Source organism: Streptomyces geranii (genome assembly GCF_002954775.1).
GTDB lineage: Bacteria > Actinomycetota > Actinomycetes > Streptomycetales > Streptomycetaceae > Streptomyces > Streptomyces geranii.
In genome coordinates this window covers 115,344-170,988 of the sequence record NZ_PJME01000010.1, presented here as the reverse complement: position 1 = coordinate 170,988, position 55,645 = coordinate 115,344, and the positions used below count along the sequence as shown (strand labels likewise).

Below are 55,645 nucleotides of genomic sequence, written 5' to 3'. Positions count from 1 at the left end.
CGCTCGCGCACGCGGGTGTCGCGCCGGACGACATCGACACCGTCAACGCGCACGGTACGTCGACCCGTCTGAACGACATCACGGAGGCCCGCGCGCTGCACCGGGTCTTCGGGAGGCGGATGCGGGAGATCGACGTCTGCGCGGTCAAGTCCCTTACGGGGCACGGTTCCGCGGCCTCCGGAGTGGTGGAGTCGACGGTCGCGGCACTCACCCTGTGCCGGGGCGTGGTCCCGCCGGTGGTCACCTGCACGGAACCGGACCCGAAGTGCGATGTGCGGACCTCGCTCACCCCGGTCGAGCGGCCGGTGGACACCGTACTGAAGAACTCCTTCGGTTTCGGCGGCCAGTACGCCTCGATGGTCTTCCGCCGACCGCCCAACCCCCGCCCCGCACCGGCGACTTCGGGAGCAGAGCACTGACGTGGAACCCGAGGACGAACCCGAGGAAGAACTCGACGTGGAACTCGACGTGGAACTCGAATTCGACGTCATCGATCCACCCGGCAGGCCGGAGGCGACCGTCATCTGGCTGCACGGCATGGGCCAGGACTCCGGGACCCTGGCCCCGGTGGCCCACCGGACCGGCCTGACCCGGCCCGGCTCCCGGGTACGCCATGTGTTCCCGCGCGCCCCTCGCCAGTCACCCGGACTGGCGGGGGGCGTGCCCGCGCGCGCCTGGTTCCGCCAGCGCGTGTTCTCCCTCAAACACGCCGACCTGCCCACCCTCCTCGCCACCGAACAGGCCCTGCACCGGCTGGTGTCGACCGAGTCGGCACTGACCGGACCGAAGCGTGTCCTGCTCGCGGGCTTCTCCCAGGGCGCGTCCATGGCCCTGATCACGGCCCTGCGCCACCCCGAGCGACTGGGCGGCCTGATGCTCTACGACCCTTTCCTGACCGGCGAGTTGGCACTCGCCGAGACCCGGTCACCGGCCAACTCCGATCTGCCCGTGTGGATCGGCCAGGGCCGGTTCGACTGGGTGGTCCCGCTGGCGATCGGCGAGTCCGTCCGCGATCTGCTCAACTCGTGGGAGCAGCCGCTGTCCTGGCACGTGTACTACGACTACCCGAACAACCACGAGCCGTTCAGCGGCGCCGCCGCCGATCTGCGGGCCTTCTTCGACGACGTGGTGGCGGGCGGGGGCGGACCGGAGTGATCGGCGTCTGGGCGGCACCACTCGTCGTGCCCGCCGACCGCGTACGCGCCTGCCGCACCGTCCTGTCGCCCCGGGAACGGGAACGGGCGGACCGCCTGCGCCTCCCGGTGGACCGCTCCCGCTTCACCGTGTGCCGCTGGGCGCTGCGCACCCTGCTCGGCAGCGCGTGCCAACTCGCGCCGCAGGACGTGGAGTTCGTGTACGGCGTCCAAGGCGAGCCACGCCTCGCGAAAGCACCGCGCGTGCACTTCGACCTCACCCACGCACGCGGCCTGGCGCTGATCGCGATCGCCGACGCACCGGTCGGAATAGCCGTCGAGTACGCGGACCGCGTACCGGACACCATGTACGAGCTGATCCGCTGCTTCTTCTCGCCCGCCGAGCGCCGCCGTCTCCTGGAGCGCCCCGCCGAGGAACACCGCGACGCGTTCTTCCGCTGCTGGACCCGGAAAGAGGCCCTGATCAAGGCGTGCGGCGAGGGCCGCCTGTCGGTCCCGGCCGACTTCGCACCGCCCGGCCCCTGGTCACTGCTCCCCCTCACTCCGGTGCCCGGCTATCTCGGCGCCCTGGCCGTGCGCGGCGGACGGGAACACCTGGGCGATCCGGCCGAGGGCGGCATCGATCTCCCGGACGGCCCCCAACTGCACCGCTGCCGGCTGGTACGCGGGTCCTGGCAGCCGTCCGATGGCCCGCCGCACGAGGGCGACATTGGCGAGCACGGCCTCGGCGTCGGCGGCCCCGACCCGGGCGAGCGCGCGAACGGGCTCTACACACGCGTGTACGGCGTCGACCGCGTCCGCGAGATGCGGTGACGGCTCGCCCGCCCACACCCGCCCGAGGAGCGCGCGATGCGTACGCAGCGGCGGGGCGACCTGGTCGAGAAGCCCGACGGCGACATCGAACCGGGCGCGGTGGCGCGGGAGTTCAGGGTCCGAGCCACCAGGTGATGCTTGCGTGCGCAGTACGTCGGCCAGGGCGGCCAGCGCGTCGGCGACCCGGCGGCGTACGACGTCGACGGTCCGTACGGGCGCGACGAGCCAGGACGCGGCGACACCGACGACGGCACCGACCGCGATGGCCTGCAGCCGCTGCCCGAGGATGTCGAGATCGGCCTGGCCGAAGTACCCGTAGAGGAGGGAGAAGGCGGCGGTGACGCAGGCGGCCCAGTAGGCGTAGTTGAGCGGGCGCAGCCAGGTGGCGAGGGCGAGGACCGCGAAGAGCAGGACGACGGCCCAGGGGTCCTGCGGCCCGAACAGTCCGACGATCCCGGTCGCGGCGGCGGTACCGAAGGCGGCGCCGAAGGTCCGGGTGGCCCCCTTGTACAGCACGTCGCCTCGCCCCCGGGCGCCGCTGCACACGATGAACGCGGTCAGTACGGCCCAGGTCCAGTGGTCCGGATAGGCGAGATGCCCGACGAGGAAGGCGGCACCGAGCGCGGCCCCCATCTGCAGCGCCATCCGCGTGCTGACCCGCAGCCGCCCCCACCCCTTCCCCCCACCGGAACGCGGAGACAGAGACGGAGGCGGTACGGCGACCGGATCGACCGGCCGCTTGAGCCCCACCCGCTCGCCCAACCCGACGTATCCGGCGGCGACTTGGACGACGAGGACACAGCAGGCTGCGATGAGCGCGACGAGCCCCATCCACAGGACGTGGCCGTCGCGCTGGGCGGCGGCCGTGCCGATGGGCCCCTGGACGACAAGGGTCGCGACGAAGGGGAGGGCGGCGAGGGTGCCCGCGCGGGTGGCGCGCGGCCCGAAGCGCCGGATCCAGAGGGAACCGGCGACGGCGAGAGCGAAGAGGGCGTCCCCGGCGACGGTGTGGTCGGACATGAGCCGGTCCGCCCAGGCGGCACCCATCGCGACGGCGGGCAGCACGAGAAACCCGAGCCCCCGGTCCACGAGATCGGCGTCCCGCTGGGTCCATGCCAGGGTCCACCCCAATGCCACGGCCTGGATGACGACGTCGACATGGAGATGGGCGGCGTCTTCGAGGAGCAGCGCGCAGCCGTAGCTCGCGAGCACCGCCGCCATGATGACCACCGAGTCGCACAGCTCTTTCGGTACGGTCTTCGCCATACCCGGGATGATACCGGGATAGTAAGCGATAGCGTACACTCTGGGCCATGGAGACTACGACGGCGGCGGAGGTCCGCCAGGGCGTGACCCGACTCGCCCGCCGCCTGCGAGCGGTGCGCTCACCGGGCACGCTCAGCAACAACAAGCTGGGCGTACTGGGCACCCTGCACCGCAACGGCCCTTCCACCCCCGGCGAGTTGGCGGAGACAGAACGCCAACAACCCCAATCCCTCACCAGGGTGTTCGCGGAACTGGAGGCGGACGGCCTGGTCACCCGCGCCCGAGACCGACGCGACGGCCGCCAGTCGGTGCTGTCCCTCACTCCGGCGGGCAGGGAAGCCCTGCGCGCCGAGATGGCGGAACGGGACGCGTGGCTGGCGACGAGGATGGCGGAACTGACGGAGACGGAACGCCAGGTACTACTGCTGGCGGGACGCCTGATGGACGCCATGGCGGACGGAAACTAGGGAAGCCCACCCGCAAGGTAATACGCAATCTCGTACCAAATCTCCGGGAGATGGAATGCACTGGTCGGCACACTCCATCTGGTGGCAGCTCCACCCGCTGACGTTCACGGGCGCGGAACGTGAGGCGCTCCCGCCGGCCGCCCCACCGATCCCCCGGCTGGCCCGGCTGTCCCCCTGGCTGGACTACCTGGTCGAGCTGGGCTGCAACGGCCTGGCCCTGGGCCCGGTGTTCGCGTCGGAGACCCACGGCTACGACACGGTCGACCACTTCCGCGTCGACAGCCGCCTGGGCGAGGAGGCGGACCTGCTCCGCCTGGTGGAAGAGGCCCGGGCCAGGGGCGTACGCATTCTCCTGGACGGCGTCTTCAACCACGTAGGACGAGGCTTTCCGGCCCTACAGGACCTGGCGGCGCACGAACCGGACGGCACGTTGAGGGTCTTCGAGGGCCACCAGCACCTGGTGACCCTGGACCATTCCTCGCCACAGGTGGCCGACTACGTCACCGAGGTCATGACCCACTGGCTGGACCGGGGAATCGCGGGCTGGCGGCTGGACGCGGCGTACGCGGTGCCGCCGGCGTTCTGGCGGACGGTGACGGCGAGGGTGCGGGCGCGGCACCCGGACGCGTGGCTGACGGGTGAGGTCATCCACGGCGACTACGCGGGGTTCGTGACGGAGGGCGGCCTGGACTCGGTCACCCAGTACGAACTGTGGAAGGCGATCTGGAGCGCGCTGAACGACCACAACCTCCACGAGCTGGCCTGGGCGCTGACCAGGCACAACGCCCTCCTGGACACCTTCACCCCACAAACCTTCGTGGGCAACCACGACGTGACGAGACTGGCGAGCAGACTGAACGACACGAGGCACCTCCCCCACGCCCTGGCGGTACTCCTGACCACGGGCGGCGTCCCGTCGATCTACGCGGGCGACGAACAGGCGTTCCGGGGAATCAAGGAGGACCGAGAGGGCGGCGACGACGAGATCCGCCCCACGTTCCCGGCCCACCCCACCGAACTGGCCCCGTACGGCGAACCCCACCACCGCCTGCACCAACACCTGCTCGGCGTACGCCGCCGCAACCCCTGGCTGACAGCGGCGCACACGACACCATCAACCCTGACGAACGAAACCCTCGCCTACACAACCACCCACGCCGACCGAACCCTGGCGGTGGCCCTGAACCTCACGGCCCGCCCGACCCACCTGCCGCTGCCCACCAGAAACTGGCAAGTCGCGGCAGGAGAGGGAGAGTTCACGCCAGAGGGAGCGAAGCTGCCCGCACACGGGTGGCTGATCGGAACGCCGAGGGACTAGAACAGACGTCCGGGGGCTGTGCCCACACGCCCGTGCGCCCCGGCCCGCCGGGGTCCCCCTGCGGGCCGAAACGGGGCACCGGCTACCCTCGAAGCCATGAAGAAGAGCGTCCTGATCCGCTACCGCGTGATGGCCTACGTCACCGCCGTCCTGCTGATCCTGCTGACGGTCGGCGTGATCGGAAAGCGGCTGCTGCACCTGGACGGATTCGACTCGTTCACCACCGGTGTCGGCATCGCCCACGGCTGGCTGTACGTGCTGTACCTGGTCTTCGCCTTCGACCTCGGCACCAAGGCGAAGATGCCGCTGGGCCGCCTCGCCTGGGTCCTGCTCGCCGGTACGGTCCCGACCGCCGCGTTCTTCGTCGAGCGCAAGGTGACCCGGGAGGTGGAGCCGCTCATCGAGAAGGACACCACCCCCAAGCCCGCCACGGTCTGACAGCCCCGCCGCGCGACACCTACTTCGTGTCACCGTCGGCGGCACCCGGAAGTGCGGCCCGCTCCCCCGAGCAGGCCCCCGTCCTCACTCCTCGTCGAAATCGCTCGCCGCCACCCGCAACGGCCGCAGCATCGCGAAGATCTCCGCGCATTCCTCCGCGTCGTACACACCCAGGCCGAAGTCCATCGCCATCAGGTCGCGGGTTGCCGCGTTCACCGTCTCGCGGCCCTTTTCCGTGATCGTCGCCAAGGTGCCCCGGCCGTCGTTCGGGTTGGGGCGGCGGGCCACCAGGCCCGACTTCACCAGGCGGTCCACCGTGTTCGTTACCGACGTCGGGTGGACCATCAGGCGTTCGCCGATCTTGGACATCGGCAGTTCCCCGGCCTTGGAGAAGGTGAGCAGCACCAGTGCCTCGTACCGCGCGAACGTCAGACCGTAGGGCTTCACCACCGCGTCGACCTCCGCGAGCAGGATCTGCTGCGCACGCATGATCGAGGTGATCGCGGCCATCGACGGGACGTTTCCCCAGCGCCGCTTCCACAGTTCGTCGGCGCGGGCGATGGGATCGAAAGGAAGACTGAGCGGCTTCGGCACGGCACCAGACCTTACCGGCCAGTCACATCCCGGTCAGCCCCGTCTCGCCCTTCGGGCCACCCCCGGTGTCGTGTCCGCGACGGTCCGTTCACCTGTGCCACGATTGATCACCGAACGTCACCGACACCCACCGTCCGTCATCCCGCCCAAGGGGGCCGCATGTTCCGGCAACGGCAGATCCGTACCCTCGCGGCCCTCACCGCTCTCGTGGCGTTCGGGCTCATCGCGGGCTGCGGGTCCGCGCCCGAAGTCGGGGAAGCCGCCGTAGTCAGCGGGGTGACCAAAGAGGCCTCCGGTGCCGGCGCCCAGGTGTTCTGGGTCGATCCCGACTCCCCCGCCGCCCGGCAGGCGCGGCTCTGGCAGCGGCGCGGGCGTGGCCCGGAAGCGCGGCTGCTGCGCCGTATCGCCGAGCAGCCCGCCGCGCTCTGGCCCGCCGGTGACGATCCGGTGCCGGTGATCCGGGCCGCCACGCGGGCAGCCGCAAAGGACGGGCGTACGACACTCTTCGTCGCGTACAACATCCCGCACCGCGACTGCGGTCAGCACTCCGCCGGCGGCGCCGGTGACCCCGGTGCCTACCGGAAGTGGATCGGACGGTTCGCCGACGCCCTCGGGGACAGTCCCGCCCTCGTCGTCCTCGAACCGGACGCCGTCGCCCACGTCGTGGACGGCTGCACCCCCGCCGAACACCACGCCGAACGCGAGCAGTTGCTCACCGAGGCCGTCGCCCGGCTCAAGCGGCAGCCCCGCACGAAGGTGTACGTGGACGCCGGCAACCCCGACTGGATCGACGAGCCCCGCAAGCTCGTCGAGCCGCTGCGGCGGGCCGGGATCGCCCGTGCCGACGGGTTCGCGCTCAACGTCTCCAACTTCCAGACGGACGCCGCCACCAAGGCGTACGGCGTCCGCCTCTCCCGCGCCCTCGACGGCAAGCACTTCGTCGTCGACAGCAGCCGCAACGGCAACGGGCCGTTGGGCGGTGAGCGCAGCGACGCCTGGTGCAACCCGCCGGGCCGCGCCCTCGGCACCCGCCCGACCACCCGTACCGGCGAGCCCGCCCTCGACGCCTACCTGTGGATCAAGCGCCCCGGCGAGTCGGACGGCGAGTGCCGGGGCGGCCCGGCGGCCGGCCGCTGGTGGCCGGAGTACGCACTCGGGCTGGCCCGCAACTCCCGTACCCAGTAGGTCAATTACGCCCGTTCACTTCACCTGGATCCACTTCGCCTCCGACGGCGTCCCCTTCGCGTCCGTCACGAACAGCATGTACCAGCCGGGCGGGACGAGTGTCCGGTCCTTCGGTACGTCGACCGTCACCGACGTGCGGTCCTTGCTGAGGGGCAGGTCGATGGAGCGCTGTTCGACGTCCGTCGTGTGCGTGACCGCGCTCGGGCGCATCAGGCGGGCCTTCGAAACCCGTTCGGGGTGGGCCGACTTGAAGGTCGCGCGGCCGTGCTTGTCGACCTCCTGGGGGCCGTCGCCCAGTACGGGACGGCTCTTGCCGTTCTTGTGCAGCGCGGGCGGCGTGAAGATCTCCATGCGCTGCTCGAAGTGGCCCAGCTTGGTGTTCTGTTGGTTGTCGTAGAGCGGGTCCGAGCCGAACGTGGCGACCCGGCCGTCGGGCAACAGCAGTGCCTCGGAGTGGTAGTTGCGGCCCACCTTCGGGGAGGCGGCCGTCCGGAAGGCGTTCGCCTTGGGGTCGTAGAACTGCGCCTTGAGGATGTTGCTGGCGCTGCGGCCCCGGTAGTCGGAGGCGCCGTTGGACGTGAACACGGTGTCGTCCGGCATCAGGACACTGTTCAGGTAGCGCGTGCCCTGGGGGAGGTCGGGGCCCGCCTCGAAGACCGGGTTGTCCTTCTTCAGGTCGACGACCGCCGTGCGGCGCGTGGCCTTCTTGGACTCGCCGACGCCTCCGCCGCCCAGGATCATCACCTTCTGGTCCTGCGCGGGCGGCAGCAGGACGGAGGCGGAGGTCTCCGTCTCGTCCGCGTCCGTGAGGCCCGGCACCTTCTCGAAGGTGTTCGTCTTCAGGTCCCACAGGCCCGGCGCCCGGCCCATCGTCGCCGGTCCGTAACCGGCGTTGGACGCCGGGTAGAACAACTTGCCGCCCTTGGTGAGGAACAGGGCCGGGTAGGTGGGGAAGTAGCGCTTCGGACCCGGGGTCCACTTCTTGGTCTTCGGGTCGTAGATCTCGTTGTCCCCGGGGTCGATCGCCCCCACGTCGTCGAGACCGGAGACCGCCAGCACCCGTCCGTCGTCGAGCCCGACGAGCGTCGGGTACCAGCGTGCCTTGTCCATCGGGTCGACCGGGATGTACTTCTCGGCCTTCGGGTCGAACTCGTAGGCGGCCCTGATCCCCTGGAAGTCCTGCTTGTCCATGGTGATCTTCTCGGAGAGCCCGTACGCGTTGTCCGCGTCCTTGCCCTTCAGCCCGACGATCTCGTACTGGGCCTGCTTGGCGGTGATCGACACCGGCCCCGCCTCGGCCGCCTCGACGAAGACCCTCGCCTCGCTCGCGACGACCTTCGTCACCCAGGGCTGCATGACCCCGGCCGCGTTGTACGTGATCTTCTGCGTGCGCTTGGCCTTGGGGACGGTGACGTCGAACCGGCTGACGTACTCGACCCCGGCGGGCGAGCGGAAGCGGGTGCCCGCCTTCAGCCGCACCGCCTTGTCGGGGTTCTCGTTCTTGACGCGCATCCCGCCGCCCGCCCGCTCGACCTCGCCGTCGAGGAGTTCGTAGCGGGCGGTGCCACCGGCCACCAGCAGCCGTCCGTCGGGGAGTTGGGCGTGCCCGGCGCAGAAGAAGTCGTCCGGCGTGGCGATCCGCTTGAAGGTGTTGTCGCCCGGATCCCACAGAACCGTGTCGAAGGAACCCTTGTCGAACTTCTTCTGCTCGTTGCCGGAGCCCGCGACGATCAGCACCTTGCCGGTGTGCAGCAGGGCCGCGTGGATGGCGTTGGTGCGGAACTCCTTCGGGATGTCGATCGAGCCCCAGGAGCCGTACTTGGCCTTGTAGCCGGGCTGGGCGATCTTGTACTCGTGGTACCGCTCACCGGCGAAACCGAGCACGGCGGGCGCGTTGAGACCGGCGAGCAGGGCGACGCCTCCGATGCCCAGGACGGTCTTCTTGGTCTTCTTCGACGGCTGGAAGGCCATGGCCTAGTTGCCTCCTGTCGGGGTGCTGGAGACCGGTGCGACGGTGCTCGTCGCGAGCGCGGGTTCCTCGCGCTCCCTGTTCTCGCCGGGCGACTCGCTCTCCGCACGCTCCCCGCGCCGGGTCGCGAGCCACACCGCGACCGGCGCCAGGGAGATCACCATCGCCAGAACTGCCCAGGTGCGCATGGCCACATGGGTGTGGCCGAGGCGTACGGAGGCCACGAGCGAGACGGCGAGGAGCACGGCCCAGAAGAGATGGACGCGGAAGGTGAGCAGCCGGTCGGGGCTGGCGTCCCCGCCCTTGGGCGTGACGACGAACCGGCTCGGGCGGCGGAGCAGCGCCGCCCCGAACGACTTGAGGTAGATCGGCGCGGAGAGCGCCGACATCCCCATCCCGGCGAGCCCGCCGGACCCCTCGGGCTCGTGCGGCGAGACGTTGTGCCGCCGGTTCCACAGGTACAGCCCGATCTGAAGGGCGGCGGCGTCGCTGTAGAGCATCAGCCAGACGGAGGCCGCGACCTGGGTGCCGGACGCCCCGAACCAGAGGAAGAGGAAGCAACTCACCATGCCGAGGAACCAGTTGACGGCGGTCATCGGGTAGTAGACGAGCATGAGGGTGTACGAGAACAGGCGGCCCGGGGGCATCGTGAAGGGCGCCTTCCAGTACTGCTTGAAGAGCGTCTCGTACGTCCCGCGCGACCAGCGCATCTGCTGGGTGAAGAAGTCGGTCCAGGAGGCGGGCCCCTCGCCGACGGCGAGCACGTCCGGCGTGTAGACGGACCGCCAGTGCCGCCCGGTGCGCGGATTGCGGCGGCGGTGCAGCTCGAACCCGGTGGCCATGTCCTCGGTGATGGAGTCGTACAGCCCGCCGATCTGCTTGACGGCCGCGATGCGTACGACGTTGTTGGTGCCGACGAACATGGGGGCGCGGTAGCGGTTCCCGGCGCGCTGGATGAGCGCGTGGAAGAGGAACTGCTGCGACTCGGCGGCCTTGGTGACGGGGTGGGTGTAGTTCCCGTACACCTGCGGTCCGACGACGAAGGCGACGTCCGGGTCGCGGAAGAAGCCCATCATCCGCTCCAGGAAGTTGGGGAGCGGTACGTGATCGGTGTCGACGGAGGCGTAGAAGTCGTACTCGTCGCCGTGCATGGCGATCCACGCGTTGTAGTTCCCGTGCTTGGTACGGGCCTTGTGGACGCCCTTGGTCCGGTTCCACTCGGGGACGCCGTGCCGCGAGAAGTGCCGTACGCCCAGTTCGGCGCAGAGCGCCCTGGCCCGCTCGTCGTCGCCCTCGTCGAGGAGCCAGACGTCCAGCGGGCCGGTGTGGTGGACGCGGACGGCGCCTTCGAGGGTGGCCCGGACCATCGCGAGGGGTTCCTTGCCCGGGACGTACGTGGTGAGGAAGGCGACGCGGGTGCCGGACTCGGGCACGACGGGTACGGGGTCGCGGGCGACCATGGTGGCGTGGGCGATCGACGCCACGTTGACGACCATGAACAGCTCGATCAGCCCGATGGCGATCAGCATCACGATGTCGAGGTGGACCATCCAGGCGTCGCCGCCCTCGCGTTCGACCCAGTGGTTGGGCCACACGAGGTAGACGAGCAGCGCGCCGGTGAGCAGCGGCGCGAGGGTCATCAGCAGGACGGCGCGTATTCGGCGCGGCTCACGGGAGAGGAGCGAGGTGTACCGGACCCGGTACGGCGCTCTGACCGGGGCCTCGGTGAGCGGTCCGGCGAGCCGGCTGTGGGTGTCGTAGTCGTAGCCCTCCGGCCGCACAGCGCCCTCCAGTGATCGAACGAAGCCGATATCCCCACAGAAGTGGAGATATGGCGACGTGTCGAACTGGACGCGTCCAGGCGGGTGGATTGCCGGGAAGGGCGGTTACTGGGAGAGGTGGCGTTCCACGGTCTCGACCTTGGAGGTCAGGCCGTCGGTCACACCGGGGCGGATGTCCGCCTTGAGGACCAGGGAGACGCGCGGGGCGCGTTCTTCCACGGCTGCGACGGCGCGCTTGACGACGTCCATGACCTCGTCCCACTCGCCCTCGATGGACGTGAACATCGCGTCGGTGCGGTTGGGGAGCCCGGATTCACGGACGACCCGGACGGCGTCGGCGACGTACTCCCCCACGTCCTCGCCGACGCCCAGCGGCGTCACGGAGAAGGCGACGATCATGCCTTGGAGACCTCTCCCTGCTGGGCCTGGCGGGCACGGGAGGCGATCACCGCGTCCTCGGTCTCCCGGCGCAGCCTGCGCTCGGCGAAGAAGCCCCCGGTCGGGAGGACGGAGAGGACGAAGTAGAGGAGCCCGGTCTTCAGGGACCACTTGGCGCGGTTCCAGGCGTCCGCCCAGAAGATCACGTAGAGGACGAAGAGGATCCCGTGCACCATGCCCATGACGGGCACCGCGTTGAAGTCCGTGGTCCGCTTCAGCACCGAGCAGACCAGCAGGAGCAGGAAGGAGACGGCTTCGGGGGCCGAGACCAGGCGCAGTCGGCGGAGGGCGGAGGCGGTCTTGATGTCCACGGGTCACCTTCGGGGCTTTGTGAATGGGCGCACAAACGTTCACCCATTGTGGCATTCGCGGCCCGGGCGGCCGGGGCGGGGGTGGGACCCCGAGAACCGCCCTAGGGGGAGGTTCAGGGACGATCTCCACCTTCGGGATCTGTTGCCGGGGGTGCCCGGGAGGCTACCTTCCCTCCGTGGCGATGTTTCGACTTCAAGGCAGCAAGGTGCTCGCCGTCGACATGACCGGAGACGCCGTGAAGGCGAAGAACGGCTCGATGGTGGCGTACGACGGGCAGATGGACTTCAAGAAGCTCAGCGGCGGCGGTGAGGGCATCCGGGGGATGGTCACCCGTCGGATCACCGGTGAGCAGATGACCCTGATGGAGGTGAAGGGGCACGGGACGTGCTGGTTCGCCGACCGCGCCTCCGAGATCAATCTCGTCGGCCTCCAGGGGGACAAGCTCTACGTCGAGTCGAGCAACCTCCTGGCGACCGACTCGGGCCTGCGCACGGGCACGTCGTTCACGGGCATGCGCGGCGCGTCCACGGGCAACGGCCTGTTCACGACGACCGTCGAGGGACACGGCCAGGCGGCGATCATGTCGGACGGGCCTGCGGTGGTGCTGCGGGTGAGCCCGCAGTTCCCGCTGACGGTCGACCCGGGTGCGTACATCGCGCACCAGGGCAACGTCCGGCAGTCCTTCCAGTCCGGTGTGACGTTCCGCACGTTCATGGGCGAGGGCGGCGGCGAGGCCTTCCAGATCCGCTTCGAGGGCGACGGCCTGGTCTACGTCCAGCCCAGTGAGCGCAACACGATCGCCGGGGATGTGTGACATGCCCTTCCGTGAGATCAACTCCAAGATGGTCGAGGCGACCGTCATGCCCGGCCAGCGGCTGTTCAGCCAGCGCGGGGCGATGCTCGCCTACAAGGGCGAGGTGTCCTTCACGCCCAACATGCAGGGCGGCCAGGGCGGGATCATGTCGATGATCGGCCGCCGGGTGGCCAATGAGGCGACGCCGCTGATGACGGTCGAGGGCAGCGGCACGGTCCTGTTCGGGCACGGCGGCCACCACATCCAGGTCATCCAGCTCGCCGGGGACACCCTGTGCGTCGAGGCGGACCGCCTCCTCGCCTTCGACGGCACCCTCCAGCAGGGCACGATGTTCATGGGCTCGCAGGGCGGCGTCATGGGCATGGTCCGGGGCCAGATGACGGGCCAGGGCCTGTTCACCACCACCCTCAAGGGCCACGGCGCGGTCGCCGTGATGGCCCACGGCGGGGTCATCGAGGTGCCGATCACCCCGCAGCGCCCGGTCCATGTCGACCCGCAGGCGTACGTCGCGCACCACGGCGACGTCCGCAACAAGCTGTCCACCGCGCTGGGCTGGCGCGACATGGTGGGCCGGGGCTCGGGCGAGGCGTTCCAGCTGGAGCTGAGCGGCAGTGGTGCGGTGTACGTCCAGGCGTCGGAGGAGAAGCTGTGACCACCTACCCGGGCGCCGGGCCCGTCGTCCACGACCCGATGACGCTGCCGGTCGACGACAACGTCAACAACTACACCTTCTGCGTGGAGCTCAAGGGGAGCCAGTGGTTCCTGCAGAAGGGCAAGATGATCGCCTACTACGGGACGATCGACTTCAACGGCGTGGGACACGGCCGGCTCGACCGCCTTGTCCGTACGTCCTTTCATTCGCCTCTGCACGCGAGCGACTGGGTCGTGGCCGAGGGTTCGGGCAAGATGCTGCTCGCCGACCGGGCCTTCGACGTGAATTCGTACGATCTGGAAGACGGCAACCTGACCATTCGCTCGGGCAACCTTCTCGCTTTTCAGCCAAGTCTCGCGCTCAAGCAGTCGATCGTCCCGGGCTTCCTGACCCTCATCGGGACGGGCAAGTTCGTGGCCGCGTCGAACGGCCCGGTGGTGTTCATGGAACCCCCGATCCGGGTGGATCCGCAGGCCCTGGTCGGCTGGGCCGACTGCCCCTCCCCCTGCCACCACTACGACCACGGGTACATGACGGGCCTGATGGGCGGCCTACGTGCGATGACGGGCCTCGGCGGGGCCTCCGGCGAGGAGCACCAGTTCGAGTTCGTCGGGGCGGGCACGGTGCTGCTCCAGTCCTCCGAGACGCTGATGGCCGAGCAGGCCACGGGGGCGGTCCCGCACGAGCCCGGAGTACCGGGTGGCGGGCACGCTCCCACAGGCCACCCACAGCAACCGGGGGCACCGCGCCTTCCCGGACAGCTCGGTGACCTCCAGCGTCGCTTCGGGCTGTGAGCGGTAGTCTGCGGAGTGTGACGTCGAACATGTGCACGCCGTCACGCCACTCCGACATACCACCCTCGCTAGTTCGCCTTTCAACCTTTTAGGTAGACTTCATTCATGGAGACCGAGACGGCCACAAGCTGGCTGACCGACGCGGAGCAGTGCGCCTGGCGCACCCACCTGGAGGTCAACAGACTGCTGGCGTACCAGCTCGAAAAGGACCTGCAACCGTTCGGCCTGACGATGAACGACTACGAGATCCTGGTGAACCTCTCCGAGTCCGAGGACGTGCGCATGCGGATGAGCGACCTGGCATCCGCGACCCTCCAGTCCAAGAGCCGGCTCTCGCACCAGATCACCCGCATGGAGAACGCCAACCTGGTCCGCCGCGAGAACTGCGAGTCCGACCGGCGTGGCCTGTACGCGGTGCTCACCGAGCAGGGCATGGACACGATGAACAAGGTGGCGCCGCATCATGTGGCGTCCGTGCGGCGGCACTTCATCGATCTGCTGACCCCGGAGGCGTTGGCCGAGGTGGACAGGTCGCTGCGACCGGTCGCCCAGCATCTGCGCGGCCAGCGCGGCCGGCCGTAGAACTGCGGATCTAGACGACAGGCAGGCGGAGTTCGAACAGGGCTCCGCCTGTCGGCGCGTCCCGGACCGTGAGTGTGCCGCCGTGGCGTACGGCGACATCGCGGGCGATGGCGAGCCCGAGCCCGGCGCCTCCGTCGTCGCGGCTGCGGGCGTCGTCGAGCCGTACGAACCGCTCGAAGACCCGCTCCCGGTCGCCCTCGGGCACCCCGTCCCCGTCGTCGGCGACCGCCAGCAGGGCCGACTCGTCCTCCCGGCGCAGGGACACGACGACGGCCGACCGGGCGTGCCGCTGGGCGTTGTCCAGCAGATTGGCGACCAGCCGCCCCAACTGCCCCCGGGCCCCGGCCACTTCCACACCGGCCCCCGCTTCGAGGGTCACCCCCGCCCGCCCCTCCGCCTGCTCCCGGACCAGCTCCGCGAGGTCGAAGCGGGCGTCGGCGGGCCGCTCCCCCGCGTCCAGCCGGGCCAGCAGCAACAGGTCGGCGGCGAGGCGCTGCAGCCGTACGGTGTCCTCGACCGCGCCCTCGACGTCCAGCAACTCCGGGTGTGCGGCGCCGACTTCGAGCTGGGTGCGCAGGGAGGCGATGGGGCTGCGCAGTTCGTGGGAGGCGTCGGCGACGAACCGGCGCTGGCGTTCCACGGAGGTCTCCAGGGCGGCGAGCGTCTCGTTGGTGGTCCGGGCGAGCCCGGCGACCTCGTCGTGGGTGTCGGGTACCGGGACACGCCGGGCGAGGTCCTGGGAGGCGGTGATCGCGGCCATCTCGGCCCGGATGCCCTCGACCGGGCGCAGCGCGCGCCGGGTGACCAGCCAGGTGACGCCCGCGACGACGCCGAGCAGCAGCGGGAACCCGATCAGCATGACGGTCAACGCGGTGCTGACGGCGCTCTGTTCGGCGGAGAGGGGCGCACCGGCGTACACGGTGAGGGTGCCGTCGCCGTCGGCCTCGACGCGTACGGCGGCGAACCGGTAGTCGGCCTCGTCGCCGTCGACGGTGGCGGAGCCGTCGGTGAAGGAGACGTCGTCGTCGATCTCGCCGGCGGCGAGGGAGTCGTCGTCCCCGGTGGCTTCGGCACCGTCGGTGTCCGCGTCCGCGGTGGCTTCGGGACTGTCGGTGTCCGCGGTGGAATCGGGGCCGTCGGTGTCCGCCGTGGACTCCGAACTGCCGCTGTCCGCGCGGGAGTCGGAACTGCCGGAGCCGCCAGTGCCCGCCACTCCGGCCACCGGACGCACCGCGTCCACGCCCGTCCCGCTGATCCGCTCCAGATCCTCGCTGGCCGCGACCAGTCGCCCGTCCGCGTCGACGACCTGGACGGGCCGTTCGTCGTCGTCGAGCGACAGCTTGTCGTACGGCGTCCCGGCGGCGAGGTCGGCGGCGACCGCCCGGGCGGTGCGTTCGGCCTGGGTGCCTGCCTGGCCGCTCAGGTTGGACCAGAGGGAGAGCAGTACGGCGGTCCCGGCGGCGACCAGCGCGACCGCGACGACGAGGGTGGCGCCGAGGGTCGCCCGGGCCCGCACGGAGGCGAGGGCGCGTCTCATCGCGGCGCCTCCAGCCGGTACCCGGCGCCGCGCACGGTCCGGATGAGGGGAGCGCCGAGCTTCCGGCGCAGTGTGCTGACGTACACCTCGACGATGTTCGGGTCGCCGTCGTAGGCGAAGTCCCAGACGTGCTCCAGGATCTGCGCCTTGGACACCACCTCGCCCGCCCGCAGCACGAGCTGTTCCAGGACGGCGAACTCCTTTGCGGTGAGGGTGACTTCGTCCTCGCCGACATGGACGCGACGGGCGGCGGTGTCGAGGGTCAGCTCGCCGACGACATGGACGGGCGAGGCACCTGCCGTCCCGCGTCGGCGCAGCAGCGCTTTCACGCGAGCGACGAGGACGACGTACGAGAAGGGCTTGGTCAGATAGTCGTCGGCGCCCGTGTCCAGGCCCTCCGCCTCGTCGTACTCGCCGTCCTTCGCGGTGAGCATGAGGATCGGTACGTCGTGCCCGGCGGCGCGCAGGGCCGCGCAGACGCGGTAGCCGTTGAGGCCGGGCAGCATGATGTCGAGGATGAGGAGGTCGTACGGCGTCTCCGTCGCCCGGTGCAGTCCCTCGCGGCCGTCGTGGACGACGTCCACGGCGTAGCCCTCGGCCGTCAGACCCTTGGCGAGGGACAGGGCCAGCCGCTTCTCGTCCTCCACTATCAGCAAACGCATGCGTACAGCGTCGCAAACCCTTCCTGAAGACGCCTTCAGGTGACTTCAGGTCTGCTTCAGGCGGGCTCGGGCAGCTTGGTGGTCGTCACCCGAACGAGTACGAAGCTACCGAAGAGGCAGGAACCACTATGAAGCGGAACATCGTCATCGCCACCCTCACCGCCGTCGCCCTGGCGGGCGGCACCGTCGCGGCCTTCGCGGCGGGCGACGACGACAGGGGCGACAGGGGCGGCAGGAGCGAGGGTGCGAACGTGCGGGTCGTCTCCGACCGGGACGACGACGCGGCGGAGGACCGTGCGGCGGTCCGCGGCACGGACATCACCGCCGCCGAGGCCGTCGCCGCCGCGCTGCGGCACACGCCGGGCACGGCAGTCTCCGCCGAGCTGGACGACGACGGCGGTGACGCGGGTACGTGGGGTGTGGACGTCGTGCGGGACGACGGTGCCGAGTACGAGGTGGCGGTGTCCGGCGCCGGGAAGGTGCTCGGCGCGCAGCGGGACACGGACGAGGGGCGCGACGCCGAGGACCGGGCGGAGCTGGCGGCGCTGCGGGGTGCGGAGGTCGACGCACGGGAGGCCGCCGTCGCCGGGGCGGCGAAGGGGACGGTGACCGAGGTCGGGGCGGACGACGAGAACGGCGCCGTGGCGTGGAACGTGGAGACGGTGAAGGACGGCACGGCGAGCGAGTGGACGGTGTCGCTCGACACGGGCAAGGTCACCGAGGCCACCGAGGTCACCGGGGACTGATCTCGCCCCCGCCGCCCCTACCCATACCCATCCCTGGGGGCTGCCGCCCCCAGACCCCCTTTTATCCTCTTTGCCCTCAAGCGCCGGACGGGCTGAAAAAGCGCCCCCGAGGACGGGACCGAGCGGGGGCGGGGGCGGTGAGCGCGGCCGTCAGCAGGACGACCCCGCCGGTCAGCGCGAAGCAGACGGCCACCGGCAGCTGTCCGGCGAGGAATCCCGCCGTGGCCGAGCCGAGCGTGCTCCCGGCGTTGGTCGCCGTGTTCACCCAGGTCCCGGCCCGCACCCGCGCCTCCGGCGCCACCGCCTCGTCGGCGATGAGATACGCCGTGGTCAGCGCCGGGGCCACGAAGAACCCGGCGCCCGTCATGGCGAGGGCGAGGGTGCCGAGGCCTGGGGCGAGCCCCGCGCCGAGCAGCGCCAGCCCGAGGCCCAGCGCCAGCAGGGCGAGCCGGACCCGGGCCGACCGGCGCCAGGCGACGGCACCGTTGAGCAGCCCGCCGACGGCACTCCCGGCGGACAGCGCGGCCAGTACCCAGGCCGCGCTCGCGCCGCCATGGCCGTGCCGCCCGGCGAACACCACGACCAGCAGGTCGAGCGACCCGAGCGCCAGCCCGACCCCGGCGGCGACACCGACAGGCACCCGGACCCGGCCCAGCACCCGCGGACCACCGGCACCCTTCCCCACCCGGGCCCCACGCCCGGCGGGACGCGTCTCCCGTACCGCGGGCGAGGTCACGAACCCGGCGACACCGGCCGCCAGCAGCGCCGCCCCGACGACGATGCCGACGGCCGGCACGGCGAACCCGGCGAGAACTCCCACGAGCAACGGCCCGGAGACGAACAGCAGTTCCTCGGCAACACCGTCGAGGCTGTACGCCCGCTGCAGCAAGGCCCGATCCTGGGCGATCCTGCTCCAGACCGCCCGCATGGTCGGCCCGAGCGGCGGCACGCAGGCGCCCGCGAGGGCGGTGAGGAAGCCCAGGACGACCGCGTGCGCACCAGGCCGCCAGACGGCGACGGTCAGCAGTCCAAGTGCGGCAAGGTGGGCGAGCAGCATCGGCACGAGCGCCCGACCAGGCCCGTACCGGTCGACGAGGGCAGCCCGCACCGGGCCCAGAAGAACGACGGTGGCACCGAACAGGGCCATCACAGCACCGGCCACGGCATACGAGCCCGAGGACCGACTCACGGCGAGCATCACCGACAGCGGGACGATGCCGTACGACAGTCTGCCGAGCAGGGCGGTGGCGAAGGTGCGGCGGGCGGACGGGATACGCAGGACGGCGGCATAGGAAGGCCGCGTCGAGGTCGCGGGCATACGGAGGTTCCTCCGAAAGGCGGCGCGCCAAGAAGGCGCCGTGGCGGGCGGGGACGCCGGATCACCACGACGACGGGCTCCGCGGATGCGAGCCGGTCGCGGTGGCGCGGGGCGACACCTACGCCAAGAGGAGGAACATGCCGGTCAAGGTAGCAGCGGACGCCACGGCCCGACCACGGGGCAAACCCGCCGTCTCCGCGCGCCCGTCAACTCTGGCCAGGCCCGAGTCCAGTTCCCCCACCAGAACTCCCAGCCGCCGCCCCCCTCGCAGGTCCCCGATCCGCGTAGCAGCGGACGCCGTTTGCGGCCACGGGCAAACCCGCGGTCCCCACCCACCCGTCACCTCCGGTCAGCCCCGCGACCAGCTCCCCCGCCACAATCCGCCCCGCCCAGCACCCCCCCAGCCGCCGGTCAGCGCGCAGGTGCCCGATCCGCGCAGCAACGGACGCCATGGACCAACCACGGAACGAACCCGCCGTCCACGCCCACCCGTCACCTCCGCGACCAGTTCCCCCGCCACAAACCGCCCCCCCCGCCCCCCCCACCGCCCCCCCCCCCGCCCGGGCCCGCGCCCCCGCCCCACCCCGCCCCGCCAGCACCCCCAACCGCCGACCCCCGCGCAGGTCCCCGATCCGCTCCCGCAGCCGACGCCCAGGGGCCGGCCACGGAGCAGTCCCCCATCCCCCGCCCGCCCGTCACCTCTCGGTCAGGCCCGCGATCAGTTCGTCCGCCGCCCTGTACGCGTCCAACTCCCCCGCCACGATCCGCTCCGCCAGTGCTCCCAGCCGCCGGTCGCCGCGCAGGTCGCCGATCCGTTCCCGCAGTGCGGTCACCGCGATCGTCTCCACCTCGTGGGATGCCCGTGACCTGCGGCGTTCGGCCAGGACTCCCCGTTCTTCCATCCAGGCGCGGTGCTTCTCCAGGGCCTCCACCAGTTCGTCGATGCCCTCGTCCCGTGACGCGACCGTCTTCACGATCGGCGGGCGCCAGTCGCCGGGGGCCCGGGACTCGCCTAGGCCCAGCATGTGGTTCAGCTCGCGGGCGGTCGAGTGCGCGCCGTCCCGGTCCGCCTTGTTGACCACGTAGACGTCGCCGATCTCCAGGATTCCCGCCTTCGCCGCCTGGATGCCGTCGCCCATCCCCGGCGCCAGGAGTACGACACTCGTGTCCGCCTGTGCCGCGATCTCCACCTCCGACTGGCCTACCCCGACCGTCTCGACCAGGACCACGTCACAGCCCGCCGCGTCCAGCACGCGGATCGCCTGCGGGGCCGCCCAGGCCAGGCCGCCGAGGTGGCCCCGGGTCGCCATCGAGCGGATGTAGACGCCGGGGTCGGACGCGTGGTCCGACATTCGGACGCGGTCGCCGAGCAACGCGCCGCCCGAGAACGGCGACGACGGGTCGACGGCGAGTACGCCGACCCGTCGGCCCTGGCGTCGGTACGCCGTCACCAGGGCCGACGTCGATGTCGACTTGCCGACACCTGGTGATCCCGTGAGGCCGACCACGTACGCGTTGCCCGTCAGCGGCGCCAGTGCCGCCATCACCTCGCGGAGTTGTTCGGACGCCCCCTCCACCAGGGAGATCAGCCTGGCCACGGCCCGCGGCCGGCCTTCCCGGGCCTGCGCCACCAGCGTGGGGACGTCCTGCATCACAACTCCGTTCCGATCGCCGTGCCGTACGAGCACCTACGCCTTGGGTACCCGCACGATCAGCGCGTCACCCTGGCCGCCGCCCCCGCACAGGGCCGCCGCGCCGACACCTCCGCCGCGCCGCTGCAGTTCGAGGGCCAGGTGCAGGACCAGGCGCGCGCCGGACATGCCGATCGGGTGACCCAGGGCGATCGCACCGCCGTTGACGTTCACCCGATCCGTGGACACGCCGAGGTCCTTGATTGACTGCACGGCGACCGCCGCGAAGGCCTCGTTGATCTCGATCAGGTCAAGATCCTCGACGCTCAGGCCCTCCTTCTTCAAGGCGTGCTGGATCGCGTTGGACGGCTGCGACTGGAGGGAGTTGTCCGGGCCCGCCACATTGCCGTGCGCGCCGATCTCGGCGATCCACTCCAGGCCCAGTTCCTCGGCCTTCGCCCTGCTCATGACCACTACCGCCGCCGCACCGTCCGAGATCTGCGACGACGTGCCCGCCGTGATCGTGCCGTCCTTCGTGAACGCCGGGCGGAGCTTGCCCAGCGACTCCGTCGTCGTCTCCGCCCGGATGCCCTCGTCCTGGCTGAAAACGATCGGTTCGCCCTTGCGCTGCGGGATCTCGACCGGCGTGATCTCCGCTTCGAACACGCCGTTCTTCTGCGCCGCCGCCGCACGCTGGTGGGAGAGGGCGCCGATCTCGTCCTGCTCGGGGCGCAGCAGGCCCAGGCGGGTGTTGTGCTTCTCCGTCGACTCGCCCATGGCGATGTTCTCGAAGGCGTCGGTGAGACCGTCGTACGCCATCGCGTCGAGCATCTCGATCGCGCCGTACTTGAAGCCCTCACGGGACTTGGGGAGCAGGTGCGGGGCGTTCGTCATCGATTCCTGGCCACCGGCCACGATCACGTCGAACTCGCCCGCGCGGATCAGCTGGTCCGCCAGCGCGATCGCGTCCAGGCCCGACAGACACACCTTGTTGATGGTCAGCGCCGGGACGTTCATCGGGATGCCGGCCTTGACCGCCGCCTGGCGGGCCGGGATCTGGCCCGCGCCGGCCTGGAGGACCTGGCCCATGATCACGTACTGCACCTGGTCGCCACCGATCCCCGCACGGTCGAGGGCGGCCTTGATCGCGAAGCCGCCGAGGTCGGCTCCGGAGAAGGTCTTCAGCGAGCCCAGCAAGCGTCCCATGGGCGTACGTGCGCCCGCGACGATCACCGAGGTGGTGCTTTTGGTTCCTGACATGAGGAGCGATCCCCTTTCAGCTGGGGAGCTGAGGAGTGTGAACGAGGGTTTACCTGAATGTACTGAGCAGTACCCCCTCCGTCATCGGGCCGTCGGTGTGATCGCGCGCACGTTGCGTAACCACCGTATGAGCGCTGCACTGACACCATGCTGACGCGAATCGACCACATCGGGATCGCCTGTTTCGACCTCGACACGACCGTCGAGTTCTACCGGGCCACGTACGGCTTCGAGGTGTTCCACTCCGAGGTCAACGAGGAGCAGGGCGTACGCGAGGCCATGTTGAAGATCAACAACACGGACGACGGCGGCGCCTCCTACCTCCAGCTCCTGGAACCGACCCGCGAGGACTCCGCCGTGGGCAAGTGGCTGGCCAAGAACGGGGAGGGCGTGCACCACATCGCTTTCGGTACGGCGGATGTGGATGAGGACGCCGCGGACATCCGCGGGAAGGGCGTACGCGTTCTGTACGAGGAGCCACGGATCGGCTCCATGGGGTCGCGGATCACCTTCCTGCATCCGAAGGATTGCCACGGAGTACTGACAGAACTGGTCACTTCGGCGGCTGTTGAGTCACCTGAGCACTGACCCTCGTACATATGGGCCGGTAGGGTTGGGGACGGCCGCTGCCGTGTTGTCGGGCAGCGGTCCGGGTCCTGGTGTGTGGAGGTGCGGGATCCGAGGGCCGGGGTACAGGTTTCGGGGGCCGAGGGTGGGTGCGGGAGTCCGTGCTTCGCCGTTGATCTGACACCATTCCCCGGGAGCCCCGTTCGGCGGACGGACGTGGCTCGTTCGGAGAAGGTTGCGACCAGGGACGGATGGGACCGCGCAGTGCGGGGCTACGAACGCCAGGAGCGAGAGCCGGCGGCTGACGTCGACCACCTCTCTCGGTTCGAGGCCGAGATGGAGCGGCTGAAGACCGAGCGGGAAAAGGCGATTCAGCACGCCGAGGACCTCGGCTACCAGGTCGAGGTGCTGCGCGCCAAGCTTCACGAGGCGCGTCGCACTCTCATGTCCCGGCCCGCCTATGACGGCGGTGACATCGGCTATCAGGCCGAGCAGTTGCTGCGGAACGCGCAGATCCAGGCGGACCAGCTCCGCCAGGACGCCGAGCGCGAGATGTCGCAGGCGCGCGCCCAGACCCAGCGCATCCTCCAGGAGCACGCCGAGCAGGCGGCCCGGCTGCAGGCCGAGCTGCACCAGGAGGCGGTCACCCGGCGCCAGCAGCTCGACCAGGAGCTGGCCGAGCGGCGGCAGACCGTCGAGTCGCACGTCAACGAGAACGTGGCGTGGGCCGAGCAGTTGCGGGCCCGCAGCGAGTCCCAGGCGCGCCGGCTCGTCGACGAGTCGCGGTCCGAGTCCGAGCAGGCGCTGGCCGCCGCCCGGGCCGAGGCCGAGCGGGTCGCGAACGAGGCCAGGCAGCGGCTGCAGAGCGAGGCCGAGGCCGCCCGCGCGGAGGCCGACCAGCTGCTGCGCCGGGCCCGTGCCGAGGCCGACCGGCTGCTGAACAGCGCGACCTCCGAGGCCCGCGAGGCCGCCGACCACGCCGAGCAGCTGCGCAGCTCCACGGTGACCGAGTCGGACAGCGCCCGCCGCCAGGCCACCGAGCTGAGCCGGACCGCCGAGCAGCGGCTGCAGGAGGCCGAGGCCGCCCTGCGCGAGGCCCGCCTGGAGGCCGAGAAGGTCGTCACCGAGGCCAAGGAGAGCGCGGCCAAGACGACCGCCAGCGCCGAGTCCGCCAACGAGCAGCGCACGCGTACGGCGAAGGAGCAGGTCGCCCGGCTCGTCACCGAGGCCAGCCAGGAGGCCGAGGCCACCAAGGCGTCCGCCGAGGAGGTCGTCGCAGACGCCAAGGCGAAGGCCGAGAAGATCGTCGCGGAGGCCGAGGAGACCGCCCGCAGCCTCACCGCCGAGGAGACCGCCTCCCAGCTCGCCAAGGCGGCCCGTACGGCAGAGGACGTACTCAACAAGGCGTCCGAGGAAGCGAAGTCGACCACCAAGGCGGCCACCGAGGAGGCCGAGCGCATCCGCGCGGAGGCCGAGTCCGAGGCGGACCGGCTGCGCGCCGAGGCGCACGACATCGCCGAGCAGCTCAAGGGCACGGCGAAGGACGACACCAAGGAGTACCGCGCCAAGACCGTCGAGCTTCAGGAAGAAGCCCGGCGGCTGCGCGGCGAGGCCGAGCAGCTGCGCGCCGACGCGGTCGCCGAGGGCGAGCGCATCCGCGCGGAGGCCCGCCGGGAGGCCGTCCAGCAGATCGAGGAGGCGGCCAGGACCGCCGAGGAGCTGCTCGGCAAGGCGAAGGCCGACGCGGACGAGACGCGCCAGACCGCCCAGACGGACAGCGAGAAGGTCCGTACGGAGGCCATCGAGCGCGCGACGTCACTGCGCCGGCAGGCCGAGGAAACCCTGGAGCGCACCCGCAAGGAGGCCGAGCAGAGCCGTGTGGAGGCCGTCGAGCTGGCCGAGGTCATCGCAGCCGACGCCGAGCGGGCCGCACGCGAGCTGCGCGAGGACACCGAGCGGGGCATAGAGGCCCGCCGCGACGAGGCCGCCGCCGACCTGAACCGGCTGCACACCGAGGCCGAGGACCGGCTCAACGCCGCCGAGGAGGCGCTCACCGACGCCCGCGCGGAGGCCGACCGGTTCCGCCGCGAGGGCTCCGAGGAGTCGGAGCGGCTGCGTTCCGAGGCCGCCGAGCGGATCCGCGGCCTCCAGGCGCAGGCCGACGCGGAGATCCAGCGGCTGCGCGACGAGGCGGCTGCGGACGCGTCGGCGTCCCGGGCGGAGGGCGAGGCCATCGCCGTACGCCTGCGGTCGGACGCGGCGGCCGAGGCCGAGCGGCTGAAGTCGGAGGCCCAGGACACCGCCGACCGGGTACGGGCGGAGGCGCAGGCCGCCGCCGAGCGACTGGCGACGGAGGCGTCCGAAACGCTGGCCGCCGCCCAGGAGGAGGCGACCAGGCGGCGCCGCGAGGCCGAGGAGACCCTCGGTTCCGCCCGCCAGGAGGCCGACCAGGAGCGCGAGCGGGCCCGCGAGCAGAGCGAGGAGCTGCTGGCGTCGGCGCGCAGGCGCGTGGAGGACGCCCAGACCGAGGCCGTACGGCTGGTCGAGGAGGCGGACCGGCGGGCGAGCGAGATGGTGTCGGCCGCCGAGCAGCACGCCCAGCAGGTGCGGGAGTCGGTGTCGGGGCTGCACGAGCAGGCCCAGGAGGAGATCCAGGGGCTGCGGTCCGCCGCCGAGCACGTCGCCGACCGGATGCGCCGCGAGGCGTCCGAGGAGGCCGACCGGGTCCGGGCCGACGCCTACTCCGAGCGGGAGCGGGCCTCGGAGGACGCGAGCCGGGTGCGGCGCGAGGCGTCGGAGGCCTCCGAGCACGCCAAGGCGCTCGCCGAGCGCACGGTGGGCGAGGCACTCGCCGAGGCCGACCGGGTGCGCCAGGACGCCGCCGCGCACGCCCAGCGGGTGCGTACGGAGGCGTCGGACACCATCGCGAACGCCGAGCAGGACGCGTCGCGCAGCCGGGCGGAGGCCCGCGAGGACGCCAACCGGATCCGTTCGGACGCGGCGACGCAGGCCGACACCCTGATCACCGAGGTGACGGCGGAGGCTGAGCGGCTCACCGACGAGACCAACGCCGAGGCGGAGCGGGTCCGGGCCGAGTCCGTGGCCAAGGCCGAGCAGCTGATCTCGGACGCGACCGGGGAGGCGGAGCGGCTGCGCGCCGAGGCCGCCGACACGGTCGGTTCGGCCCAGCTGCACTCGGAGCGGGTCCGGGCCGAGTCCGAGCGGGTCAGGTCGGAGGCGGCGGCGGAGGCCGACCGGCTGATGTCGACCGCCCGCGACGAGGCGGACAGCACGCTGGACGAGGCCCGCAAGGAGGCCAACAAGCGGCGCTCCGAGGCGGCCGAGCAGGTCGACACGCTCATCACGGAGACGGCCGCCGAGGCAGACAAGCTCCTCTCGGAGTCGCAGCAGGCGGCCCAGAAGACGACCGCGGAGGCGGAGGCGCAGGCCGACTCGATGGTGGGCGCGGCCCGCAACGAGGCGGACCGGCTGGTGTCCCAGGCGACGGCGCGGGGCAACTCGACGGTGGAGAAGGCCCGTACGGACGCGGACGAGCTGCTCGTCGGCGCGCGCCGGGACGCCACCGCCATAAGAGAGCGGGCGGAGGAGCTGCGCGACCGGATCACGGCGGAGATCGAGAGCCTGCACGAGCGGGCGCGTCGTGAGGCCGCCGAGACGATGAAGTCGACCGGCGACCGCTGCGACGCGCTGATCACGGCCGCCGAGGAGCAGCTCGTCAAGGCCGAGCTGAAGGCCAAGGACCTGGTCTCGGAGGCGAACTCCGAGGCGGGCAAGGTCCGGATCGCCGCCGTCAAGAAGGCCGAGGGGCTCCTCAAGGAGGCCGAGCAGAAGAAGGCCACGCTGATCCGCGAGGCCGAGGAACTGCGCGCCGAGGCGATCCGCGAGGCGAAGGCCACGGTCGAGGAGGGCAAACGCGAGCTGGAGATCCTCGTCCGCCGCCGCGAGGACATTCAGGCGGAGATCTCCCGTGTCCAGGACGTCCTGGAAGCGTTGGAGTCTTTCGAGGCCCCGTCGGCGAACAAGGACGGCGGCGTCAAGGCGGGCGCTGCGGCCGGCATCACTCGTACGGGTGGCAAGTCGTCAGATGGCTAGCTCGGAGGGCGCGTTGCGTGCATTCTGTGTGGCTTTCTGGGGTCTTTGACCAATTCTTTGGCAAGCCGTCCGCCGGTTAGCCACTCAAAAGGGGCCTGATTCTCCATATCAATCGGGCTTCTGCTCTATGACACGCCGCTTGGCCCCCTAGGATTCCACCTATCACCTCACCGGTCTCATTCGACAGGAACCCCATGAGCGACACTTCCCCCTACGGCTTCGAGCTTGTGCGGCGTGGGTACGACCGCGCTCAGGTGGACGAACGCATCTCGAAGCTCGTCTCCGACCGTGACAGCGCTCTGGCTCGTATCACTGCTCTGGAAAAGCGCATCGAGGAACTCCATCTCGAAACGCAGAACGCCCAGGCCCAGGTCAGCGACGCGGAGCCGTCGTACGCCGGCCTCGGCGCGCGCGTCGAGAAGATCCTCCGTCTCGCCGAGGAGGAGGCGAAGGACCTGCGCGAGGAGGCCCGTCGCGCCGCCGAGCAGCACCGTGAGCTGGCCGAGTCGGCCGCCCAGCAGGTGCGCAACGACGCGGAGTCGTTCGCCGCGGACCGCAAGTCCAAGGCGGAGGACGAGGGCGTCCGGATCGTCGAGAAGGCCAAGAGCGACGCCTCCCAGCTGCGCCAGGAGGCGCAGAAGGACGCGCAGTCCAAGCGCGAGGAGGCCGACGCCCTCTTCGAGGAGACCCGCGCCAAGGCCGCCCAGGCCGCCGCGGACTTCGAGACGAACCTCGCCAAGCGCCGTGAGCAGTCGGAGCGCGACCTCGCGTCCCGTCAGGCCAAGGCCGAGAAGCGCCTCGCGGAGATCGAGCACCGCGCGGAGCAGCTCCGCCTGGAGGCCGAGAAGCTGCGCACGGACGCCGAGCGCCGCGCCCGCCAGACGGTCGAGACGGCCCAGCGCCAGGCCGAGGACATCGTGGCCGACGCGAACGCCAAGGCCGACCGGATCCGTTCGGAATCGGAGCGCGAGCTGGCGGCTCTCACCAACCGCCGCGACTCGATCAACGCCCAGCTGACGAACGTCCGCGAGATGCTCGCCACCCTGACGGGAGCCGCGGTCGCCGCCGCCGGCGCCCCGGTCACGGACGACGAGCCGATCACGCGTGGGGTGCCGGCCCAGCAGTCCCGGTAAGCAGCGGTTCCTTGCAGGCCCGCACCCCTCGTTCGAGGGGTGCGGGCCTGTTTTCGGTACATGGAGAACCCACGTTCACCAAAAGTTGCCGTACACAAGTGGCATCCCCCATGCCCCCGAACTAGCGTGGCCGCATGATCGAGCTAGAGGGGCTGACCAAGCGGTACGGCGAGAAAGTGGCGGTCAATCATCTGACGTTCAGCGTCAGACCGGGCATCGTGACGGGCTTTCTCGGGCCCAACGGCGCCGGGAAGTCGACCACCATGCGGATGATGCTCGGCCTCGACCGCCCCACCGCCGGTGATGTCCGGATCGACGGGCAGCACTACGACCGGCTCAAGGACCCCCTCAAGTACATCGGCGCCCTGCTCGACGCCAAGGCCATGCACGGCGGGCGCAGCGCCTTCAACCATCTGCTCTGTCTCGCGCAGAGCAACGGCATCCCCAGCTCGCGGGTGCACGAGGTGCTCGACACCGTCGGGCTCACGAGCGTCGCGAAGAAGAAGGCGAAGGGGTTCTCGCTCGGGATGGGACAGCGGCTCGGTATCGCGGGCGCGCTGCTCGGTGATCCGCGGATCCTGATGTTCGACGAGCCGGTCAACGGCCTCGACCCCGAGGGCATCCACTGGATCCGCAACCTGATGAAGGCGCTCGCGGCGGAGGGGCGGACCGTGTTCGTCTCCTCCCACCTGATGAGCGAGATGGCCCTGACCGCCGATCACCTCGTCGTCATCGGGCAGGGCCGGCTGCTCGCCGACACCTCCATGGCCGACTTCATCGAGCAGAACTCGCGTTCGTACGTCCGGATCCGCTCGCCCCAGCGCGAACGGCTGCTCGACGTCCTGCACTCGGCCGGCATCACCGTCGTGCAGGCGGGCGCCGAGACGCTGGAGGTGGACGGCGGGAAGGCCGAGCGGATCGGTGAGCTGGCCGCGCAGCACCACCTCGTGCTGCACGAGCTGAGCCCCCAGCAGGCCTCCCTGGAGGAGGCGTTCATGCAGTTGACCGCCGAGTCGGTCGAGTACCACGCGCACAGCGGCGGCGCGCCGTCCCCGGCCGGTGCCCCGGCCGCCCCCTCCCCCGCGCCCGCCCCCGGGCAGTGGGGCGACGGCTGGAAGGAAGGTCGGTCATGACGGCCGCTCAGGTCATCCGGTCCGAATGGACCAAGATCCGGTCGGTGGCGTCCACGGTGTGGACGCTCGGTCTCGCGGCCGTGGTGACGATCGCGCTCGGCGCGCTGATCTCGCTGCTGCTCAAGAACCAGTGGAGCGACCTCAGCGAGAAGGACCGGCTCTCCTTCGACCCGACGTACACGAGCTTCGCGGGCATGAGCCTCGGTCAGCTCGCGATGATCGTGTTCGGGGTGCTCGTCGTGTCGAACGAGTACAGCACCGGCATGATCCGCACCTCGCTGGCCGCCGTACCGCAGCGCGGCACCTTCCTCGCCAGCAAGCTCGTGGTGGCGGCCGGGCTCGCCTTCGTGGTCGGGGTCGTCACCAGCTTCGCCGCGTTCTTCCTCGGGCAGGCGATGCTGGGCGACCACTCGACGTCCATCGGCGACCCCGGCGTGCTGCGCGCGGTGATCGGCGGGGCGCTCTACATGACGCTGATCGCCCTGTTCTCCATGGGCGTGGCCTCGATGCTGCGCAGCCCGATGCTGTCGCTCGGCATCCTGATGCCGTTCTTCTTCCTGATCTCCAACATCCTGGGCGCGGTCTCGGCGACCAAGAAGATCGGCCGCTATCTGCCCGACCAGGCCGGCAGCAAGATCATGCAGGTGGTCACCCCGATCGACAACGACACGCCTTACGGCCCCTGGGGCGGGCTCGCGATCATGGTCGCGTGGGTGGCGGCGGCGCTGCTGGGCGGGTACGTCCTGCTGAAGCGGCGCGACGCCTGAACCTCGCCCTCTCCTCGCTCACTCCTCGCCTCCCCACCCCTCCCCCGGCATGTTCCCGACACTTTTACCTCTCTTTGAAGGGAACCGTCAGCTCCCCGATAAGCTCCTAACCCTTACGGGGGCGTGCGCCCCGCTGTCCTGAACCTTTCGATGGGTGCGGAGCATGATCGAGGCAGTCGGCCTGACGAAGCGCTACGGCGACAAGACGGCCGTGTACAACCTTTCCTTCCAGGTGCGGCCGGGGTCCGTCACCGGCTTCCTCGGCCCCAACGGCTCGGGCAAGTCGACGACGATGAGGATGATCCTCGGCCTGGACCAGCCCACCTCGGGCCAGGTCACGATCGGCGGCTTCCCCTACCGCAAACTGCCCAACGCCCCCCGCCAGGTCGGCGCCCTGCTCGACGCCAAGGCCGTGCACGGCGGCCGGTCCGCCCGCAGCCACCTGCTGTGCCTGGCCCAGCTGTCGGGCATCCCGGCGCGGCGCGTGGACGAGGTGCTCGGGGTGGTCGGGCTCCAGGACGTGGCGAGGAAGCGCTCCAAGGGGTTCTCGCTCGGCATGGGCCAGCGGCTCGGCATCGCCGCCGCGCTCCTCGGCGACCCCCAGGTGCTGCTCTTCGACGAGCCGGTCAACGGCCTCGACCCCGAGGGCATCCTCTGGGTGCGCAACCTGATGAAGGCGCTCGCGGCGGAGGGGCGGACCGTGTTCGTCTCCTCCCACCTGATGAGCGAGATGGCGCTGACCGCCGACCACCTGATCGTGATCGGGCGCGGGCAGCTGCTCTCCGACATGAGCATCGGGGACTTCATCTCCGCCAACTCGGCCGACTTCGCGCGCGTACGCACGCCGGAGACCGAGCCGCAGCAGCGCGAGAAGCTGACGGCCGCGCTCACCGAGGCGGGCGGCCAGGTGCTGCCCGAGCAGGACGGCGCGCTGCGCGTCATGGGCCTGCCGCTGCCCCGGATCAGCGACCTCGCGCACTCGGCGGACGTACGCCTGTGGGAACTGTCGCCGCACCAGGCCTCGCTGGAGGAGGCGTACATGCGGATGACGCAGGGCGCCGTCGACTACCGCTCGACCGTCGACCAGCGGGCCGGGCTGCAGCAGCCGCTGCCGCCGGGCGCGCAGCCGCCGGTGCAGATGCCCGTGCCGGGGCAGGGCCAGCCGGGCTGGTACGCCCCGCCGCCGCCCCAGCAGGGCGGTCAGCCGCCGTTCGGGGCACCCGGGCAGCCGGGACAGCCCACGGGGCCGTACGGCGCTCCTGGCGGCCCCGGAGCGCCGGTGGCCGCCGGTGGTGCCCACCCGAACCCGTACGCGCAGCCCGTCGCCGCGCCCGTAGCCGACCTGACCAAGCCCGAGGACGCCCGATGAGTACGCCCCAGCAGCCCCCGACGCAGACGCCGGTGCCGCAGGCGGTGCCCGACTGGCAGGCGGCGCCCGGCCCCTCGTACACCGCCGCCTACACCTCGCCGATCCCGGTCACGCGTACACATCTCGGGCACGCGCTCGCCTCCGAGTGGACGAAGATCAAGTCGGTGCGCTCGACGATCTGGACGCTCGGGGTCTTCCTGGTCCTCGTCGTCGGCATCGGCCTGCTGGTCGCCGCGCAGACGACGAACGAGGACTTCGGGAACGTGCCGTACACGATCCCCGCGTTCTTCGGGCTGGTCCTCGGGCAGATCTGCCTGATCACGCTGGGCGTGCTGGTCATCTCGTCCGAGTACGGCACGGGCATGATCCGGACGACGTTCACCGCGTCGCCGCAGCGCCACCGGGTGCTCGCCGCCAAGCTGATCATCTTCTTCGCGGTCGCGTTCGTCGTGTCCGCGTTCGCGATCGGTTTCGTCGGTCTGGTGACCGAGTCGATGCACGGCAGCGGTGAGGGGACGGCGTGGGGCGGCTCGGTCGTCAAGGGCGCGCTGTACGTCTCGCTGCTCGGGGTGCTCGCCCTCGCCGTCGGCTCGATGCTGCGGCACTCGGCGGGCGCGATCACCGCGATGCTGGGGCTCGTGCTGGTGCCGGCGATCCTGCCCGCGTTCCTGCTGATGTCCGAGAGCCTGCGGACGATCGGCGAGAAGATGCTCGACTACAACGCGCCCAACGCCCTCGCCAAGATCTTCGGCCTGGACGAGGGGAACGGCAGCGGCGGCGGCGCCCAGCTCGGTCTGCTCGCCGGTGTGACCGCCGCGGCCATCGCGGGCGCCTTCGTGCTGCTGGACCGCCGGGACGTGTAGTTCACTCCCACGTGTGAACTCACCGAGCTGACAGGTGAGTTCAGAACCTCGGTGAGTTACGGGACCGCTGCACCCGCGTGGTGCGGCGGTCCTTCGCGTTCCAGCACGCCTTGTGCCAGTGTCTGCGGTCGTCCACGCCCGCGTGCTCGGCCCAGGCGACGACATGCGGGACACCGGACGGGATCTGCTGGTCGCAGCCCGGGCAGCGGTAGGTCTTGCCCTGGGCGCTGGCCCCGGCCACATGCCGGACGTTCCAGCTCTCGCCCTGCCAGCTCTCCGAGGACTGGAAGCCGCCGTACCGGCCGGAGTCGTCCTCGTCGGCGCTCCGGCCGGACGAGCCGCCGGGGTCTTGGGGGCGGTTTCGACGCGGGGACACAGGACACCTCACGGAGCGGTTCAGGGGGCAGGGGTCGACTCCAGCCTACGCGGCGCGATCCGGGGTAGAAGTAAGTCAGCACGTCGTACGAACTTCTCTCGAACCCCTTCTCGAATCCCCCGTCGGTTCCCCACCGGTCCCCCACCGGTCCGCCGTCGGCACCCCGGCCCCTCTCCGCCCGGCTGCCCGATTCTGCAGACAATCCGCCAATCTCTTCGCCAGGCCGTGACTTCGGCACGTGTCGAGCGGTTATGCCGTGCGGGGGAGCTCCGTGTCGGGGCCTAGGAAGCAGGAAAGAGCAATGCGCGTAGGAAGTTTTGTGCTGGCGGCCCAGTTCCCGGGCCAGGGCCAGGGGGAGGCGCTGCACCGCGCGGTCCGGTCCGCCGAGGTCGCCGAGGAGGCGGGTCTCGACACGGTCTGGCTGGCGGAGCACCACTTCGTGCCGTACGGCGCCTGCCCGTCCGCGACGACCCTGGCCGCGCTGCTGCTCGGCCGCACCGGGCGCATCCGGGTCGGTACGGCGGTGAGCGTGCTGCCCACCACCCATCCCGTGATGCTCGGCGAGCAGGCGGCGCTGCTGCATCTGACGTCCGGCGGGCGGTTCACGCTGGGCGTGGGGCGCGGCGGGCCGTGGGTGGACCTGGAGGTGTTCGGGACCGGGATCGAGGCGTACGAGAAGGCGTTCCCGGAGTCACTCGATCTGCTGCTCCGCTGGCTGCGCGAGCCGTCCGTGTCGGCTGACGGCGACCGGTTCAGGTTCCGTGAGGTGCCGGTCGTACCGAGCCCGTCGGAGTCGCTGACGGACGCGTCGGGGCCGGAGGTCGTCGTCGCGTGCACCTCGCCGGCGAGCGTACGGCTGGCCGCCGAGCGCGGGCTGTCGATGCTGCTCGGGATGCATGTCGGGGACGAGGAGAAGGCCGAGATGGTCGCCCTGTGGCGGCAGTCGGCGCGGGCGGCGGGGCGGTCGGCGGACGAGATCCACGGCGCCGCCCATGTGTCGGCGGGCGTCTGCCAGATCGCGGACCGGCGCACGGACGCGGTCGAGACGCTGATGAAGGCGATGCCGGGCTGGCTGCGACAGGGGCTGGAAGCGCATGTCACGGTGGACGGCCGGGCGCGTTCGATGCGGGACCCGGTGGCGTACACCGAACTCCTCTGCGGGCTGCACCCGGTGGGCACGCCCAGGCTGTGCGCCGACCGGCTCGCGGCGACGTCCGAGCGGACGGGCATCTCGCGCTTCGCCCTGCTCATCGAGGGGTCCGGAGATCTGGCGGCCACGGAGGAGAACGTACGACGACTGGGAACCGAGGTGCTCACACAGCTCCGCTGAGCCGATCGATGCCGATCGATACAGGTAGACGCCGGTCGACGCAGGTCGACTTCCGCTGCCGCTGCCGCTGTTGCCGCCCCCAGGGAGCTTGCCGCCCCGTACAGAAACACCTCCCGCGTACGGAGCGGCAAGCCGGTTGCCCTAGTTCACCCTCACCTCAGCAGTCCCGGAATTCCGGGGACTGGTTCAGCAACTGACTGCGCACCGAGGTGAAGCGGGCCAGCTTGACGTCAACGGACGCGTCCAGCGGGAACACCGCCACCCGGTGGCAGTTCTGAAAGGCCAGCCGCACACCGAAGTGCCGCTGCAGCGCGCCGCGTATCGCGTCGCTCGCCAGCGCACGCAGCAGCTGGCCACGTGCCTGCTCGTCCGGCGGCGGCGTCTGGTTGTCGGCGAAGTCTCCGCCGTCCACCTTCAGCTGGGCCACCAGGGAGCTGATCATCTCCCATGCGTAGGGCAGGGAGGTCCGGACGCAGTCGACGAATTCCGCTTCATCGACCTCGCCTCGCTCGGCCTGTTCGAGTAGGGCCGGTGAGACGTCGAGCGACATGAGTTCTCCTCTCGCACCCCCGGGTCGCGGGGGCTGCCGGACAGGGAAAGGGAGCCCGCGACACCGAGCACGCTCCGTACACGCATCGCGACCTCCCGGTTACTACGGTAGGCAACGGACCGTGACGGCACCAGGAAAACGCGGATACAGGACCGGTCATAACCATCCCTTGAGGAACACAATCAGCCAACAACGAACAGTTGCCTCTGGCATGTTCCGTCGGCCCACCGAGCCCGTATCAGCACTCTGAGGTGGGCGAATCGCGTGGAGCACCGCGCGTCGAGTAGCGTTGCCGACCATGCGTCTCGTCATTGCGCGCTGTTCCGTGGACTACGCGGGCCGGCTCACCGCTCATCTCCCGTCGGCCCCCCGTCTCATCCTGGTGAAGGCTGACGGCAGCGTCTCGATCCACGCGGACGACCGCGCCTACAAGCCTCTCAACTGGATGTCTCCGCCTTGCACGTTGAAGGAGGGGGCAGGTGAAGAGGAGGGCATCTGGACCGTCATCAACAAGGCGGGCGAGAAGCTCATCATCACGATGGAGGAAGTCCTCCACGATTCCTCGCACGAACTGGGCGTCGATCCGGGCCTGATCAAGGACGGCGTGGAAGCACACCTCCAGGAACTCCTCGCGGACCGCATCGAGACCCTCGGCGACGGCTACACCCTCATCCGCCGCGAGTACATGACGGCCATCGGCCCGGTGGACATCCTGTGCCGGGACGCGGAGGGCGCGACGGTCGCGGTCGAGATCAAGCGCCGGGGCGAGATCGACGGCGTGGAGCAACTCACCCGCTACCTGGACCTGTTGAACCGCGACCCGCACCTGGCGCCGGTACGCGGCATCTTCGCGGCCCAGGAGATCAAGCCCCAGGCGCGGGTCCTGGCGACGGACCGGGGAATCGGCTGCGCGGTGCTGGACTACAACGCGCTGCGGGGGATCGAGGACGACAAACTGCGGTTGTTCTGAGGGTTGTTCACACGAGAAGGGCCGGTCCCCGGATCAGGGGACCGGCCCTTCTTCGTTCGTACGGCGAACTGGCTCGCGTCAGCTGCGCTGTCAGTGCCGCGGTCTACGGTGCGACCATGTTTCCCTTGCCCGATGGTCTGCCTCCCGGTCGGTTCCTGGCTCGTGACCCTGTGCCCGTGTGGGTCTCCGACGAGTTCCCTCAGGACGTCGAAGAACTGTGGCCCCGTCTGCTGAGCGAGAGCCGACGACACGGTCTGATTCCGTTCCTGTGCCTGCCCGACGCCATGGGCAGACCCTGCGACCTGGATCACGTCGACGCCGTCCGCCTGGAGGAGGTGCTGGCCACGGACTTCGCCGCGTACCGCCGCAGGAGGCTGCCGTTGTGGACGGACACGACGCCGGCCCCGGCACCTGAAGGAGTCGAGCCCTGGCCACACGATCCCGGGCCGCCCTTCGAGCAGTGGCCGGGCCTGGCGCCGGGGACGCCCCTTGCCTCTGAAGGCCCCACGCCCGAGGTGGCTGCGTCAAGCGTGCTGGCCGGGCTCATCGGGACTGGCCCGTACGGGCTGGAGGATTGCTGCCTCGTTCTCGTCCCTGCCTCTCGCAGCAGCGAGGCTCTGGCGCTGATCGGCTGGTCGGCGAAGGCACCGCTCCCGCTGTTGTGTGCACTCCTGCGGAGCTGGGAGGACCGCTTCGGTGCCCAGGTCGTTGCGGCGTTCGGCAGCGAACTGCACGTCTCAGTCGCGAGACCTCTCGTTGAAGCGGAGCACGCGAGCCGGCTCGCTCTGGAGCATGTGCTGTCGACCGCGGACAACATCGTCGACGACCCGCCCACACCGTTCCCCGAGTACGCGACGGCCCTCGTGGGGCGGACCTCCTGGTCGTTCTGGTGGGACTAGACAGGTTGTGGGGCCACTGTCGATTGGGCGCGGGTCTTCACTACGCTGCCCGGCAGGCCGACGCCGAAGAGGACCTCCAGGAACTCTTACCGAGATGAGTGGCGCGGACGCTACGCTCAGGTGCTCATGAGTCAGAGTGGTTCGCAAGCCGCAGCATTCTTCAGAGACGTCCGCCAGAGCGGAGTCGTCTGGCTTGTGCGGGACGACGCGGGGAGCCCGGTTCCCCTCGCGGCTGACGGCACGCGGAGTCTTCCCTACTGGTCGACGTCAGCCCGCGCCACGAGGGCGGCGAAGATCTGGGGGAATGGGCTACGGGTTGAATCCATGCCCCTGGACACCTGGCGAGGCAGCGATCTGCCTGCTGCCGCCGATGAGGGACTCCTGATCGGCATCAACTGGAGCGGTCCCCGTCTCGTCGGGTGGAGCTTCACTCCGGCCGAAGTCCTCGGGCGCCTCGCGGCGGCCGACCGACTCCCGTAAATAGCCGGGCGCGCTGGTTCGTGACGATGCGACTACCCACCCTGACTACCGGGTTTCCGTGGATACCGGGTCGAGGAAGAAGAGGCACTGGTCCGCGTTGAATTCGCCCACCTCGGCGACGAAGCGGAACCTGTCTCCTGCGTCGGCTGTGGCGGGGATCTTCTTGCCGGTCAGTCTCAGGTCAACGATGCTGACGTCCTCGTACTTGAAAGCGGGGCCAACCGTCGTGTTCGGTCCGTTGTCGCCTGGGCCCAGGATGAAGTCGTAGCGGGTGTCGTAGTCACCGTGGGGCGCCATGTTCACGATCGAGCCGTTGAACGCGATCGTCCGGCCCGCGTGCCTGGTCGCGAAGTCCAGGTTCGCGTCGTCACACGAGTCCGCCTTCAGAAGCGCCGCGAACTCCGGGTTGTCCTGAGGCGTGATCACCTCCGCGGCAGCCGACTCTGCTGCGGTCGGAGTCGGCGTAGCGGAAGACTTCTCGCTCGCAACGGCCGGCGGCTTGTCCAACTCGTCCTTCTTCTCGCCACCGTCGCTGAGCGCGGAGGCAACGCCGATGACGACGGCCAGGGTCACGAGGACGGCAGCCGTCGTGCCGATCAAAAGCCACGGCTGCGGCTTCTTCGGCCGACGGAAGTCGAGGGTGGAGCGAAGCGTGCCCTGGGCCTGGTTCACCAGCTCCCAGCCGTCCTTCTGCATCTTCGAGATCACCAAGCCGTTGGTGCCGCGAACTGTCCGCACAGACTTGTACTCGTACTTGATCTCGTCGGCCATACGGCTCCGCGCCCCCAATGAACTGTTCAGACCAACTGCCTTGCGAGCATAGGAGACTCCATGAGGAACTCGGCGTAACTGGCACTGGGGGAACGGACCGAGCACCCGGCTGCCGCGTGTGGGGTGGATGTCGCGCCAGTACCTGCGGCGGGTGAACATGACCGCTGCTGTCGTCAGGCCGAAGCGGCAGGCGCCGTTGCCTCACTGGGGCGTTGGGATGGGTGGAGAGAGAGCGGCCGGGTCCGCTGTTGCCACGGACCCGGCCCTCCTGCTGTCGCGCTGTGCTGTCAGATCACCGACGGGTCGACCGACGTCGTCGTGGCCGGGGCGCTTGCCGGTTCGCTCGCGGTCTCGGTCTGGGCTGGGCTGGAGGCCGAGTTGGTGGTGTCCGGTGCCGAGGCAGAGGCCGTCGGTGACGGGGATTCGGGCGTCTGACTCGGCGTCGGTCCCGAAGACTCGGACTCGGACTCGGTGGGCGTTGGCGAGCCTGGCGTCTCGGAAGGCGTCGTCTCCGTAGGAGTCGCCGAAGGTGTCGGTGTCGTACCGCCGCTGCTCCCCCCGTTGCCGCCGCCATTACCGCCGCCCCCCGGCGTCTTCGTCCCCGTCGGATCGTCAGACGGCTCCTGACCCCCCGACGGCGGCGGCGTCGGGTCGTCCGATGTGCCCCAGGTGCCGTCGGGGCCCGGGTCGGTCGGGCGGCTCGTTGCCGTGCCCGTGTCGCCGGTCGTGTCGCCGTTGCCGTTGTCCGCCTTGTCGGCGCCGAGGCTGTCGTCGTCGGTGCCCGCGCTGGCGGACGGGTTGACGCCGACCTGGTCGGACGGCGCGTCGTTCGGGTTCGAGGTGGCTCCCAGTGTCACCACCGTGCCGAGCACCGCCGCGAGCAGGGCGCCCGCGCCCGCCGCCACCAGGTTGCGCCGGGCGCCGCCGACGAGCCGCTGGAGGCCCGAGGCCTTGTGGGCCCCGCCGCCGCCCACGGGCCTGGGCGTGATCACCGTAGGACCGAAGTCACCGGAACCGGAACCCGTACCGGAAGGCGATGCGGAACCTGCGCCCGCGCCCGTGGCCGAGGGCTGGAGCGGTGAGTAGGCTGCGGCGCCGAAGAGCGCCGGGACGCCGCCTGGTGGTGACGCCGACTCCTCGTAGCGTGCGTCCGGGACCTCCTCGCCCGGCGTGGAGCCGAGGCCGGGGGTGTCCCCTGCGCGGTCCGCGACCAGGGTGAGGGCGCGGCGGCCCGCGACCGTGCCGCGTTTGTCGGCGACGGCGCCGCGCAGGCCGATCGCGGCCTCCAGCTCGGCGCGGGCCTGGTCGAGCTGTTCCTCGCAGAGCGCGAGGATGCCCAACTCGTGGTGGAAGTAGGCCTGTTCCGCGACCTCTTCGGCGAGCCGGGCGGCCTCGGCGCCGGCGAGCAGGACGCGTTCCCAGGCGCTCCAGTCCAGGCCGGCCGCGAAGGCGGGCGCCGCGGTGCGGGCCAGGTGCACGGCCGTGCTCTCCTCGTCCTCCCCCGACGGCTCCGTGACCGGCACGAGCACCCCGATCGCGGCGAGCAGGGCGTCGGCCTCCGCGCAGACCCGCTCGGGGGTCACGGACGGGTGCCCGGCCCACCAGGCGTAGTGCTGGGCGGCGCTGATCGCCCGCTCCTGGGCGCCCTCGCCGTACCCGGCGGCCTCCAGCTGGGTCTGTACCCCGGCCGCGAGCCGGTAGTGGGCGCCGACCGGCGAGACCAGCGCGCAGCCGAGCAGCTCGCCGAGGGCGGCGTCCGCGTGGGCGTCGTCCACGAGTGCGGGCAGATGGGCCTGGTGGGGCACCTCGCCGCCGAGCGCGACCGCGAAGCGCAGGGTCTCCCGCGCGGACGCGCTGAGCCGCGAGGCGAGCAGCGGGGCGGGCGCGGCGCCCTCGGCGAGCGAGGGCAGCGGTACGTCGTGTTCGTCGCCGGTGTCGAAGGGCGCGTCGACCGGGGTTTCCTGGAAGACGCCGAACTCGTCGAACGCGTCGGCGCTGGCCCGCAGTCCGTCGCGCTGCCTGAGCAGGGCGCCGGCCTGCACGAACCGCAGGGGCAGGCCCTCGGACTCGAACCAGAGGTCGCCGGCCCAGTTGGCCTCCTCCTCGGTGAGGACGCGGCCGACCGCTCGTTCGAGCAGCTCCAGGCCGCCGGCGCGGTCGAGGCCTTCGAGGAACAGTTCCTCGATCAGCGCGCCGGCGGACGGCGCGGGAATGTCGGGGGTGGCGCTGATCAGGAAGGCGCACTCGGGGGTCGCGTCGATGAGTTCGTCGAGCGCGGCGCCGCCGAACTCCACGTCGTCGAGGACGACGACCGCGCCGACCTCGCGGACGAGGGCGCGCAGTTCGTCCGGTTCCGGCCGGTACAGAGGTGCGCTGTAGACGGCGTAGAAGAGGTCGTGGAGCAGGTCGGTCGGGGTGCGGCGGAAGCCGGTGAGGCGGACCACCCCGTCGGGTGCGAGGTCGGCGCAGTCGGCGGCGACGGCGTCGAGGAGCGTGGTGCGGCCGGCGCCGGGCGGGCCGGTGAGGCGTACGGAACGGCCTCGGGCCAGCAGCCGCACCAGCCGCTCGCGCTCGCCGTCGCGCTCCAGGAGCGGGAGTTCGGGCCGCGCGGGCCCGGGCGGTACGGGTGGTGCGGCGGCGCGGGTGGTCTCGGCGCGGTCGGCCGCCGTGAGCTTGGCGGGCCGGCCGGGCCGTTCGCCGGGCGGGCAGATCTCTATCTCGCTGCCGTCGACCGGGTTGACGGTGAGCAGGTAGTCGCCCGAGACGAGCTGCGTCGTGCGGGCGAGCGCGGGCGTGTGCTGGCCGAAGTCGGTGGTGAGAGCGTCGCGAGGCGGGCGTTGACGCGGCGTGGTGCCGTCGGCGTCGTGGCCGTACTCCTCGGAGCCCTGGTTGTTCGGGTCCATAAGGTTCAAGCCCCCCAAAAGCGTCGTGTGCGGGTCGACAGGACCCAGGCCCCTCCCGGCCTTGCTGCACACCGCGCTGTCGCTTCTGGTCCGGGCCCGCTCGTGGGATGTCAGGCAGCGGGCGACCGAACCCTAAACCTTCGCACAGTATCTACGACAGTCCGGGGTACCGCGCCGTCCGAGACGTCACAGTCTCGTGAGGATTGCGAATGAAGCGCGTTTCGCACCATGGATCTCACACTCTGGGCAGTGACTCCACCCCGATGCCGCCCTCGATGGCCAGGATCCGGTGCAGCCGGGTGGCCACCAGCAGTCGCTGCATCTGCGGTGGTACGTCGCGCAGCACGAGCCGCCGGCCGCACCGCCCGCACCGTCGGTGGGCTCCCATGATCACACCGAGGCCGGTGGCGTCCCAGGAGTCCAGCTCGGACAGGTCGAGCACCAGATCGCCGACGCCGGTGTCGACGGCCGTGTGCAGGACCGTACGGGCGTCCGCCGCGCTGCGAACGTCGAGGCGGCCCCCGACGACCAGCTCGGCGTGGTCGCCCCTGATGTACATATGCGCTCCCGTGAGTGCGTGTCGTGCTCCGCGTCGGTAGGTGATGCAACGTCTGACTGCCTCAGCGGCGGTCAGGTTGCCGTCTGTGAGCGAACCGATACTCAATTCACCCCACAGGGTGATGCCCAAGGGGTTCGTGCGGTTTCTGTGCCTGTTGACTACTGCTGATTACTGCTGACTGCTGCTCACTACTACTGCGACTGCTACTGCTGCTTCCCGCTCAGTGCTTGTAGAAGCCCTGCCCGCTCTTTCGGCCGATGTCACCGGCGTCGACCATCCGGCGCATCAGCTCCGGAGGAGCGAACTTCTCGTCCTGCGACTCGGTGTAGATGTTGCTCGTGGCGTGCAGCAGGATGTCGACCCCGGTGAGGTCGGCGGTGGCCAGCGGGCCCATGGCGTGCCCGAAGCCGAGCTTGCAGGCGAGGTCGATGTCCTCCGCGCTGGCGACACCGGACTCGTACAGCTTGGCCGCCTCGACGACGAGCGCCGAGATCAGCCGGGTCGTCACGAAACCGGCGACATCCCGGTTGACGACGATGCAGGTCTTGCCGACGGACTCGGCGAACTCCCGCGTGGTGGCGAGGGTTTCGTCGCTCGTCTTGTAGCCGCGGACCAGCTCGCAGAGCTGCATCATCGGCACCGGCGAGAAGAAGTGCGCGCCGACGACCCGGTCCGGGCGGTCGGTCACGGCGGCGATCTTGGTGATGGGGATGGCCGAGGTGTTGGAGGCGAGCACGGCGTCGTCGCGTGCGATCTTGTCGAGCGCGCGGAAGATCTCGTGCTTGACCTCCAGCTTCTCGAACACGGCCTCGACGACGATGTCCGCGTCCCCGACCGCGTCGAGATCGGTGGTCGCGGTGATCCGCCCGAGGGCGGCCTCGGCATCGGCCGCGTCGAGCTTGCCCTTGCTCACGAACTTGTCGTACGAGGCCTTGATGCCGTCGGTGCCACGGGTGAGCGCTTCGTCGGTGACATCGCGCAGTACGACGTCCCAGCCCGCCTGGGCGGAGACCTGGGCGATGCCGGAACCCATCAGGCCGGCTCCGATGACGGCAAGCTTCCGTGCCACTGTGCGACTCCCCTGACGCGCTGTTTACGTATGCCTCGTGTACTGGTCTCTCCGGCGGACCCTAGCGGTCGTGAGGGTGCGGTGTGACTGCTTAGTAACGCGTTTCACGTCTCAGGGCGTGAGACACCGATCACGTCTCGTCCGAGGGACCCGACGATCCTCCCGGCCGCCGAGGCCACCGGGATTGCGGCCTCGGCGTTCGGAGCGCCAATTCCGCACGGTTTCAAGCTGGTTGGCGCTGCGCGGACCGGTCCGCGCCGAGGCTTCCACGCCCTGCGTCGGCCGCCAGGACGTGGGTGCGAATCCAGAACACCTGCACGACTTGGGGCAGCGTCTAGATTGGCCGCATGGTCAATCTGACGCGCATCTACACCAGGACCGGCGACCAGGGCACCACCGCCCTCGGGGACATGAGCCGGGTCGCCAAGACCGATCTGCGGATCTCCGCCTACGCCGACACCAACGAGGCGAACGCGGTGATCGGGACCGCCGTAGCACTGGGCGGGCTCGCGGAGGAGGTCGTCAAGGTGCTGACCCGGGTGCAGAACGACCTGTTCGACGTGGGCGCGGATCTGGCGACGCCGGTGGTGGAGAACCCGGAGTTCCCGCCGCTGCGGGTCGAGCAGGCCTACGTCGACAAGCTGGAGGCGGACTGCGACCGGTTCCTCGAAGACCTGGAGAAGCTGCGGTCGTTCATCCTGCCCGGCGGCACCCCCGGCGCCGCCCTGCTGCACCAGGCCTGCACGGTGGTGCGCCGGGCCGAGCGCTCGACGTGGGCGGCGCTGGAGGTGCACGGGGACGTCATGAATCCGCTCACCGCGACCTACCTCAACCGGCTATCGGACCTGCTTTTCATTCTCGCCCGTACGGCCAACAAGGAGGTCGGGGACGTCCTCTGGGTTCCGGGCGGGGAGCGCTGATCCGGGGTTCGGGTCCCGCTTCGGCCAGATCGTGTACGTCAGCGCGATCAGACCGTGGATGCCCGCGGCCCTGAGCGCCGTCCACTGGAAGGAGCGCAGGGACGAGGTGTCCCCGTCGCCCACGTACCAGATCGCCGCCTGGAGCAGCCCGCACGCGACGCCGGCCGCCAGGACCGTACGCAGCCACAGGTTGCCCTCGTGCCGGGCGCGGGCCATGCCGTAGCGGGGCGGCCTCGGCGGGGGCGGGCCGCCGGCCAGGCGGTGGGCGGCGTGGCCGTCGAGCCAGCGGATCGTGTAGTGGCCGTACGCCACCGTGAAGCCGATGTAGAGGGCGGCCAGACCGTGCTCCCAGCCCGGTTCGGCGCCGTTCTTCAGGTCGATCGCCGTCACGGTGAACAGGACCAGCTCCAGCAGGGGCTCGCAGAGCAGCAGCACCACGCTGGTCCGGCGCCACCTCAGCAGATAGCGGACGGCCAGACCGAGCGCCAGCAGCACCCAGAAGCCGACCTCGCAGGCGATGATCAACGCGACGATCACGACTCGCTCCTCACTGGAGATTCCGGGAGACCCGGGGAACCCGTTCTTCTTCCAGGCTCCCGGCCGTCCGTGTCCGTTTCGTCGTCGGCGGTGAGGAAGTCGAGGAAGTCCCCGTACATCGAAAGATGCAGTTCCGGACCCCTCCCGACCCTCCCCGGGGATCAGGCGGGCGGCGCCCCGGCCGTGTTGGATGGAGTCATGGCCGCCCCTCGACCTCCCCGCCCGCACCGCGACGACGTGCGTATCGCGCTCGCGGGGCTGCTCGGCGGGCTGCTGTTCTGGGCCGTCGGTCTCGGCACCCGGCCGGCCGGTGAGCCGATCGTGCTCCTGGAGGGGCGCTGGCCGGTCCTGCTGCCGCTCGTCGTGACCGCCGGCTGCGAGCTGCTCCGGCGGGCCCGCCCACGCACGGGTCTGCTGATCGGCACGGCCGCGCTGGCCCTGGACACCGTCACCCAGGGCAGCCTGGTCACCCTCGTGATGTTCACCGACCTCGTGTACGCGGCCGTGCTGTACGGGCCGCCCGGCACCGCCCGCCGTGTCCCCCGGATCACCGGGCTGCTCTCGGTGGCCGGCACGGTCGTGCCCTTCGCCATCTGGCGGGACCCGGAGGCGCTGCTCATCGGGGTCGTCATCGGCATCGTCGGGTTCACCCCCGCCGCCACCGGGCTGATCGTCCGCAACCACCGCGACGCCGCCGAGTCCGCCCAGCTGCGCGCCGAACAGACCGCGCTGCTGGCCGAGTTGGACCGCACCCAGGCCGTCGCCTCCGAACGGGCTCGGATGGCACGGGAGTTGCACGACATGGTCGCCAACCACCTCTCCGCCATCGCGATCCACTCCACGGCCGCGCTCTCCCTCGACGACCCCGACACCTCCAAGAAGGCCCTCGGTGTCATCCGCGAGAACAGCGTCGCGGGACTGGCCGAGATGCGCCGCCTGATCGGCATCCTGCGCGACAGCGGCGGCGACCTCGAACCGGCGGCGGCCCCGACGCTGGACGGCCTCGGCGCACTGGTCGACGGCGCCCGCACGAACGGCCTCGACGTCACCCTCGACACCGGAACAGAAACCGGTGCCGGCGCCGGAACCGACCTGTGCACCGACCTCGGCGCCCTGCCCGCGCCGGTCGAGCTGGCCACGTACCGCATCGTCCAGGAGTCCCTGACCAACGCCCTCAAGCACGCCTCCCCCGGCCGGGTCACGGTGGCGCTCACCCGGCGGGACTGCTCGCTGTGCATCGCCGTGACCAGCCCGTACGCCGGTCATGACAGCCCCCGTGCGCCCGGCTCGGGTGCCGGTCTGGTCGGGATGCGGGAGCGGGTCGCACTGCTGGGCGGCACCTTCGCGGCGGGGGCGGACGGCGCCCGCTGGGCCGTGCGGGCCACGCTGCCCCTCACCGAAGCCGAATACGGGTCCGAAGGAGAAGACGCATGACTGCGGAAGCGGGACGGCCCATCCGGGTGCTCGTCGCCGAGGACCAGTCGGCCGTACGGGCCGGGCTCGTCCTCATCCTGGGCAGCGCGCCCGGCATCGAGGTCGCCGGAGAGGCGTCCGACGGGGAGCAGGCGGTGGCGCTGGCCCGTGAACTGCGGCCGGATCTGGTGCTGATGGACATCCAGATGCCACGCCTGGACGGGGTGTCGGCGACCCGGCAGGTGGTCGCCGAACAACTCGCCGACGTACTGGTGTTGACCACCTTCGACCTCGACGAGTACGTCTTCGGGGCGCTGCGCGCGGGCGCCTCCGGGTTCCTGCTGAAGAACACGGAGGCGCGGGATCTGATCGAGGCGGTACGGACGGTGGCGCGAGGAGAGGGGCTGATCGCCCCCGCCGTCACCCGGCGGCTCATCGCCGAGTTCGCGTCGGGGGCGGCACGGGAGCCGAAAGCCGATCCGGCCGTCCTGGAGGCCCTCACCCGGCGCGAGCGCGAGGTGCTGTCGTGTCTCGGCGAGGGGCTGTCCAACGCGGACATCGCGACCCGGCTCGACATGGCCGAGGCAACGGTGAAGACGCACGTCAGCAGGCTGCTGGGCAAGCTGGAGCTGCGCAGTCGGGTCCAAGCGGCGGTACTGGCGCAGGAGTTGGGGGTTTAGGGAACTCGGGCGAGCCTTGAGCCGAAGTGGTCCAGACCTATTGACCCGTGGTCCAGACCTTCCTATTCTCGCGGCACCGTGGGCGTGAGGCTCAGTCACGCCCCCATGACACCCCCAAGGAGGCGCGTCATGCGCTTCAGACACCGGCTCACGGCAGGCCTGACCACCCTGCTGCTCCCCCTCGCCGCCCTGGTCGGCCTCGCGGGCCCGGCCGAGGCGGCCACCTCTGCTACCGCCACCTATGCCAAGACCCAGGACTGGGGCAGCGGCTTCGAGGGCAAGTGGACCGTCACCAACACCGGTACCACGACGCTCAGTTCATGGACGGTCGAGTGGGACTTCCCCTCCGGTACGTCCGTCACCTCGGCCTGGGACGCCGACGTCACCTCGTCCGGCACCCACTGGACCGCCAAGAACAAGTCCTGGAACGGCACCCTGGCCCCCGGCGCCGCCGTCTCCTTCGGCTTCAACGGCGCCGGCTCCGGCTCCCCCGCCAACTGCAAGCTGAACGGCGGCAGTTGCAGCGGCGGCGCGGTCCCCGGCGACAACGCCCCCTCCGCGCCCGGCACTCCGACCGCCTCCGGCGTCACCAACACCTCGGCGAGCCTGAGTTGGAGCGCGGCCACCGACGACAAGGGCATCAAGAACTACGACGTCCTGCGCGGCGGCACCAAGGTCGCGACGGTGACGACCACCTCGTACACGGACACGGGTCTGACCGCCGGTACGGACTACTCGTACACCGTCCAGGCCCGGGACAGCGCCGACCAGTTGGGCCCGGTGAGCGGCGCGGTCGCCGTGCGCACCACCGGCGGCACCAACCCGCCCACCGGAAACAAGGTCAAGCTCGGCTACTTCACCGAGTGGGGCGTCTACGGCCGCAACTACCACGTCAAGAACCTGGTGACCTCGGGCTCTGCGTCGAAGATCACCCACATCAACTACGCGTTCGGCAACGTCAAGAACGGCCAGTGCACGGTCGACGACACCTACGCGGCCTACGACAAGGCGTACACCGCCGACCAGTCGGTGTCCGGCACGGCCGACACCTGGGACCAGCCGCTGCGCGGCAACTTCAACCAACTGCGTCAGCTGAAGGCCAAGTACCCGCACATCAAGGTCCTTTACTCCTTCGGCGGCTGGACCTACTCCGGCGGCTTCGCGCAGGCCGCCGCCAACCCGGCCGCGTTCGCCGCGTCCTGCAAGGCTGTTGTCGAGGACCCGCGCTGGGCGGACGTCTTCGACGGCATCGACATCGACTGGGAGTACCCGAACGCCTGTGGCCTGACCTGTGACACGTCCGGTCCCGCGGCCTTCAAGAACCTGATGTCGGCGCTGCGTTCGACGTTCGGCGCCAACTACCTGGTCACCGCGGCCATCACGGCCGACGGCTCCTCCGGCGGCAAGCTCGACGCGGCCGACTACGGCGGCGCCTCGGCCTACCTCGACTGGTACAACGTGATGACGTACGACTACTTCGGCGCCTTCGACGCGGACGGCCCGACGGCCCCGCACTCGCCGCTCACCTCGTACGCCGGTATCCCGGCCGCTGGCTTCAACTCCGCCGACGCGATCGCCAAGTTGAGGGCGAAGGGCGTCCCGGCGGCCAAGCTCCTGCTGGGCATCGGCTTCTACGGGCGTGGCTGGACGGGAGTGACCCAGGCGACCCCGGGCGGCTCGGCGACGGGCGCGGCACCGGGTACGTACGAGGCGGGCATCGAGGACTACAAGGTCCTCAAGACGTCCTGCCCGGCCACCGGCACCATCGCCGGTACGGCGTACGCGTACTGCGGGAACAACTGGTGGTCGTACGACACTCCCGCGACGATCGCCGGGAAGATGACCTGGGCCAAGAACCAGGCCCTGGGCGGCGCGTTCTTCTGGGAGTTCAGCGGCGACACGAGCAACGGGGAGCTGGTGAGCGCGATCAACACCGGCCTGAACTAGAAATCCGAGCTAGGGATCAAGCGACATCACGCAACATTGACGCGCTGACCGGGCGGGGCTGCTTCCAGCCACGCGAGGAATCCGGTCAGCGCGTCGTCGCTCATCGCCAGTTCGAGTCTCGTACCGCGATGGAGACACGCGAGCACGACCGCGTCCGAGAGCAGGGCCAGCTCCTCCTCGCCGTCGGGGGCGCGGCGGCCGGCCACCTCGATCGACGAGCGTTCCAGGAGGCGGCGTGGTCGGGGGGAGTACGAGAAGACCCGGTACCACTCGATGCGGTCGCCGTTGTAGCGGGCGACGCCGTAGCCCCAGCCCTTGCCGCTGGGGTCGGGTTTCTCGGGTACGTCCCAGCGGAGGCTGCAGTCGAACGTACCGCCGGAGCGTTGGATGAGCCGACGGCGGAGGCCGAAGACGAACAGGCCCACCACCACGACCGCCACTACCAAGCCGCACACAGTCAGAGCGAGGATCATCGACACCGACCTCCTCGTCTCCTAGGTAACGGAAAAGAAAAAACACCCGGATTCGCCTCAGCCGCGGCTGGGACCGGAGCGAACCGGTCCCAGCCGCGGCTGAGGCAAAGCATCACACTGTGGCTCCCCCAGTGCCTTAAGGGCCTGGGAGGTACCCCCAAGTCAGCGCGCCGCCACGGCCCGCAGCCGGACGTCGGCACGCCGCTCGGCAGAGGCGTCGCCCTCCGCCTTCGCGCGCTCCAGCTCACGCTCGACGCGCTGGACGTCGATCTCGTCAGCCAGCTCGGCGACCTCCGCCAGCAGCGACAGCTTGTTGTCCGCGAACGAGATGAAACCGCCGTGCGCTGCGGCGACGACCGTTCCACCATCACTCGTACGGATGGTCACAGGGCCCGACTCCAGCACACCGAGCAGCGGCTGGTGACCGGGCATGACGCCGATGTCGCCGGACGTGGTGCGCGCGACGACCAGGGTGGCCTCGCCGGACCAGACCTGACGGTCGGCAGCGACCAGCTCGACATGCAGCTCAGCAGCCAAGGTTGGCTCCTCGGGTCACCACCCGGCAGGGACACCGGGTGTAGGTCTAAGTCTAGTGGGGCTCCGAGCAACAAATCGCCGGGGCCCACTCCCCGGCTTTTCGGCTGGGGGTCTGGGGGTTATCCCCCAGATAGATGCAGCAGTGGGCGTGAGTGAGGGGGCGGGACGCGCCCGCCCCCTCACCGGTGAGTCTTAGGACTCACGTCGAACTCAGGGAGTTCAGGAGACGCCCAGCTCCTTGGCGTTGGCCGTGAGGTCCTCGATGCCACCGCAGAGGAAGAACGCCTGCTCCGGGAAGTGGTCGTAGTCGCCGTCGATGATCGCGTTGAACGCGGTGATCGACTCGTCCAGCGGTACGTCCGACCCGTCGACGCCGGTGAACTGCTTGGCGACGTGGGTGTTCTGGGAGAGGAAGCGCTCCACGCGACGGGCACGGTGGACGACGAGCTTGTCCTCTTCGCCCAGCTCGTCGATACCGAGGATCGCGATGATGTCCTGAAGGTCCTTGTACTTCTGCAGGACCGTCTTGACACGCATGGCCGTGTTGTAGTGGTCCGCCGCGATGTAGCGGGGGTCCAGGATGCGGGACGTGGAGTCCAGCGGGTCCACGGCCGGGTAGATGCCCTTCTCGGAGATCGGACGGGACAGCACCGTCGTCGCGTCGAGGTGGGCGAACGTGGTGGCCGGGGCCGGGTCGGTCAGGTCGTCCGCGGGGACGTAGATCGCCTGCAGCGAGGTGATCGAGTGACCACGGGTCGAGGTGATGCGCTCCTGGAGGAGACCCATCTCGTCGGCCAGGTTCGGCTGGTAGCCCACCGCGGAGGGCATACGGCCGAGCAGGGTCGAGACCTCGGAACCGGCCTGCGTGAAGCGGAAGATGTTGTCGATGAAGAACAGCACGTCCTGCTTCTGCACATCGCGGAAGTACTCCGCCATGGTCAGACCGGCCAGGGCCACGCGCAGACGGGTGCCCGGGGGCTCGTCCATCTGACCGAAGACCAGGGCGGTCTTGTCGATGACGCCCGAGTCGGCCATCTCCTCGATGAGGTCGTTGCCCTCACGGGTGCGCTCACCGACACCGGCGAACACGGAGACACCGTCGTGGTTGTTGGCGACGCGGTAGATCATCTCCTGGATGAGCACCGTCTTGCCGACACCGGCACCGCCGAACAGGCCGATCTTTCCACCCTTGACGTACGGGGTGAGAAGGTCGATGACCTTGATGCCGGTCTCGAACATCTCGGTCTTCGACTCGAGCTCGTCGAAGCGCGGGGCCTTGCGGTGGATGGACCAGCGCTCGCCCGTGTACTCCTCGTCGGAGTTCAGTACCTCACCGAGGGTGTTGAACACCTTGCCCTTGGTGAAGTCGCCGACCGGGACGGTGATGCCCGTACCCGTGTCGGTGACCACGGCCTGGCGGACCAGACCGTCGGTGGGCTGCATGGAGATGGTGCGGACCAGGCCGTCACCCAGGTGCTGGGCGACCTCCAGGGTCAGCGTCTTCTTCTCGCCGGCGAGGGCCGGGTCGGCCACCTCGACGTGAAGGGCGTTGTAGATCTCCGGCATGGCGTCGACGGGGAATTCCACGTCGACGACCGGGCCGATGACCCGGGCGACGCGGCCCGTGGCAACGGCCGTCTCAACTGTCGTCGTCATTTACCTGTCACTCCCCGCGGTCGCGTCGGCCAGGGCTGCGGTGCCACCGACGATCTCGCTGATTTCCTGGGTGATTTCGGCCTGTCGGGCCGCGTTGGCAAGTCGGGAGAGCGTCGTGATGAGGTCTCCCGCGTTGTCGGTGGCCGACTTCATCGCGCGGCGCGTGGCAGCGTGCTTGGAAGCAGCCGACTGGAGCATCGCGTTGTAAATACGGCTCTCGACGTACCGCGGCAGCAGGGCGTCGAGGACGTCCTCCGCCGACGGCTCGAAGTCGTACAGCGGAAGGATCTCGCCCTTCCCCGTCGACTCCGCGGCCACCTCTTCGAGGCGGAGCGGGAGCAGACGGCCGTCGACCGCGTTCTGCGTCATCATCGAGACGAACTCGGTGTAGACGATGTGGAGTTCGTCCACGCCGCCGTCCGCCGTCTCCTTCTCGATGGCCTCGATGAGCGGAGCCGCGACCTTCTTGGCGTCCGCGTACGTCGGCTCGTCGGTGAAGCCCGACCACGACTCCACGACCTTGCGCTCGCGGAAGTTGTAGTGGGCGAGGCCACGGCGGCCGACGATGTACGTGTCGACCTCCTTGCCCTCCGCCTCAAGGCGCGCCGTCAGCTTCTCGGCGGCCTTGATCGCGTTCGAGTTGAAGGCGCCGGCCAGACCGCGGTCGCTCGACAGGAGCAGGACCGCGGAACGGGTCGGCGTCTCGGCCTCGGTGGTCAGCGGGTGCCTGGTGTTCGAGCCCGTGCCGACCGCCGTGACCGCGCGGGTGAGCTCGGTCGCGTACGGCGCGGAGGCCGCCACCTTGCGCTGCGCCTTGACGACACGCGAGGCGGCGATCATCTCCATCGCCTTGGTGATCTTCTTGGTCGCGGTGACGGATTTGATGCGACGCTTGTAGACCCGGAGCTGGGCTCCCATGAGTCAGGTCCCTTCCGTCGTCACTTGCCCGCGGCGGCGGGAGCGTCTTCGCCGAGCAGCTTGCCGTCCGAGGTCTCGAACTGCTTCTTGAACTCCGCGACGGCGTCCCCGATGGCGGTGATCGTGTCGTCCGACATCTTCGCGCCCTCCTTGATGGAGGTCATGAGGCCCTGCTCCTTGCGGTGCAGGTACTCGAGCAGCTCCTTCTCGAAGCGGCGGATGTCGGCCACCGGCACCTCGTCCATCCGGCCGGTGGTGCCGGTCCAGATGGAGACGACCTGGTCCTCGGTGGCCATCGGCTCGTACTGCGGCTGCTTGAGCAGCTCGACGAGACGCTGACCGCGCTCCAGCTGGGACTTCGACGCGGCGTCCAGGTCGGAACCGAAGGCGGCGAACGCCTCCAGCTCGCGGTACTGGGCGAGGTCGAGGCGCAGTCGGCCGGACACCTGGCGCATGGCCTTGTGCTGAGCCGAGCCACCGACGCGGGAGACGGAGATACCGACGTTCAGCGCGGGGCGCTGACCGGCGTTGAAGAGGTCCGACTCCAGGAAGCACTGGCCGTCGGTGATGGAGATGACGTTGGTCGGGATGAACGCCGAGACGTCGTTGGCCTTCGTCTCGACGATCGGCAGACCGGTCATCGAGCCCGCGCCCAGCTCGTCGGAGAGCTTCGCGCAGCGCTCCAGCAGACGGGAGTGCAGGTAGAAGACGTCACCCGGGTAGGCCTCACGGCCCGGCGGGCGGCGCAGCAGCAGGGACACGGCGCGGTAGGCGTCGGCCTGCTTCGAGAGGTCGTCGAAGATGATGAGGACGTGCTTGCCCTCGTACATCCACTGCTGGCCGATGGCCGAACCGGTGTACGGCGCCAGGTACTTGAAGCCGGCCGGGTCGGACGCCGGGGCGGCGACGATGGTCGTGTACTCCAGCGCGCCGGCCTCTTCGAGGGCGCCACGCACGGAGGCGATGGTCGAACCCTTCTGGCCGATGGCGACGTAGACGCAGCGGACCTGCTTCTTCGGGTCGCCGGAGCGCCAGTTGTCACGCTGGTTGATGATCGTGTCGACGGCCAGCGCGGTCTTGCCGGTCTGGCGGTCGCCGATGACCAGCTGACGCTGGCCGCGGCCGATCGGGGTCATCGCGTCGACGGCCTTGTAGCCCGTCTCCATCGGCTCGTGCACCGACTTGCGCGCCATGACGCCCGGAGCCTGCAGCTCCAGGGCGCGACGACCGCTGGTCTCGATCTCGCCGAGGCCGTCGATCGGGTTGCCGAGCGGGTCGACGACGCGGCCGAGGTAGCCCTCGCCGACGGCCACGGAGAGGACCTCACCGGTACGGGTGACCGGCTGTCCCTCCTCGATGCCGCTGAACTCGCCGAGGATGACGGTACCGATCTCGCGCTCTTCGAGGTTGAGCGCGAGACCGAGGGTGCCGTCCTCGAACTTCAGCAGTTCGTTGGCCATGGCCGAGGGCAGGCCCTCGACCTTCGCGATGCCGTCGCCGGCAAGGGTGACCGTACCGACCTCCTCGCGCGAGGCCGCGTCCGGCTTGTACGACTGGACAAAGTTCTCCAGCGCGTCCCGGATCTCCTCCGGCCGGATCGTGAGCTCCGCCATCTGGGTTCCCTGCTCTCCTTGTTGGGCCCGAAGTTTCACTTGGGGGGTGCCTAGACTCCCGGACTCCCCCCACAAAGAGGTGAATCCTCTGCACGGCCCAACCAGGGCCGTAGGTGTACGTACGTACTGCTGTCGTGCTGCTTTCGTACTGCTGTGAAGTTTGGTGCTAGCTCGCCATGCGGCGGCCGGCGTCCTCGATGCGGTCCGCGATGCTGCCGTTGATGACCTCGTCGCCGACCAGCACCCGGATTCCGCCGAGGACCTCGGGGTCCACGTCGAGGTTGAGGTGCATCTGGCGGCCGTAGAGCTTCGCGAGGGCGGCGCCGAGGCGCTGCTTCTGCGGGTCGCTCAGCGGGACCGCGGAGGTGACGACGGCGACCATGCGGTCCCGGCGCTCGGCGGCGAGCTTGGACAGGGACTCGAGTCCCGCCTCCAGGCTACGTCCCCGCGGCGCGGTCACAAGGCGCGTCACCAGACGCTCGGTGGTGGTCGTAGCCCGGCCGCCGAGCAGGCTGCGCAGCAGCTCGCCCTTGGCGGCGGTGGTCGCGGCCCGGTCGGTGAGCGCGGCGCGCAGCTCGGTGTTCGAGGAGACGATCCGGCCGAACCGGAACAGCTCGTCCTCGACGTTGTCGAGCCTGCCCGTCCGCTGGGCTGCCGTGAGGTCGGCGATGTCCGCCAGGTCCTCCAGGGCGTCCACCAGATCGCGCGAGCGCGACCAGCGGGAGCGCACCATGCCGGCCACCAGGTCGGCGGTGGGCCCGCCGACCTGGCCGGCGAACAGGCGCCGGGCCAGGTCGGCCTTGCCCTCGCCGGACTGCGCCGGGTCGGTCAGGACCCGTCGCAGCGACACCTCGCGGTGCAGCAGCGCGGTGACCGCGGCCAGTTCGTCGGACAGCTTCTTCGCGTCGGCGGACGTCGAGTCCGTCAGCGCGTCGAGGCTCTCGCGTGCGGCGGCGGCAGCCTCGCGACTGGCTCCGTGCACGCTCATCGAGTCGCCTCGGCCTTCTCCTCAAGGTCATCGAGGAAACGGTCGATCACACGGCTCTGCCGGGCGTGGTCCTCAAGGGACTCGCCTACGAGCTTGCCGGCCAGCTCGGTCGCGAGCTTGCCGACGTCCTGGCGGAGCGCGGACGAGGCGGCCTTGCGGTCGGCGTCGAGCTGGGAGTGACCGGCGGCGACGATCTCCTCGCGCTGCCGCTGGCCTTCCGCGCGCATCTCGGCGATGAGCGTGGCACCCTGCTCCTGCGCCTCCTGGCGCAGCCGCGCGGCCTCGTGCCGGGCCTCGGCGAGCTGAGCCTTGTACTGCTCAAGCACGCTCTGGGCCTCGACCTTCATGGCGTCGGCCTCTTCGATACCGCCCTCGATCGCCGCGCGACGCTCCTCCAGAACCTTGTTGATGTTCGGAAGCAGCTTCTTCCAGAAGAAGAAGAACACGATGGCGAAGGCGATGGCGCCGACAAGCAGCTCGGGACCGGGCGGGATGAGCGGGTTCTGCTCTTCCTCGGCCGCCAGCTGTACCAGGTTGGCGATCACATCAGTGCCTTTCCTTGAAAGGTTTCGATCGTCGATACGTCGGTCTAGTAGACGAACGGCATGACGATGCCGATGAGGGCGAGCGCCTCACAGAACGCGAAACCGAGGATCTGGTTGGCACGGATCAGACCGGCCGCTTCGGGCTGGCGGGCGAGCGCCTGGGTGCCGTTGCCGAAGATGATGCCGACGCCGACGCCGGGGCCGATGGCGGCGAGGCCGTAGCCGATGGAACCGATGTTGCCTTCGACAGCGGCGAGGGTCTCAAGGGCAGCCATGCTGATTCTTCCTTCTCTTTCAGGACCGGTGGGGGTTGGCCACCGGACGTTCTGGGGCTGAGGGGGTCCGCTCAGTGGTGCTCTGCGAGAGCGCCCTGAACGTAGGTGCAGGCCAGCAGCACGAAGACGTATGCCTGCACGGCCTGGACGAAGAGCTCGAAGCCGATCATGACGACGGCCATCACGAAGGAGACACCGGCGGCCGGCACCATCCAGCTGTTCAGCAGGTACCAGGAGGCGACCGTGAACATGACCAGCATCAGGTGGCCTGCGAACATGTTGGCGAACAGTCGCACGGCGTGCGTGAACGGCCTGACCAGCAGGTTCGAGAAGAACTCGATGACCATCACGAGCGGCAGCACCGGGCCGAGCGACTTGTCGTAGCCGGTGATGTTCTTGAAGAAGCCGACGAAACCGTGCCTCTTGAAGGTCAGCGAGACCCACACCAGGTAGACGATGGCGGCCAGCACCATCGGGTAGGCGATGACCGAGGACACCGGGAACTGTGCCAGCGGGATCACGGACCAGATGTTCATGATCCAGATGAAGAAGAACAGCGAGACCATGAAGGGGACGAACTTCTCGCCCTCCTTCTTGCCGATGGTCTCGTAGACGATGCCACGGCGTACGAAGTCGTAGCCTGCCTCGCCGATCATCTGCAGCTTGCCCGGGACCAGCTTCGCCTTGCCGAAGGCAAGGGTGAAGAAGGTGACGACCAGAAGGCTGGTGATGATCGCGAGCAGCATCACCTTGTTGAACTCGAACCCGCCGACCGTGGCGATCGGCTTGAAGAGGAACGAGTGCAGGCCCGGAGCCGGGAAGCCACAGCCGTTGTCGGACATGATCCGACAGCTCCAGTCAAAGGCGAGCTGGGTCTGGTCAGCACTCACCACGGGCTCCTTCGGCGTGACGCATGGGTACGGCAACCTCGTTGTGTCGGCGCGGCGCGCAGCCGCGGTTCGGCACTGGACTGGTGTTACGGATGTGGGGGCGGCTGTGGGGCATCAAGCCTCGCGATTGAGCAGGCGTCAGCTCAGATGCCCGCGCCCGCGATGCCGCAGTTGGCACCGGACGATAGCAGGATCTCCCAGACGTGCTTATCCCGGCCCTACCTCTCACGACGAGTGCCCCGTCTTTTCGGGCTTGTCCCCCGTCGTGGAGTCGGGTTCGACGTAAAGGATCTTCGCCTTCATGTGGGCCCGCGCCTGCGCCGCGATCCAGGCGAGCGTGCCTGCGAGCAGCGTGAGCGCGAAGGCCCTGGGGTTGAACAGCGTCGTGTTCTTGAACGCCGAGACGAAGATGAACAGCAGAAGAATCTGGGCCGCGTACAACATCAGTCCCATTGCCTGGAACAGATGCGGAAGCGTTTTGGCGGTGCGCTGCAGAACGTAGAGCCCGATTCCCATGAAGAGGATCACGACCAGCGTCGCGACGACCGCCCCGATCGCGCCGTCGGCACCCGCGGCCACAGCACTGACGACGGCGGCGAGTGCGCCGACGGCGGCTGTGGGCACAGCTGCTTGAAGCAGGATCCGGGCGTCATTGGACGGCATGGCGGCA

The 55,645-nt window shown here is 70.1% G+C and carries 54 protein-coding genes and 1 pseudogene (1 of these 55 running past the window's edge); 27 read left to right on the top strand and 28 right to left on the bottom strand.

Going from position 1 to position 55,645, the window contains the following annotated elements; genetic code table 11:
• The 3 genes and pseudogenes from CW359_RS16960 to CW359_RS47335 all read left to right on the top strand — a co-directional run.
• On the top strand, positions 1–419 hold the end of the coding sequence (locus CW359_RS16960; RefSeq protein ID WP_105970778.1) for a beta-ketoacyl-[acyl-carrier-protein] synthase family protein. It extends 976 nt beyond the left edge of the window; 419 of the gene's 1,395 nt are visible here — the last part of the coding sequence; its start codon lies beyond the left edge, outside the window; its stop codon occupies positions 417–419.
• Position 420: 1 nt separating this feature from the next.
• Positions 421–1,155, top strand: coding sequence for an alpha/beta hydrolase (locus CW359_RS16955; protein WP_105970777.1), 735 nt, complete (start codon positions 421–423; stop codon positions 1,153–1,155).
• A pseudogene (locus tag CW359_RS47335) lies at positions 1,152–1,628 on the top strand (4'-phosphopantetheinyl transferase family protein); the annotation flags it as partial. The gene CW359_RS16955 and the pseudogene CW359_RS47335, both read left to right, overlap by 4 nt.
• Before the next feature lie 51 nt (positions 1,629–1,679).
• On the opposite strand, the gene CW359_RS16945 reads toward CW359_RS47335, so the two are convergent.
• Positions 1,680–3,233, bottom strand: coding sequence for an FUSC family protein (locus CW359_RS16945; protein WP_105970775.1), 1,554 nt, complete (start codon positions 3,231–3,233; stop codon positions 1,680–1,682).
• A 47-nt stretch (positions 3,234–3,280) separates the two neighbouring features.
• On the opposite strand from CW359_RS16945, the gene CW359_RS16940 reads away from it, so the two are divergent.
• From CW359_RS16940 to CW359_RS16930, 3 genes are all read left to right on the top strand, one after another.
• Positions 3,281–3,700, top strand: coding sequence for a MarR family winged helix-turn-helix transcriptional regulator (locus CW359_RS16940; protein WP_105970774.1), 420 nt, complete (start codon positions 3,281–3,283; stop codon positions 3,698–3,700).
• A gap of 55 nt (positions 3,701–3,755) precedes the next feature.
• On the top strand, positions 3,756–5,018 hold the full coding sequence (locus CW359_RS16935; RefSeq protein ID WP_105970773.1) for an alpha-amylase family glycosyl hydrolase: 1,263 nt from the start codon (positions 3,756–3,758) through the stop codon (positions 5,016–5,018).
• Positions 5,019–5,114: 96 nt separating this feature from the next.
• Positions 5,115–5,456, top strand: a complete 342-nt coding sequence (locus CW359_RS16930) for a DUF3817 domain-containing protein (RefSeq protein ID WP_105970772.1) — start codon at positions 5,115–5,117, stop codon at positions 5,454–5,456.
• Between the two features lie 84 nt (positions 5,457–5,540).
• Here CW359_RS16930 and CW359_RS16925 read toward each other — a convergent pair whose 3' ends face one another.
• Positions 5,541–6,050, bottom strand: a complete 510-nt coding sequence (locus tag CW359_RS16925; protein ID WP_105970771.1) for a MarR family winged helix-turn-helix transcriptional regulator — start codon at positions 6,048–6,050, stop codon at positions 5,541–5,543.
• A gap of 159 nt (positions 6,051–6,209) precedes the next feature.
• On the opposite strand from CW359_RS16925, the gene CW359_RS16920 reads away from it, so the two are divergent.
• Complete coding sequence (locus CW359_RS16920) at positions 6,210–7,235, top strand: glycoside hydrolase family 6 protein (protein WP_105970770.1); 1,026 nt, start codon at positions 6,210–6,212, stop codon at positions 7,233–7,235.
• A gap of 15 nt (positions 7,236–7,250) precedes the next feature.
• Here CW359_RS16920 and glxA read toward each other — a convergent pair whose 3' ends face one another.
• From glxA to CW359_RS16900, 4 genes are all read right to left on the bottom strand, one after another.
• On the bottom strand, positions 7,251–9,206 hold the full coding sequence (gene glxA / locus CW359_RS16915) for a radical copper oxidase GlxA (protein WP_105970769.1): 1,956 nt from the start codon (positions 9,204–9,206) through the stop codon (positions 7,251–7,253).
• Between the two features lie 3 nt (positions 9,207–9,209).
• On the bottom strand, positions 9,210–10,985 hold the full coding sequence (locus CW359_RS16910) for a glycosyltransferase family 2 protein (RefSeq protein ID WP_105970768.1): 1,776 nt from the start codon (positions 10,983–10,985) through the stop codon (positions 9,210–9,212).
• Between the two features lie 105 nt (positions 10,986–11,090).
• On the bottom strand, positions 11,091–11,384 hold the full coding sequence (locus tag CW359_RS16905; protein ID WP_105970767.1) for an MTH1187 family thiamine-binding protein: 294 nt from the start codon (positions 11,382–11,384) through the stop codon (positions 11,091–11,093).
• Entirely contained in the window at positions 11,381–11,734 is a 354-nt protein-coding gene (locus CW359_RS16900) for a DUF3817 domain-containing protein (protein WP_105970766.1), read from the bottom strand. The genes CW359_RS16905 and CW359_RS16900 overlap by 4 nt, the downstream gene beginning before the upstream one ends.
• 182 nt (positions 11,735–11,916) lie before the next feature.
• On the opposite strand from CW359_RS16900, the gene CW359_RS16895 reads away from it, so the two are divergent.
• The 4 genes from CW359_RS16895 to CW359_RS16880 all read left to right on the top strand — a co-directional run bounded on the left by CW359_RS16895 (position 11,917) and on the right by CW359_RS16880 (position 14,577).
• The gene (locus CW359_RS16895) at positions 11,917–12,549 is read left to right on the top strand and encodes an AIM24 family protein (RefSeq protein WP_105970765.1); all 633 of its coding nucleotides are present in this window, start codon (positions 11,917–11,919) and stop codon (positions 12,547–12,549) included.
• 1 nt (position 12,550) lies between these two features.
• A complete protein-coding gene (locus CW359_RS16890; protein ID WP_105970764.1) occupies positions 12,551–13,201 on the top strand; it encodes an AIM24 family protein in 651 nt (216 codons plus the stop codon).
• A 38-nt stretch (positions 13,202–13,239) separates the two neighbouring features.
• The gene (locus CW359_RS16885; protein WP_408647488.1) at positions 13,240–13,995 is read left to right on the top strand and encodes an AIM24 family protein; all 756 of its coding nucleotides are present in this window, start codon (positions 13,240–13,242) and stop codon (positions 13,993–13,995) included.
• Positions 13,996–14,100: 105 nt separating this feature from the next.
• Positions 14,101–14,577: a MarR family winged helix-turn-helix transcriptional regulator gene (locus tag CW359_RS16880; RefSeq protein WP_105970762.1), complete on the top strand. Its 477-nt coding sequence runs from the start codon at positions 14,101–14,103 to the stop codon at positions 14,575–14,577.
• A gap of 10 nt (positions 14,578–14,587) precedes the next feature.
• Here CW359_RS16880 and CW359_RS16875 read toward each other — a convergent pair whose 3' ends face one another.
• Positions 14,588–16,114, bottom strand: a complete 1,527-nt coding sequence (locus tag CW359_RS16875) for a sensor histidine kinase (protein WP_105970761.1) — start codon at positions 16,112–16,114, stop codon at positions 14,588–14,590.
• Positions 16,111–16,776 (bottom strand): response regulator transcription factor, encoded by a 666-nt coding sequence (locus CW359_RS16870; protein WP_105970760.1) that lies wholly within the window; start codon positions 16,774–16,776, stop codon positions 16,111–16,113. The genes CW359_RS16875 and CW359_RS16870 overlap by 4 nt, the downstream gene beginning before the upstream one ends.
• 128 nt (positions 16,777–16,904) lie before the next feature.
• Here CW359_RS16870 and CW359_RS16865 point away from each other — a divergent pair, with 128 nt between their 5' ends.
• Positions 16,905–17,522, top strand: coding sequence for a PepSY domain-containing protein (locus CW359_RS16865; RefSeq protein ID WP_105970759.1), 618 nt, complete (start codon positions 16,905–16,907; stop codon positions 17,520–17,522).
• 76 nt (positions 17,523–17,598) lie between these two features.
• On the opposite strand, the gene CW359_RS16860 is transcribed toward CW359_RS16865, so the two are convergent.
• The 3 genes from CW359_RS16860 to CW359_RS16845 form a co-directional block, all read right to left on the bottom strand.
• Entirely contained in the window at positions 17,599–18,840 is a 1,242-nt protein-coding gene (locus CW359_RS16860; protein WP_105970758.1) for an MFS transporter, read from the bottom strand.
• Between the two features lie 695 nt (positions 18,841–19,535).
• A complete protein-coding gene (gene meaB, locus CW359_RS16850) occupies positions 19,536–20,492 on the bottom strand; it encodes a methylmalonyl Co-A mutase-associated GTPase MeaB (RefSeq protein WP_105970757.1) in 957 nt (318 codons plus the stop codon).
• A gap of 36 nt (positions 20,493–20,528) precedes the next feature.
• A complete protein-coding gene (locus CW359_RS16845; RefSeq protein ID WP_105970756.1) occupies positions 20,529–21,731 on the bottom strand; it encodes an acetyl-CoA C-acetyltransferase in 1,203 nt (400 codons plus the stop codon).
• A 147-nt stretch (positions 21,732–21,878) separates the two neighbouring features.
• Between CW359_RS16845 and mce the strand changes: the two genes are divergently transcribed.
• The 7 genes from mce (at position 21,879) to CW359_RS16810 (ending at position 31,676) form a co-directional block, all read left to right on the top strand.
• Positions 21,879–22,319, top strand: a complete 441-nt coding sequence (mce, locus tag CW359_RS16840) for a methylmalonyl-CoA epimerase (protein WP_105970755.1) — start codon at positions 21,879–21,881, stop codon at positions 22,317–22,319.
• A 243-nt stretch (positions 22,320–22,562) separates the two neighbouring features.
• Positions 22,563–26,411 (top strand): polarized growth protein Scy, encoded by a 3,849-nt coding sequence (gene scy, locus CW359_RS16835; protein ID WP_105970754.1) that lies wholly within the window; start codon positions 22,563–22,565, stop codon positions 26,409–26,411.
• A 194-nt stretch (positions 26,412–26,605) separates the two neighbouring features.
• Positions 26,606–27,544: a coiled-coil domain-containing protein gene (locus CW359_RS16830; protein WP_053745201.1), complete on the top strand. Its 939-nt coding sequence runs from the start codon at positions 26,606–26,608 to the stop codon at positions 27,542–27,544.
• Between the two features lie 134 nt (positions 27,545–27,678).
• Positions 27,679–28,677, top strand: a complete 999-nt coding sequence (locus CW359_RS16825; protein WP_105970753.1) for an ABC transporter ATP-binding protein — start codon at positions 27,679–27,681, stop codon at positions 28,675–28,677.
• On the top strand, positions 28,674–29,444 hold the full coding sequence (locus tag CW359_RS16820) for an ABC transporter permease (protein ID WP_105970752.1): 771 nt from the start codon (positions 28,674–28,676) through the stop codon (positions 29,442–29,444). Before CW359_RS16825 ends, CW359_RS16820 begins: the two co-directional genes overlap by 4 nt.
• Before the next feature lie 163 nt (positions 29,445–29,607).
• Entirely contained in the window at positions 29,608–30,813 is a 1,206-nt protein-coding gene (locus CW359_RS16815; RefSeq protein WP_105970751.1) for an ABC transporter ATP-binding protein, read from the top strand.
• Positions 30,810–31,676: an ABC transporter permease subunit gene (locus CW359_RS16810; RefSeq protein ID WP_105970750.1), complete on the top strand. Its 867-nt coding sequence runs from the start codon at positions 30,810–30,812 to the stop codon at positions 31,674–31,676. Before CW359_RS16815 ends, CW359_RS16810 begins: the two co-directional genes overlap by 4 nt.
• A 40-nt stretch (positions 31,677–31,716) precedes the next feature.
• On the opposite strand, the gene CW359_RS16805 is transcribed toward CW359_RS16810, so the two are convergent.
• The gene (locus CW359_RS16805; RefSeq protein WP_105970749.1) at positions 31,717–32,052 is read right to left on the bottom strand and encodes an ATP/GTP-binding protein; all 336 of its coding nucleotides are present in this window, start codon (positions 32,050–32,052) and stop codon (positions 31,717–31,719) included.
• Positions 32,053–32,353: 301 nt separating this feature from the next.
• On the opposite strand from CW359_RS16805, the gene CW359_RS16800 reads away from it, so the two are divergent.
• Positions 32,354–33,382, top strand: coding sequence for an LLM class flavin-dependent oxidoreductase (locus CW359_RS16800; RefSeq protein ID WP_105970748.1), 1,029 nt, complete (start codon positions 32,354–32,356; stop codon positions 33,380–33,382).
• A 157-nt stretch (positions 33,383–33,539) separates the two neighbouring features.
• On the opposite strand, the gene CW359_RS16795 is transcribed toward CW359_RS16800, so the two are convergent.
• The gene (locus tag CW359_RS16795) at positions 33,540–33,932 is read right to left on the bottom strand and encodes an SCO5389 family protein (protein ID WP_105970747.1); all 393 of its coding nucleotides are present in this window, start codon (positions 33,930–33,932) and stop codon (positions 33,540–33,542) included.
• A gap of 298 nt (positions 33,933–34,230) precedes the next feature.
• On the opposite strand from CW359_RS16795, the gene nucS reads away from it, so the two are divergent.
• The 3 genes from nucS to CW359_RS16780 all read left to right on the top strand — a co-directional run bounded on the left by nucS (position 34,231) and on the right by CW359_RS16780 (position 36,281).
• Positions 34,231–34,902, top strand: a complete 672-nt coding sequence (gene nucS, locus CW359_RS16790; RefSeq protein ID WP_105970746.1) for an endonuclease NucS — start codon at positions 34,231–34,233, stop codon at positions 34,900–34,902.
• 176 nt (positions 34,903–35,078) lie between these two features.
• Positions 35,079–35,801, top strand: a complete 723-nt coding sequence (locus tag CW359_RS16785; protein WP_232838424.1) for a DUF4253 domain-containing protein — start codon at positions 35,079–35,081, stop codon at positions 35,799–35,801.
• A 126-nt stretch (positions 35,802–35,927) separates the two neighbouring features.
• Positions 35,928–36,281, top strand: coding sequence for a DUF2750 domain-containing protein (locus CW359_RS16780; RefSeq protein ID WP_105970834.1), 354 nt, complete (start codon positions 35,928–35,930; stop codon positions 36,279–36,281).
• Positions 36,282–36,326: 45 nt separating this feature from the next.
• Here the strand turns inward: CW359_RS16780 and CW359_RS16775 are convergent, their stop codons facing one another.
• The 4 genes from CW359_RS16775 to CW359_RS16760 all read right to left on the bottom strand — a co-directional run bounded on the left by CW359_RS16775 (position 36,327) and on the right by CW359_RS16760 (position 41,583).
• Positions 36,327–37,052, bottom strand: coding sequence for a DUF4839 domain-containing protein (locus tag CW359_RS16775; RefSeq protein ID WP_105970744.1), 726 nt, complete (start codon positions 37,050–37,052; stop codon positions 36,327–36,329).
• A gap of 287 nt (positions 37,053–37,339) precedes the next feature.
• The gene (locus CW359_RS16770; RefSeq protein ID WP_105970743.1) at positions 37,340–39,955 is read right to left on the bottom strand and encodes an ATP-binding protein; all 2,616 of its coding nucleotides are present in this window, start codon (positions 39,953–39,955) and stop codon (positions 37,340–37,342) included.
• Positions 39,956–40,190: 235 nt separating this feature from the next.
• Positions 40,191–40,514, bottom strand: coding sequence for an STAS domain-containing protein (locus tag CW359_RS16765; protein ID WP_006382151.1), 324 nt, complete (start codon positions 40,512–40,514; stop codon positions 40,191–40,193).
• Positions 40,515–40,734: 220 nt separating this feature from the next.
• Entirely contained in the window at positions 40,735–41,583 is an 849-nt protein-coding gene (locus CW359_RS16760; RefSeq protein WP_105970742.1) for a 3-hydroxyacyl-CoA dehydrogenase family protein, read from the bottom strand.
• A gap of 347 nt (positions 41,584–41,930) precedes the next feature.
• On the opposite strand from CW359_RS16760, the gene CW359_RS16755 reads away from it, so the two are divergent.
• Positions 41,931–42,503 (top strand): cob(I)yrinic acid a,c-diamide adenosyltransferase, encoded by a 573-nt coding sequence (locus tag CW359_RS16755; protein WP_105970741.1) that lies wholly within the window; start codon positions 41,931–41,933, stop codon positions 42,501–42,503.
• Here CW359_RS16755 and CW359_RS16750 read toward each other — a convergent pair.
• Positions 42,420–43,040 (bottom strand): hypothetical protein, encoded by a 621-nt coding sequence (locus CW359_RS16750; RefSeq protein ID WP_105970740.1) that lies wholly within the window; start codon positions 43,038–43,040, stop codon positions 42,420–42,422. The genes CW359_RS16755 and CW359_RS16750 overlap by 84 nt on opposite strands.
• A gap of 198 nt (positions 43,041–43,238) precedes the next feature.
• Here CW359_RS16750 and CW359_RS16745 point away from each other — a divergent pair, with 198 nt between their 5' ends.
• The 3 genes from CW359_RS16745 to CW359_RS16735 all read left to right on the top strand — a co-directional run bounded on the left by CW359_RS16745 (position 43,239) and on the right by CW359_RS16735 (position 47,080).
• A complete protein-coding gene (locus tag CW359_RS16745) occupies positions 43,239–44,474 on the top strand; it encodes a sensor histidine kinase (protein WP_105970739.1) in 1,236 nt (411 codons plus the stop codon).
• Complete coding sequence (locus tag CW359_RS16740) at positions 44,471–45,133, top strand: response regulator (protein ID WP_105970738.1); 663 nt, start codon at positions 44,471–44,473, stop codon at positions 45,131–45,133. The genes CW359_RS16745 and CW359_RS16740 overlap by 4 nt, the downstream gene beginning before the upstream one ends.
• Positions 45,134–45,262: 129 nt before the next feature.
• On the top strand, positions 45,263–47,080 hold the full coding sequence (locus tag CW359_RS16735; RefSeq protein ID WP_105970737.1) for a glycoside hydrolase family 18 chitinase: 1,818 nt from the start codon (positions 45,263–45,265) through the stop codon (positions 47,078–47,080).
• A 26-nt stretch (positions 47,081–47,106) separates the two neighbouring features.
• Here CW359_RS16735 and CW359_RS16730 read toward each other — a convergent pair whose 3' ends face one another.
• The 10 genes from CW359_RS16730 to CW359_RS16685 all read right to left on the bottom strand — a co-directional run bounded on the left by CW359_RS16730 (position 47,107) and on the right by CW359_RS16685 (position 55,638).
• The gene (locus CW359_RS16730) at positions 47,107–47,553 is read right to left on the bottom strand and encodes a DUF2550 domain-containing protein (RefSeq protein ID WP_105970736.1); all 447 of its coding nucleotides are present in this window, start codon (positions 47,551–47,553) and stop codon (positions 47,107–47,109) included.
• 162 nt (positions 47,554–47,715) lie between these two features.
• On the bottom strand, positions 47,716–48,090 hold the full coding sequence (locus CW359_RS16725) for a F0F1 ATP synthase subunit epsilon (protein ID WP_105970735.1): 375 nt from the start codon (positions 48,088–48,090) through the stop codon (positions 47,716–47,718).
• Positions 48,091–48,309: 219 nt separating this feature from the next.
• Positions 48,310–49,746 carry a F0F1 ATP synthase subunit beta gene (gene atpD, locus CW359_RS16720; RefSeq protein WP_105970734.1) on the bottom strand — a complete coding sequence of 479 codons (1,437 nt, stop codon included), beginning with the start codon at positions 49,744–49,746 and terminating at the stop codon, positions 48,310–48,312.
• On the bottom strand, positions 49,747–50,664 hold the full coding sequence (locus CW359_RS16715) for a F0F1 ATP synthase subunit gamma (protein ID WP_105970733.1): 918 nt from the start codon (positions 50,662–50,664) through the stop codon (positions 49,747–49,749).
• Between the two features lie 20 nt (positions 50,665–50,684).
• Entirely contained in the window at positions 50,685–52,277 is a 1,593-nt protein-coding gene (atpA, locus tag CW359_RS16710) for a F0F1 ATP synthase subunit alpha (protein ID WP_105970732.1), read from the bottom strand.
• A 166-nt stretch (positions 52,278–52,443) separates the two neighbouring features.
• Positions 52,444–53,259 (bottom strand): F0F1 ATP synthase subunit delta, encoded by an 816-nt coding sequence (locus CW359_RS16705; RefSeq protein ID WP_105970833.1) that lies wholly within the window; start codon positions 53,257–53,259, stop codon positions 52,444–52,446.
• A 2-nt stretch (positions 53,260–53,261) separates the two neighbouring features.
• Positions 53,262–53,810 carry a F0F1 ATP synthase subunit B gene (locus tag CW359_RS16700; protein WP_105970731.1) on the bottom strand — a complete coding sequence of 183 codons (549 nt, stop codon included), beginning with the start codon at positions 53,808–53,810 and terminating at the stop codon, positions 53,262–53,264.
• A 44-nt stretch (positions 53,811–53,854) separates the two neighbouring features.
• Positions 53,855–54,085, bottom strand: coding sequence for an ATP synthase F0 subunit C (gene atpE / locus CW359_RS16695; RefSeq protein ID WP_105970730.1), 231 nt, complete (start codon positions 54,083–54,085; stop codon positions 53,855–53,857).
• Between the two features lie 71 nt (positions 54,086–54,156).
• Positions 54,157–54,927, bottom strand: coding sequence for a F0F1 ATP synthase subunit A (gene atpB / locus CW359_RS16690; RefSeq protein ID WP_105970729.1), 771 nt, complete (start codon positions 54,925–54,927; stop codon positions 54,157–54,159).
• A gap of 273 nt (positions 54,928–55,200) precedes the next feature.
• Complete coding sequence (locus CW359_RS16685; protein ID WP_105970728.1) at positions 55,201–55,638, bottom strand: Cg1360 family ATP-synthase-associated protein; 438 nt, start codon at positions 55,636–55,638, stop codon at positions 55,201–55,203.
• Positions 55,639–55,645 lie beyond the last annotated feature (7 nt).

Excerpts from the sequence above, each read along its gene's own strand:
- CW359_RS16945 (WP_105970775.1), bottom strand. The coding sequence starts at position 3,233 with ATGGCGAAGACCGTACCGAAAGAGCTGTGCGACTCGGTGGTCATCATG.
- CW359_RS16940 (WP_105970774.1), top strand. The coding sequence starts at position 3,281 with ATGGAGACTACGACGGCGGCGGAGGTCCGCCAGGGCGTGACCCGACTC.
- CW359_RS16935 (WP_105970773.1), top strand. The coding sequence starts at position 3,756 with ATGCACTGGTCGGCACACTCCATCTGGTGGCAGCTCCACCCGCTGACG.
- CW359_RS16930 (WP_105970772.1), top strand. The coding sequence starts at position 5,115 with ATGAAGAAGAGCGTCCTGATCCGCTACCGCGTGATGGCCTACGTCACC.
- CW359_RS16920 (WP_105970770.1), top strand. The coding sequence starts at position 6,210 with ATGTTCCGGCAACGGCAGATCCGTACCCTCGCGGCCCTCACCGCTCTC.
- glxA (WP_105970769.1), bottom strand. The coding sequence starts at position 9,206 with ATGGCCTTCCAGCCGTCGAAGAAGACCAAGAAGACCGTCCTGGGCATC.
- CW359_RS16905 (WP_105970767.1), bottom strand. The coding sequence starts at position 11,384 with ATGATCGTCGCCTTCTCCGTGACGCCGCTGGGCGTCGGCGAGGACGTG.
- CW359_RS16895 (WP_105970765.1), top strand. The coding sequence starts at position 11,917 with ATGTTTCGACTTCAAGGCAGCAAGGTGCTCGCCGTCGACATGACCGGA.
- CW359_RS16890 (WP_105970764.1), top strand. The coding sequence starts at position 12,551 with ATGCCCTTCCGTGAGATCAACTCCAAGATGGTCGAGGCGACCGTCATG.
- CW359_RS16885 (WP_408647488.1), top strand. The coding sequence starts at position 13,240 with ATGACGCTGCCGGTCGACGACAACGTCAACAACTACACCTTCTGCGTG.
- CW359_RS16880 (WP_105970762.1), top strand. The coding sequence starts at position 14,101 with ATGGAGACCGAGACGGCCACAAGCTGGCTGACCGACGCGGAGCAGTGC.
- CW359_RS16875 (WP_105970761.1), bottom strand. The coding sequence starts at position 16,114 with ATGAGACGCGCCCTCGCCTCCGTGCGGGCCCGGGCGACCCTCGGCGCC.
- CW359_RS16870 (WP_105970760.1), bottom strand. The coding sequence starts at position 16,776 with ATGCGTTTGCTGATAGTGGAGGACGAGAAGCGGCTGGCCCTGTCCCTC.
- CW359_RS16865 (WP_105970759.1), top strand. The coding sequence starts at position 16,905 with ATGAAGCGGAACATCGTCATCGCCACCCTCACCGCCGTCGCCCTGGCG.
- CW359_RS16860 (WP_105970758.1), bottom strand. The coding sequence starts at position 18,840 with ATGCCCGCGACCTCGACGCGGCCTTCCTATGCCGCCGTCCTGCGTATC.
- meaB (WP_105970757.1), bottom strand. The coding sequence starts at position 20,492 with ATGCAGGACGTCCCCACGCTGGTGGCGCAGGCCCGGGAAGGCCGGCCG.
- CW359_RS16845 (WP_105970756.1), bottom strand. The coding sequence starts at position 21,731 with ATGTCAGGAACCAAAAGCACCACCTCGGTGATCGTCGCGGGCGCACGT.
- mce (WP_105970755.1), top strand. The coding sequence starts at position 21,879 with ATGCTGACGCGAATCGACCACATCGGGATCGCCTGTTTCGACCTCGAC.
- CW359_RS16830 (WP_053745201.1), top strand. The coding sequence starts at position 26,606 with ATGAGCGACACTTCCCCCTACGGCTTCGAGCTTGTGCGGCGTGGGTAC.
- CW359_RS16825 (WP_105970753.1), top strand. The coding sequence starts at position 27,679 with ATGATCGAGCTAGAGGGGCTGACCAAGCGGTACGGCGAGAAAGTGGCG.
- CW359_RS16820 (WP_105970752.1), top strand. The coding sequence starts at position 28,674 with ATGACGGCCGCTCAGGTCATCCGGTCCGAATGGACCAAGATCCGGTCG.
- CW359_RS16815 (WP_105970751.1), top strand. The coding sequence starts at position 29,608 with ATGATCGAGGCAGTCGGCCTGACGAAGCGCTACGGCGACAAGACGGCC.
- CW359_RS16810 (WP_105970750.1), top strand. The coding sequence starts at position 30,810 with ATGAGTACGCCCCAGCAGCCCCCGACGCAGACGCCGGTGCCGCAGGCG.
- CW359_RS16800 (WP_105970748.1), top strand. The coding sequence starts at position 32,354 with ATGCGCGTAGGAAGTTTTGTGCTGGCGGCCCAGTTCCCGGGCCAGGGC.
- CW359_RS16795 (WP_105970747.1), bottom strand. The coding sequence starts at position 33,932 with ATGTCGCTCGACGTCTCACCGGCCCTACTCGAACAGGCCGAGCGAGGC.
- nucS (WP_105970746.1), top strand. The coding sequence starts at position 34,231 with ATGCGTCTCGTCATTGCGCGCTGTTCCGTGGACTACGCGGGCCGGCTC.
- CW359_RS16780 (WP_105970834.1), top strand. The coding sequence starts at position 35,928 with ATGAGTCAGAGTGGTTCGCAAGCCGCAGCATTCTTCAGAGACGTCCGC.
- CW359_RS16775 (WP_105970744.1), bottom strand. The coding sequence starts at position 37,052 with ATGGCCGACGAGATCAAGTACGAGTACAAGTCTGTGCGGACAGTTCGC.
- CW359_RS16770 (WP_105970743.1), bottom strand. The coding sequence starts at position 39,955 with ATGGACCCGAACAACCAGGGCTCCGAGGAGTACGGCCACGACGCCGAC.
- CW359_RS16765 (WP_006382151.1), bottom strand. The coding sequence starts at position 40,514 with ATGTACATCAGGGGCGACCACGCCGAGCTGGTCGTCGGGGGCCGCCTC.
- CW359_RS16755 (WP_105970741.1), top strand. The coding sequence starts at position 41,931 with ATGGTCAATCTGACGCGCATCTACACCAGGACCGGCGACCAGGGCACC.
- CW359_RS16745 (WP_105970739.1), top strand. The coding sequence starts at position 43,239 with ATGGCCGCCCCTCGACCTCCCCGCCCGCACCGCGACGACGTGCGTATC.
- CW359_RS16740 (WP_105970738.1), top strand. The coding sequence starts at position 44,471 with ATGACTGCGGAAGCGGGACGGCCCATCCGGGTGCTCGTCGCCGAGGAC.
- CW359_RS16735 (WP_105970737.1), top strand. The coding sequence starts at position 45,263 with ATGCGCTTCAGACACCGGCTCACGGCAGGCCTGACCACCCTGCTGCTC.
- CW359_RS16730 (WP_105970736.1), bottom strand. The coding sequence starts at position 47,553 with ATGATCCTCGCTCTGACTGTGTGCGGCTTGGTAGTGGCGGTCGTGGTG.
- atpD (WP_105970734.1), bottom strand. The coding sequence starts at position 49,746 with ATGACGACGACAGTTGAGACGGCCGTTGCCACGGGCCGCGTCGCCCGG.
- CW359_RS16715 (WP_105970733.1), bottom strand. The coding sequence starts at position 50,664 with ATGGGAGCCCAGCTCCGGGTCTACAAGCGTCGCATCAAATCCGTCACC.
- atpA (WP_105970732.1), bottom strand. The coding sequence starts at position 52,277 with ATGGCGGAGCTCACGATCCGGCCGGAGGAGATCCGGGACGCGCTGGAG.
- atpE (WP_105970730.1), bottom strand. The coding sequence starts at position 54,085 with ATGGCTGCCCTTGAGACCCTCGCCGCTGTCGAAGGCAACATCGGTTCC.
- atpB (WP_105970729.1), bottom strand. The coding sequence starts at position 54,927 with ATGTCCGACAACGGCTGTGGCTTCCCGGCTCCGGGCCTGCACTCGTTC.
- CW359_RS16685 (WP_105970728.1), bottom strand. The coding sequence starts at position 55,638 with ATGCCGTCCAATGACGCCCGGATCCTGCTTCAAGCAGCTGTGCCCACA.